The sequence below is a fragment of the Marisediminicola senii genome, assembly GCF_011057645.1.
GTDB lineage: Bacteria > Actinomycetota > Actinomycetes > Actinomycetales > Microbacteriaceae > Marisediminicola > Marisediminicola senii.
In genome coordinates, this window is sequence record NZ_JAALGE010000006.1 from 1 (window position 1) to 56325 (window position 56325).

Here is a 56325-nt window from a genome sequence, read left to right on the forward strand (position 1 = left end):
TTCTTTTTTTTTTCTTGGCCACGCCGCCCGCTAGATCTCCCATCTCCCCCCTTGCGGGGGCGGTGGATGTGTTTAAAGGACCGGGACTACCCCGTGTGGGGGGGGGGTCGGGGGCCCGGCCCCCCCCCCCCCCCCCCCGGCGGCTAGAGTTCGCTGATGGCTACCCCTGATTTCGTGCTCTCGCTCCGCACCAAGATCGGCACAGCGCCGCTCTGGCTCAGTGCCGTCACCGCGGTCGTCGTGCGCGGCGACGAGGTGCTGATGGTCAGGCGCGCAGACACCGGGGCGTGGACTCCGGTCACCGGCATCATCGATCCGGGGGAGGAACCGGCCGTCGCCGCGGTGCGCGAAGTGCTGGAGGAGGCCGACATCGTCTCGGCCCCCGAGCGCCTCGCCCGCGTGGGCGTGACCGAGGAGGTCGTGTACCCGAACGGCGACCGCAGCCAGTACCTCGACCTGGTGTTCCGCATGCGCTGGGTGGCGGGAACTCCCGCGCCAGCCGACGGGGAGAACACCGCCGCGCGCTGGTTCGCGCTCGACGACCTGCCCGCCATGTCGCAGGACATGCGGCGACGCATCCAGGCCGCCCTCGACGACGAACCCGGCGCGCAGTTCCGCTACCCGGAGTAGTGGGGCCCCGGCCGCGCTACGCCGTCGCCGCGACCGGCTCCAGGATCACCAGCGGAATCTGCCGTGTGGTGCGCTTCTGGTATCCGGCGTAGTTCGGGTACTTGCCGGTGATGAGCGGCCACATGCGCGACCGCTCGTCGTCGGTGGCCTGGCGGGCGGTCATCGGCTCGGCCGGGCCGCCCTTCACGGACACCTGCACGACGGGCTCGTCGAGCATGTTGAGGTACCAGGCCGGGTGACGGTCGTCGCCGCCGCGCGATGCCACGATCACGTACCGCCCACCCTTGTGCAACGGGGCGGTCAGCATCGTGGGTCGCGCCTCGCCGCTGCGCCTGCCGATCGTGGTGACCTCGAGCACCGGCATCCCCATCGCGTTCCAGCCGAGCCTGCCCCTGGTCGCCGAGATGAGCAGGCGGTGAACGTCGTTCATGAACTTGAGGGCTTGGTTGGAGGGCATGGAGCAATGCTAGGCGCGCCCCGCCGCACGGTTCGGCGCGCATAGACTCGACGTTCGGGTCGGAACGGCTCGCGCTACGCCGATCCGCGAACTACGTCTCGGTCACGACTCTGCCGGGGGACGCCATCGAGATGACCGCACCCGGCCGTGCCCGCAGTGCATCGCCGTGGCTCCTCATCCTGTGCATCGCGCTCATCGGCACGGTGCTGCGCGGCCCCATCGTCGCCGTCGCCCCGGTCATCGAGGCGATCCGCGCCGACTTCGCGCTGACCGCGGGGCAGGCCGGCCTGCTCACCAGCATTCCGGTGCTGTGCTTCGCGCTGGTCACGCCGATCGCGGTCGCCGTGATGAAGAGGATGGGGGCGGATGCCGCCATCACCCTGTGCCTCGCCGGCGTCGTGCTCGGCACGCTCGTGCGCTCCGCCGACGGCATCGCGGCCGCCATCGTCGGCACCGTCATCATCGGCGCGTTCATCACGATCGGCAACGTCGTGGTTCCGGTGGTCATCCGCCGTGACTTCTCGGCGGCCAGGGTCGGCATCGCGACCGGCGTCTACACCGCGGCCCTCAACATCGGATCGACGGTCACCTCGATCGGCACCGCGCCGATCGCCGAGGCGGTCGGCTGGCAGCTCGCGCTCGTGGCGTGGGTGGGATTCGCGGTCGTCGCCCTCGCGGCGTGGTTCTTCGTCGCGGGCTCGCGCGGTGTTCCACGGCTCCGTCGGATTCCGCGCGACATCGGTGGCGCTCCGATGGTGGGTGGGATGGATGCCACGGCCGACGCCGACCCGCTACCCAGGGTGTGGCGCAGCCTCACCGTCGTCATGCTCACGATCGCGTTCTGTGGCCAGGCGTTCTCGTACTACGGCGTCACCGCGTGGCTGCCGACGATCCTGGTCGACCAGAACGGTTTCTCGGTCGCCGAGGCCGGCGCGAGCTCGTCGCTGTTCCAGGTCGGCGCGGTCGCGGGTGCGCTCGGGGTTCCGCTGCTGCTCTCCCGGCTGCGCCCGACCGGAACGTTCCTGGTGCTCGGCGCCCTGTGGGCGAGCGTGCCGATCGGGCTCATCGTCGCCCCCGACCTGTGGGCGCTCTGGTGCACGCTCGGCGGTGTCGCGCAGGGCGGCGGCATCACCGTCATCTTCGTGCTCATCGTGCGCATCGCCGGAAGCGACTCGCACGCCTCCCGCCTGTCGGCCACCGTGCAGGGCGTCGGGTACGCGGTCGCGGCGACCTCGCCCACGGTGCTCGGCTTCGTGCACGACATCAGTGGCAGCTGGACGGCGCCGCTGCTCGTCGTGCTCGTCGCGGTGCTCGCGTTCGTCGGCCTCGGGTTCGGGGCGGCATTCCGGCGGTCGCGCGCGGCGTGAGGCTGCGGTGGACTGCCGCGCCTTCGTGGTCGCGGGCGGTGCGGGTTCGCTGGCTGACTGAACTCGCAGTCGGCGGCGTGTCGATTGCCGTGGCATCCACCCTGCCGCAGAGTGGTCTGCATGTCGTGCATCCGTTTCTCCACGCCCGCCCAACGCACCCAGATCGCCGCCATGTCGCCGGCCATGCTCACCCAGGAGCAGGCCGACACGCTGCACCCCGCACCCGACTTCGGGCCGTCGAAGCAGGCGAGGCTGCGCGCGCTCGCGGGTGACCGGAGCGCGAAGATCCGCGAGGCGGCCGCGCTCAACCTGCACCTGCCGGCCGACCTGCAGCTGACGCTGGCGCGGGACGCCGATGCGGGCGTTCGCGGGTGCGTAGCGCGCAACGCCGAGACCGGGGCCGACATCCTCGGGATGCTGGCTGCCGACGAGTCCGACGTCGTTCGCGGGTTCGTCGCGCTGAACCCCCGCACCCCGGGTGACGCGATGCGGCTGCTCGCCGACGACGCCTCCGAGGTCATCCGCGGCCTCGTCTCGTGGAAGGCCGAGTCCGCGACGGTCTGAGCTGCTGACGGGGGCTGCCGCTTCCCGCTGCCGCACCGGTGACTTTCACTATTCAGGAAGATGCGTGGCCGGTGTGGATGAGGCCGATGGATGCGACGCGCGGAACGTCGCATCCACCCGGTTTCTCACCTCAACCGACCGATTTCAGCCTTCGGTTCCTGAATGCTGAAGCATTCGGCACGCCAGCTCCTGAATTCTGAAGCTTTACCGCCGCGGCTTCCTGAATAGTGAAAGCTATGTTCGGCCCGCGGGGGTCGGCTCTTCCGAGCCGCGGGCCCCGGGACCGGCATCGACCGAGGTCGAGGCGAGCGGCGACACGAGCGGCGCGCTGACGCCGGTGCTGGCGCCCGACGCGGCCGCGGTCGGCGGCGTGACCCCGCCCCTGCGGCGCTTGCGCGGGCTGGCCGAGCGGCCGTACACGAGGTACATCGCGAGGCCCATGATGATCATGAGCAGCACGGTGTAGACGAAGGTGATCGACATCGAGTCGAGGTTGTTCTCGCCCTCTGTGCTGGCCTTGATTGCGATACCGAGCGGTTCGTACAGCGGCTGGTAGAGGAACACCGCGGCGTCGTAGTCGTCGAGCAGGCTGTTGAAGTTCAGCGCGGTGATGGCCGCCGCCGTCGGGAGGACGAGCGGAAACAGCACCTTACGGAAGGTGAACAGCGACTTCGCGCCGAGGATGCGCGCGGCATCCTCCAGCGAATCGGGAATCGACGCGAAGCCCGCCTTGAGCAGTCGCAGCGTGAACGGGATCTTCACGATGATGTACGCGACGAGCAGCAGCAGGGTGGTGCCGGTGAGCACCTGCCCGCCGATCAGCGGGTTCGGCTGGTCGAAGGTCATCACGAGCGCCAGGGCGATCAGGATGGTGGGCAGGATCCACGGAATGTGCAGCAGGTATTCCAGCAGCGACGTCAGCGGGTTCGGGTACTTCTGAAAGATCCGGGCCACGAACAGCAGCCCGCCCACCACGATCACCGACGCCAGTGCGCTGTAGACCAGGCTCACGATGAATGGGCGCATCACCGACGCGGATCCGAACACGGTCGCGTAGTTCGAGAGCGTGAAATCCGCCCAGGTGATCGTTCCGGTGAGGATTGCGGTGGAGTCCAGGAACGAGAACAGCACGATCAGCAGCACCGGCAGCACATAGACCACGAACAGCACCCAGGCGGCGATGGTGACGATGACCTTAGCGATCGGGTTGCGGATCTTCTGCTTGGTCAGGGGGGTCGCGACCTTGGCCACGGAGAAGTACACGCCCGACTTCTCGACCCGGTTCATGATCGCGAGGAGGATGATCGTCGCGAGGCCCAGGATGATCGCGAGCAGCGCCGCGATGTCCCGCGAACTGGTGGTCCGGGAGAACGTGAGGATCATTGGCGCGATGGTCTGGAAGTCGGTGCCTCCGAGCACCAGCGGCGCCGTCAGGGCGCCGAGGCCGATCAGGAAGGTCAGCACCGTGACCGCGAAGATCATGGGCCGGAGCGCCGGGAGCACGATGCGCCACAGGATCGTCCAGGTCGATGCGCCCATGTTCTTGGCCGCCTCGATGGTCTGGTAATCGATCTTGGCGATCGCCGAACCGAGGAACAGCATGTGGTTCGTGGTGGTGGCGAGCGTCATCACGACGACGACCGCGAAGTAGCCCGAGAACCAGTTGGGGTCGACCTCGGGAAACACGTTGCGCACCGCGTTGGTGACGAAGCCGTAGCGTCCGTAGATGAAGTTGTAGCCCGCGGCGAGCACGATGCCGCCGTAGATGAGCGTCGTGGCATACCCGAGCCAGAGCACCCGGGAGCCGCGCAGGTCGAAGTACTTCGTCACGAGCACGATGAAGATGCCCACGACGTTGACGGTGACCGCGAGGGTGCCGGCGAGCAAGAAGCTGTGCCACAGGCTGTTCATCGCCCGATCGGAGCTGAACAGACGCTGCACGGCGCTGCCCGAGAACTGGCCGTCGGGAAAGAAGGTGCTGACCAGCAGGTTCGCGTTCGGGAACACCAGAAAAGTTACGGTGAACCAGATCAGCACGATGCTGGTGACGATGATCAGCGGGGACCGCAGCATCGGTCGGAGGGATGCTCTGCGCATGGTGGGCCTCAGTACTGGAGGATCGACGCGGGGTCGATGTAGAGCTCGGCGGCGGAACCCTCGACCAGCGGGGATCCGCCATTCTCGGTGACCATGGCGCGCAGCTTGCTGCCGTGGCTGTCGATCACGTAGGTGCTGTATGCCCCGTGGTACGAACGCTTCTCCACGATGCCATCGAGGTGGATGTAGCCTTCCGACGCCGCGGGACGCCGCAGCAACACCTTCTCGAGACGCACGTACGCGGGTCCGTCGGGGTCGAGCGTGCTTCCCCCGCCGGACGAGAGACGGCGCAGCGTGTCATCCGACAACGTGTTGATCGCCCCGATGAAGGTGCACACGAACGGGGTGGCCGAGCGGTCGTAGATGTCGGCCGGGGTGCCGACCTGCTCGACGACGCCCTTGTTGAAGACCGCGATGCGGTCGCTCATGGTGAGCGCCTCCTCCTGGTCGTGCGTCACGTAGACCGTCGTGATACCGAGGTCGCTCTGCAGGTTCTTGAGCTGTTCCCTCAACTGCACGCGAAGTTTCGCGTCGAGGTTCGAGAGCGGCTCGTCGAGCAGCAGGATGCGGGGCTTCAGCACGAGGGCGCGCGCGATGGCGACCCGCTGCTGCTGCCCGCCCGAGAGCTCGGAGACGTTCTTCTCCAGCTGGTCGGCGGTGAGCTCGACCTGGTCGGCGATCTCGGCGACGAGGCGCTTCGTCTCGTCTTTCTTGGTCTTCTTGACCGCGAGGCCGAACGCGATGTTCTCGCCGACGCTCATGCTCGGAAAGAGGGCGTAGTTCTGGAACACCATTCCCACCCGGCGCTTCTCGCTGGGGAGGTTCGTCGCGGGCTTGCCATCGATGTAGATCTCCCCGCGCGACGGTTCGATGAACCCGGCGAGGGTGCGCAGTGCGGTGGTCTTGCCGCATCCGGACGGACCGAGGAGGGTGAAGAACTCCCCCTCCTCGATCGTCAGGTTGAGGTCGGGAATGGCGACGTGGTCGCCGAACGTGACCTCGATGTTGTCGTAGCTGATCATGCGTTCGAGTTACGGCAGGTACTCGAGCTCGGTCTTCTCGACCCAGCCGGCGATGTTCTCGCGCACGAACCCGTAGTCGATGTCCTGCTTCGGGAGGGAGTCGATCAGCTCGACGACCTCGGCAGGCGCCTCGGCGCGGGCGGTCTCGTTGACCGGGTATGCGGAGAACTCCTGCGCGAATGCGCCCTGCACCTCGGCACTGCCGAACCAGTCGATGAATTCCTGCGCGCCGGTCTCGTTGCCGGTGCCGGCAATCATGGCGATCTGCTCGGTGACGTAGGGCACTCCCTCGTCGGGCGAGATGACGCCGGTGACGGTTCCGTATTCCTCGTCGCGGCTGGCGATGCCGCTGCTGGGGATCACGCCGTAGTCGACCTCGTCGCGCGAGAAGCGGGCGTAGAGGTCGGTTCCCTCGATGGCGGGGGAGCCGTTGGCGTAGTACTCCTCGACGGCTTCCCAGCCGTCGTCGTCGACGCCGAGGTCGCCGTCTTCGTCGAGGTTCTCCGAGAGGAGGCCGGCGAGCACGAGCTGCGGGGTTGCCTGGCCGAGGGCGGTGTTGACCTCGTAGCGCCCCTGGTACTGGTCGTCTTCCCAGAGGTCGCTGAGCTCGTCCGGCGCGTCGGACTCCGACACCTTGTTCGTGTCGTACACGGTGACGATAGCCTGCTCGACGATCGGCCAGAACGCACCGTCATCGGGGTCACCCGATGCGGTGTCGACTTCGGCGGCCCACTCGGGCTCGTACGCGGTGATGGCCTCTTCGGCCTTGAGGGTCTCGAAGAACATGTTGTTGAGGCCGAACACGACGTCGCCGACCGGGTTGTTCTTCTCGGCGACGATGCGGTTCGCGAGGTCAGCGCCGCCTAGGCCGACGATCTCGATCGTCATGCCGGCTTCGGCCGCCTGCGCGGTGACCCACTCGCCGCGGCCGTCGGAGTTCGAGTTCGTGTAGACGATCAGGGTGTCGGACGACCCGCCGCCCGCTTCGCCCTCAGTGCTCTCCTTGGCGCCGCTGCACGACGTCAGGGCGAGAGATCCGATCACGACGGCGGCGATGGACGCCGACCTCACAGTGTTCCTGTTCAACTTCAGTTCCCTCCATTGGCAACCCGGCACCCCGCGGGGGCGTGTGTTGCCGAGTTTACGTAACTTTTCGAGTGCAAAGAACACACGGTAGGGCGGGCGGGTGCCGGGCGACGAACCGACGCGGCCGTGTTCACCGAATGTTCGCGGTGTGGCCGTCGGGCTGGCGCGCTGGGCGGGGGAGAAGGGAGACGGTGCTGGCGCGGGGTCAGGCCGTGGTCACCAGGGGAGCGGCGGGATCGGCCGCCCACTCGTTGAGCGAACCGTCATAGAGCACCACGTCGTCGTGCCCGATCAGCGCCAGTGCGAGGGCGGTCCCGGCGGCCGTGATGCCGCCTGCGCAATAGGCGACGACGGTCGACGCGGGGGCGAGTGCGGGCGCCAGCACCCGGCGGATGGCGGGCGGCTCGAGAAACGTGGTCGTCGCCGGGTCGACGAGGCTGCTGATCGGCACGTTGATGCTGCCGGGAATGTGCCCGCGCCGGCGGCGCCGCACGGTGACCTCGCCGCTGAACTCGCGCCGCGGCAGGCTGCACACGAGCACGGCGGGGCGCTCTCCCCGCACGACCGTCTCGACGAAGCCCTTATCGGCCCACACGTGCTCGCGGGGCTGCGCGACGAACGTGGCCTCCCGCGGCTGCCGGTACCCCGTCTCGATGGGGCGCTCCTCCGAGTGCCAGCGAGTGAACCCGCCGTCGAGCACGGCGACGTTGTCGAATCCGTTCGCGCGGAACAACCACCACAGGCGGGCCGCCCACTGGCCGAGCGACGAGTCGTAGACGATGACGGTCGAATCGTTGTCGATGCCCAGGGTGGATGCCGCTGCCTCGAACTGACCGGCAGTCGGCCGGGCGAACCCGAACGGTGCTGCGGGGTCGGAGAATGCCTCCAGCAGGTCGGCGAAGTGCGCGCCGGGTACGTGGCCATCGACGAGGAACGCGTCGTCCCCGGTTATCCAGGCGGGCTCGCCATCGAATCCGGTGATCTCGAGCACCGTGGCATCCAGCACGACGATATCGTCGGCGCCGAGATGGTCGGCAAGCCACTGGGTCGAGACCAACGGGCGTACGAAACGCGCGGGGGATGAACCGGACATGCTCGCACGCTATGTCATGGCGTGCCCGGAGTCACGGGTCGGGCAACAGTCCGTCACAAACTCGCAGCGGCGGGTGCGGGCGGGCGGGCAGATCGACCTGTCACGATGCGGTCACGCTATCGACACCCCCCATACGCTCCAATACTGTGATTGCACGGATCACGACCCCCGTTCGGGGGCAGGCGAGGGGGAGTCCATGTCATCGCTCATTGTCGGAGTGGACCGGAGTTCGTCGAGCAGGCGGGCCGTGGCATTCGCCGCCCGGTTGGCGGCGGAATCGGGAGCGACCCTCGTGGTCGTGCACGTCATCCCGTGGTCGCCGTACTCCTTCACCACTCCGGCCGAGAACGAGCACCGATCGGCCAGCAAGGCCAGCGAGGTCGCGGCGGCCCAGCAGCAGATCATCGATCCGGCAGTCGCCGTGACCGATGAGTACTCCGTCACTCCGACGACGAGCGTCATCCACGGATCGCCCGCCGAGAAGCTCTGTTCCCTCGCTGCGGGGCTCGAGAACGCCCACATCGTCGTCGGTCGAACGGGTGACAGCAAGCTGAAGCAAGTGCTGTTCGGCAGCACACCATCCAAGCTCATCCAGATCGCAACGACGCCCGTGACGGTTATCCCATGACTCTTCTCTCCCTGCCCGCCGTCGTCGCCGCCTCGGGCGGGATCGACGAGACCATCAACGACGCGATCGCCCCCGTCGCGACGTTCATCAGCGGCATCATCTTCTACTCGGTCACGTTCGGGGAGCCGGACACCGCCTCGTACGTCGAGATTCCGGTGATCGTGGTGTGGCTCATCGTCGCCGCGACGTTCTTCACCGTGTACCTCGGGTTCCAGAACGTGCGCGGGTTCAAGCACGCCATCGACCTGGTGCGCGGAAAGTACTCCGACCCCCAGGACGCCGGCGAGGTGTCGCACTTCCAGGCACTCACCACCGCGGTCTCCGGAACGGTGGGGCTGGGCAACATCGCCGGTGTCGCCGTCGCCGTCTCGCTCGGCGGGCCCGGGGCGACGTTCTGGATGATCCTCGCCGGGTTGCTCGGCATGAGCACGAAAATGGCGGAGTGCACCCTCGGGGTGAAGTACCGCAGGGAGCGGCCCGACGGCTCGGTCTCCGGCGGTCCGATGTACTACCTGCGTGATGGCATGGCCGAGATCGGGCACAAGAAGCTCGGCAAGGTTCTCGCCATCTTCTTCGCCATCTGCTGCATCGGGGGATCGCTCGGCGGCGGCAATATGTTCCAGGCCAACCAGGCGACGGCCCAGATCGTGAACATCACGGGCGGTGAAGACGGTCCGCTCGCACCGTGGCGCTTCGTCATCGGCCTGGTCTTCGCGATCGCCGTCGGGGCCGTGATCATCGGTGGCGTCAAGTCCATCGCCAAGACCACCGAGAAGATCGTGCCGTTCATGGCCGTCCTCTACGTCGCGGGATGCCTCGCCGTCATCTTCACCAACTTCACCGCGGTACCCGACGCCATCGGCCAGATCTTCGTGGGCGCGTTCAACCCGGAGGGTGTCGCCGGGGGAATCGTCGGCGTCATCATCCAGGGCTTCCGCCGGGCCGCCTTCTCCAACGAGGCGGGCGTCGGCTCGTCGGCCATCGCGCACTCCGCGGTCAAGACCAAGGAGCCGGCGACGGAAGGCTTCGTGTCCCTGCTCGAGCCGTTCATCGACACGGTGGTGATCTGCACCATGACGTCGCTCGCCATCGTCATCACGGGCACCTGGGCCGACACCGACAGCGCCCCGGGTGTCGAGACCACGTCGGCAGCGTTCGAGACCGTGGCGCCGTGGTTCCCGGTGCTACTCGGGGTCGCGGTTGTTCTGTTCGCATTCTCGACCATGATCTCGTGGTCGTACTACGGCATGAAGGCCACCGGGTACCTGTTCAACGACAGCGCCAAGGCGGAGTTCGTGTTCAAGATCGTGTTCTGCGTCTTCACCGTGTTCGGTGCCTCCCTCACCCTCGGGCCGGTCATCGACTTCTCCGACTCGATGATCTTCGCCATGTCTCTCGCCAACATCACCGGCCTGTACTTCCTGGCCAGGGTGATCAAGAAGGAGATCTTCCAGTACCGCGCGAAGGTCAAGTCGGGCGAGTTCGCCGTCGTCGAGAAGTAGGGCTGGCGCACAGCGCCGATGACACATGAATGACGCCCCGTCGGCTTCGACGGGGCGTCATTCGTGCAGCGGTGGCGGATCAGTCGCGGCGCTTGCCTGCGGCCTTGTCCTTCTTCTCGGTGCGCTTTTCCTTCAGCGTCTTGGTCGCGGCCGTCTTGCTCGTGGACTTCTTGGGCGATTTGTCGGCCATGGTGGCTCCTTCGTCGATCGGGTACAGCAGTGCAGCCGAGCGTACGCGTGTGGGGTGCGACGCGCCCACTGTTCGACAGTTCGGACCAGGATCAGCGCATCAGGTCGTAGCGGGCCAGGGCGTCGGCGTCGCGCGCGTACGTCGCGGCGCTGCGCGCGGTGTCGAGGGCGAGCAGCGGGTCGGCCTCCGCTTCGGCGATCGCCAGCAGGCGTTCCGCCTCGGCCAGCCGGGTGCGGGCATCGGCCCCGGTGCTGCCGCGACTGCCGCCGATGTACGCCGTCGTCGTCGCGATCTGGCTGCGCGCAGAGAGCAGCGCGCCCTGCAGCGCCTCGGTGGCGTGCTCGAGTCGCTGCCGCTGGTTGCGGGCGCCGGCCAGTGCGGCATCGAGCGCCGTCGTCGCCGCGTCGATGCGGCCCATCGCGGCGTCCGGGTCCGACGCTGATTCGGCGGCGACCGCTCTTTCGACGGCAGTGATCGCCGTGCCCACCGCGGCCCCGGTGGCAGGGTCGGGTGGGGAGTCGCGCACGATCCTCGCGTCGCGGGCCATCGTGCGCGCAGCCTCGATCACCGTCGAGAGGCGAGTGGATGATGCGGCATCCATCGCCACTGCATGGCCGGCGACGTCGTCGAGCAGCTGGTGCGCGCGCCGGGTAGCGCGTTCGGCCGCGCGCACCGGTGTCGCTACCGCACCGGTGCCCCCGGAGGCGAGCAGCGCGTCCGCCTCGGCGATGCGGCGTGCGGCGTCGTCGAGCAGCCGGCGCACCTCGTTCGGCGTTCCGGCCACCGGTGCGATCGCCGCGCGGGCGAAACGACCAGCCAGCGCCGCCACGGTGTCCACTGCGCCGGGCAGTCGGGCCTCGGCCGCCGCGAGGCGCTCCCGCACCGCCGCGAGGTCGTCGCGCGCCGATCGCTCCTGGCCGCGCATCTCGTCGAGCCGCGCCAGCTCCTCCGCCAGGCGACGGCTCGCCGCCGAGCACCGCGACAGGATGGTCGCGGTCCACTCCCTGGTCTGCGCCCCGGTGTTGGGGATGCTGTCGTCGAGTCGCTGCTTGAGGGCGAAGGCGCCTGTGAGCGACTGGCGGGCGTCGGCCAGCGCAGAGGCGAGCCCCGCGGCCGCGGCCTCGCCGAACTGGGCGGTGGCGTAGCCGAGCTCCTCGGTGGCCCTGGCGACCTCGTCGTCGAGGTGCACCAGTGCGATGTTGGCGCGCATGCCCGCGTCGTCGGCGAGCCCGGCGGGGGAGCCCGACGGCCCAGCGACGGTTCGTGGTGACACCCGGCCCGCACGGGCACCTCCGGCCCGGGCGATACCGCGCCCGCGACCACGTCGCGCAATGAGGGTGAAGCCAGCCGCGATGGCACCGGCGACGACCACGCCGAGCGTGATGGCGCCGATCGCGATGCCCTCGAGTGCGTCTCCAGCCATACCGGTCGCGAGCCCCGCGCCGCCGAAATAGGCCATGGCGATGAGCGTCTCTGGCGAATGCATGCGGCCATCGTACGAGGCGGCAGTCGACGAAACTCCCTGTGGCGTACGGCCAGATGGTGCGCTGCGGCTTAAGGTGTCCCTGTGTGGCGTGCTGACAACAAAGACGACGCGGACGGTTACCTGTCCGACCTCGACATCGACCCTACCCATCGTGACCCGACCCATGCGGAGCGTCAAGTGACCGCCCCTCACTCCCTGGGCATCGGCGATTCCGGCCACCGCGATGGCAACGTCGCCGAACCGGTGTGGGGCATGTGGCGCCACGAACTGTCCCAGGTCGGCGGCCGCTCGCCGCTGCTGCACTTCGTCGACAGCCCGCGTACCCGCATCGAACTGAGCAGCACCCACCCCGGCGGCCTCGCCCGCTTCATCACCGGCAAGTCGACGCTGCTGTCGAGCCTGATCCGCGACGACCTCGCCCTGCGCGCCGCCTCCGTCGCGGCCGCCGAGATTACGACGAAGGGCATCGAGCTCGCCACCACCCGCGGCATCGACTCGGTGAGCCTCGGCATCGGGCTCGCCAGCTGGCAGCAGGAATCGGTGCAGTACGCGGCACCGATCCTGCTGCGTCCCCTCGCCATCCGCCGTTACGGGCGCGACTTCGAGCTGCGCCTGCTGGGCACGGCACGCCTCAACCCCGAACTCGCGACCGCCCTGCGCGAGCAGTTCTCGATCGAATTGGATGCCGCGGCCTTCGCGGCCCTCGCCGAATCCGACGGTTCGTTCAAGCCCAACCCCGTCATCGACCGCCTGCGCGGACTCACCTCGCACCTCGAGTGGTTCAACGTGCAGCCGCGCCTCGTCGCCTCCACCTTCGCCGACGTATCGGCCCGCCTGCTCGCCGACGCCGAGAACCTCGACCACCCCATCCTCGACGCCCTCGCCGGCAACGCGAACGCCCGCTACGCGGTCGAGGAGGCGTGGGCGCCCGTCAAGCCCCAGCACCAGGACCTCCGTTCGCCGGAGACCGACATCCTGCTGCTCGATGCCGACTCTGAGCAGGAGAACGTCGTCGCGCAGATCGCCGCTGGCAACTCGGTCGTGGTCACCACCCTCCCCGGCACCGGGGGAACCCAGACCATCATCAACGCCGTCGGCAGTCTGGTCGCGCAGAACAAGCGCGTGCTCGTGGTCGGGCCGCGCCGCTCGAGCCTCGCCAGCATCTCCTCCCGCCTCGAGGCCATCGGACTCACCGGGTTCGCGGTCTCGCCCTCCACCCTGCGCCGCGACCTGATCCGCTCCATCTCCCGCAACGAGAAGGCGCGCCAGCCCCAGGTGGGCGAGGTCGACGACGCGCTGGTGCGCCTGCGCAAGGTGCTGCTCGACTACCGGGTCGCGATGGCGAAGAAAGACCCCGCCCTCACCGCCTCGGTGCTCGACTGCCTCGGCGAGCTCTCCCGCCTCGCGCTGATGCCCGACGCCCCGTCGACCACGGTGCGCCTGAGCCGACGCTCGGTCGAGGCGCTCGCGAACGAACGCGACCGGGCGGCAGACGCCATGGTGCAGGCCGCGCGACTCGGTGAATTCAAGTACGGCCCAGGCGACTCGCCCTGGTACGGCGCCACCTTCATCACCAGCGAAGAGGCGGGCAACGCCCACCGGCTCGCCCAGCGGCTCAGCGAGACCGAACTGCCCCAGCTGCTCGAGCGCGCGAACGAGGTCGTCGGTGCGACCCAGATGCGCCCCTTCGACAACGTCTCGCAGCTCGGCGTCTACCTCAAGCTGCTCGTCGACATTCGCGACACCCTCGACAAGTTCCTCCCCGTCGTGTTCGACCGGTCGCTGAGCGAACTGGTCTCCGCCACCGCATCGCGCCGGGATTCCCCCGAGATGTCCGGCGCGAACCGCCGGCGCCTCAAGAAGCTCGCCCGCGAATACGTGCGCCCCGGCGTGCACATCAGCGACATGCACGACAACCTCAAGCGCATCCAGACGCAGCGCCTGATGTGGCAGCGCTACGTCGCCGTCGGCACCCCGCCCGAGATCCCGGTCGGTATCGCCGACCTGCAGGTCACTTACCAGCACGTGGCGCAGGACCTGGCATCGCTCGACCGGCCGCTCAACACGTCGCGGCCGGAGGACGAGCTCGTCAACCTGCCCATCGACGTGCTGCGCGAGCGCCTCGCCGAGCTGTCGGAAGAGTCCGACGTGCTGCACAACCTCAAGGAGCGCACCGAGATCCGGCAGATGCTCCACGCCCTCGAACTCGACCCGCTGATCGCCGACCTGGCGTCGCGCCACGTGCCGGTCGACCTCGTCGCCCCCGAGCTCGAGCTCGCGTGGTGGCAATCCGCCCTCGAGTCGCTGCTCGCCGCCGACCGTGCCCTGCTCAACGCCAACACCTCCGTGCTCGACCGCCTCGAAGCGGACTTCCGCCTCGTCGACGAAGCGCACGCCGCCGCGAGCGCCGCGATCCTCGGGTGGCAGCTCGCCGAGAACTGGAGCATCGGGCTCATCGACTGGCCGGGGGAGGCCGCGGCCCTCAAGGATGCGCTGCGCCGCCGCTCCATCACCGCCGACATCCTCCAGGTGCAGGCCCCCCACCTCTCCCGCGCGGTCGCGCCGGTCTGGCTCGCCTCGCCGTACGAGGTCGACGCGATCACCGACGCGATGCCGTTCGACACGGTGATCATCGTCGACGCCGGCGCCATCACCCTCGCCGAGGGCATCGGCGCCATCCGCCGCGCGAAGCAGACGGTCGCGTTCGGCGACCCGGTCACCCAGACCCCGGCCGCGTTCTCGGTGGCGGTCGCCGACGACTTCGACCGCCCGCCGCAGCCCGGCGAGGACGACCTCCAGCAGCTGCACTCCGACTCGGCCCTCGCCACCCTCGGCACGCTGCTGCCCACCCTCTCGCTCACCCGCAGTTACCGGGCGGGGGGAGAAGACCTCGCCGAGCTCGTCAACCGCCGGTTCTACTCCGGCCGCATCCAGTCGCTCCCGTGGGCGGGGAGCTTTCTCGGGCACCCGAGCCTCCGCCTCGACTTCGTGCCGGACGGCCACGGCATGCCGGACACGGATTCAGGTGCGGTCGAGAGTGTCGATGCCGAGGTGGCCCGCGTCGTCGAGCTGGTCATCGAGCACGCAGCATCCAGGCCCAGCGAATCGCTCATGGTCATCACCGCCAGCGCCAAGCATGCGGTGCGCGTCTACCAGGCCGTGCTCACGGCGGTCGCGCAGCGCACCGAGCTGAACGACTTCATCCTCGGCGACCGCCCGGAGGCGTTCACCGTGATGACGATCGACCAGGCCGTCGCCGAGAGCCGCGACCGGGTGATCTTCTCGATCGGCTACGGCCGCACCCCGCACGGGCGCGTGCTGTCGGACTTCGGTCCGCTCGGCCAGCCAGGAGGCGAGCGCCTGCTCGCGGTCGCGATGACCAGGGCGCGCCGCTCGATGGCCATCGTCACGTGCTTCACGTCGGACGACATCGACGACTCGCGCATGAACCACGGCGCCATCGCGCTCGCCGACATCCTCGCGGATGCCGCGTCCAACGCGATTACGGAACCCACCTCCGCCGACCACGACCCGATGCTCGTCGACCTCGCGCGCCGGCTGCGGTCGCGGGGCCTCCGGGTCGCCCTCGGGCACCGCGGCAAGCTCGGCCTCGTCGCCGCGAACGGCGGGATGTGCCTCACCATCGAGACCGATTCCAGCATCACCCGGTCGCCGATGCCGAGCCTGCGCGAATCGCTGCGGTTGCGACCGGAGATGCTGCGCCGGCTCGGGTGGCACTACCTGCGCGTCCACGCGTTCGAACTCTTCAAGGATCCGGATGCCGTCGCCGACCGCATCGCGACCATGCTCGGCGTCACCTCCAGCCCCGATACGCAGCCCATTGCCATCGTCGGCGCCCGCTGACGAGCCGGCCGCGGCTAGCGGCAGCGCACCGTCGTCCGACGGCGCTTCCGGCACTCCGCCCGGCGTTCGTCGGCGACGCCGGGTGACCACCGAGGCTGTGCCCGGCTCAGATCCGACCCCCGAGCCCGAACCGACGCGGCACACCGACGACGAGAACGACGACCGCCTGCGGGCCGACAAGCCGCCGCACTGGGGGTAGGGTCGGCCGCAGCCGTGGCGCCGGGTCAGCTGCGCGCCAGCGCCGTCCGCTGCGCCGTCGCGACCACGGCCATCGCGGGCTTGGCGTCCCGGGCGAAGCGCGGAAAGTTGAGAAACCCGTGCGGCATCGCCGGGTAGTCGACCAGCTCTGCGCTACCGCCGGCCGCGCGCAGCGCCGCGGCGTACTCCACGCCGTCGTCGTGCAGCGGATCGTGCCCGGCGACCACGACGTGGGCGGGCGGCAGCCCCGCGAGCGACTCGGCGAGCAGCGGTGACACCCGCCAGTCGTGCGGGTCGCCGGCATACAGCTCGGCGAACCGCTCCATGTCGGCGCCGCTGAGGATGAATGCGTTCGCATTCTCGCGCCGCGACGCGGAGTCGAACGCCCCCGTCACCGGATACAGCAGCGCCTGGTGCCGGATCACCGGTCCGCCCCGGTCGCGCGCGGTGATGGCGGCAACGGCCGCGAGATTGGCGCCGGCGCTCTCGCCCATGATCCCGAGCCTCGTCGCATCCGCCCCCAGCTCCGCCGCGTGCTCGGCCGCCCAGCACAGGCCCGCGTAGCTGTCGTCGACGCCGGCGGGGAATGGATGCTGCGGCGCGAGTCGATAGCCCACCGACACGACGACGGCGCCGACGGCCTCCGCCACGATGCCGCACATCCAGTCGCCGCCGCGCAGGTCGCCATAGACGAATCCGCCGCCGTGCAGGTAGACGACGAGCGGGCGATCGGTCGCGTCTCCCCGTGGCGTGTAGACGCGCACCGGGATGTCGCCGGCCCGCCGGTCCGTCACGGTGACCGATCGCGGGCGCCTGCCCATCAGGATGGATGCCGCGAGCTCCGGCACGGCCGCCCCGCTTCCCGACCCATTGCTGCGGGCGATCTGCTCGGGGGTGGCGGCGGCGGTGGACGAGCCGGGCAGGCGGCGCAGAACGGTGCCGAGGCGCCGCATTCCGGGAGCGAGTGGGTGCATGGGCCGACTCTACGTCGCGGCAATCGCCGTGTGCTGCGTGCGGGCCACCCAGTGGGCTGCAATTTCTGAATGCAGGTACGCCCCGCGGCGCCGCGCTACTTGGTCTGCAGCGTGTGGTCGCCCTCGGGCGACGGCCGGCCCGCGAGCAGGTCGCGGATCTGGATGAGCAGCTCGGTCTCGGTCGGCGGAACGTTCGCGGGCGTCGCCGTCTCCTCGTCCTTCTGTCGCAGGAACGACGCGGTGCTGAGCCGGTTGATCGGCACCACGAGCACGAAGTAGACCACCGCGGCCACGACGACGAATTGGATGATCGCCGCGAGCACGGCCCCGAACGCGAGCTCCGCGGTATCGCCGCTGACCGTCGGGATCGACACGATCAGTGCGTCATCGAGAGACGACGCGTTGAACAGCGCGCCGATCAGCGGGTTGAAGATGTTCGTCACGAGCGAGTTGACGATCGCCGTGAATGCGGCGCCGATGACCACGGCGACGGCCAGGTCGATCACGTTGCCGCGCAGGATGAAGCTCTTGAAGCCAGAGAGCATGGGGTTCCTCAGCTACTCGAGGCGGAACTGTTGCTGTTGCTGCTGCTTGATGCGGTGCTGGTGGATGCCGGAGCCGGCGTCGACCCCGATGACTCCGACTTCGCCGCACCAGACGAGCCGGAGCCCGACGAATCGGACGATGACGACGAATCCGACGACGACGAGCCCGACGCACCCGATGACGATGACCCCGACGACTTCTTCGCCTTCGCGTCGGCCGCGCGCGAGTCGTTGCGGTAGAAGCCGGAGCCGGTGAAGCTCACGCCGACGGCGCTGAATACCTTGCGCAGTCGCCCGTCGCAGGTCGGGCACACGGTGAGCGAGTCATCGGTGAATGCCTGCTGGATGTCGAAGGCGGTCGAACACTGCGTGCAGCGATAAGAGTAAGTGGGCACTGCATCCTCGATAGGGCTCAGAAGGTGACGATCGCGCTGGGTGTCACAACACCGTCGACGCGCTTGTCGTGCACTTCACTGGGCACGGAATCGAGCAACTCGTTGTCAAAGATCACAGCATAGACCGGCGGGCACCGTTCCATCGATCCGAGGGTGCGGTCGAAGTACCCCATGCCCCAGCCCATGCGCATGCCCGTGCGGTCGACGGCCGACGCGGGAACAAGGATGAGGTCGACGTCGTTGATGGCGATCGGCCCGAGCAGCTCGCCGACCGGCTCCGGCATGCCGTGCGCGCCCTCCTGCTCGTGCAGGCCGTCGGTGACCGCCCAGTCGAGCAGCCCGTCGTCACGCGACACCGGCATCAGTACGGTGACCCCGGCGGCGATCGCCCAGTCGATGAACGGGCGGATGTTCGGCTCGTCGGTGGACGGGAGGTACGCGGCGACCGATTTCGCGCCGACCCCGGTGGCGAGGGAACGCAGGTGGTCGGTGATGGCCAGGGTCGCGGCATCCTGGTCCCTGGCCGTTCGTTGGCGGCGGAGTTCCCTCAGCTCGACGCGGAGGGCTCGCTTGCGGTGACGCGGGTCGGCCGGCATGCGGCAATTATAGGTCGGGGGTACGGCGCGGCCGCGTATGCGACGAGGCAACCGGTCGCATAGTACGGTGGCCGAATGGCTTTCACACTCACCAAGGCAGTGATCCCCGCGGCGGGCCTTGGCACTCGTTTTCTTCCCGCAACCAAGGCGATGCCGAAGGAAATGCTTCCTGTCGTCGACAAGCCGGCGATCCAGTACGTCGTCGAGGAGGCGGTCGCCGCCGGCCTGACCGACGTGCTGATGATCACGGGGCGCAACAAGAACGCGCTCGAGAACCACTTCGACCGGGTGGGCGAGCTGGAGGCGACCCTCCTCAAGAAGGGCGACACCGACCGCCTGCAGAAGGTGAATTACTCCACCGAACTCGCCGACATGCACTACGTGCGCCAGGGGGACCCCAAGGGCCTCGGGCACGCGGTGCTGCGCGCGAAGATGCACGTCGGCCGTGAGCCGTTCGCGGTTCTGCTCGGTGACGACCTGATCGACGCCCGCGATGTGCTGCTGACGCGCATGATCGAGGAGTGCGAGAAGCGCGGCGCCAGCATCGTGGCCCTGCTCGAGGTCGACCCGGCGGTCGCGCACATGTACGGTGTGGCGACGATCGAGGAGACCGACGACGACGACGTGGTGCGTATCACCGGACTGGTCGAGAAGCCCGCCCCGGGAACCGCGCCGTCGAACTACGCCATCATCGGCCGCTACGTGCTGAAGCCCGAGGTGTTCGAGGTGCTCGAGAACACCGAGCCGGGCAAGGGCGGCGAGATCCAGCTGACCGACGCCCTCGAGACCCTGGCCGGCAACCCCGAGAACGGCGGCGGTGTCTACGGACTCGTCTTCCGCGGCCGCCGGTACGACACCGGTGACCGCCTCGACTACATCAAGGCGATCGTGCAGCTTGCGGTTGACCGCGAGGATCTCGGACCCGACCTTCGACCATGGCTCAAGGAATACGTCGGCAACCTAGACTGAGCGAATGGTGACGTCGATACCCACGCTGCGCGAGGGTGCGATAACCATCCGCCCCATCCGATTGCGCGACGCCAGGGCACTCGAGCGCGAGCTGCTCGACAACCGCGGCTGGCTGCGCAAGTGGGAGGCGACGAGCCCCCACGGGCCGATGAACTTCGACACCCGCGCGAGCATCCGCAGCCTGCAGGCGAACGCCCGTGCCGGTCTCGGCCTGCCGTTCGTCATCGAGGTCGACGGCGAACTGGCCGGGCAACTGAACGTCTCGTCGATCACCTATGGCTCGCTCGGCTCCGCCAGCATCGGCTACTGGGTGTCCGAGCGATTCGCCGGCCGGGGAGCGACGCCCACCGCGGTCGCCCTCGCGACCGACTACTGCTTCTTTCGCACCGGGCTGCACCGCATGGAGATCTGCATCCGCCCGGAGAACGAGGCGTCGCTGCGGGTCGTCGAGAAGCTCGGCTTTCGCTACGAGGGGCTGCGCCGGCGGTACATCCACATCAACGGCGACTGGCGCGACCACTTCTGCTTCGCCCTCGTGGTGGAAGAGCTGCCGACCGGCGTGCTGCGTCGCTGGCTCGACGGACGCGTGCCGGTGTCGAATGCCGTGATTCCGTCGGCCGACCGCGCGGCGGCGCTCAGCGGCATCCGTCTGGGCTCATCGAGCTGAGCTGCCTGCACCCGATTCACCGCGCGGCGCGACCTTAAGAATCCGCTGACAACTCCCAAGTGAGGGCAGACACACCCCGCGGAATGAGGGATCGACAACCCGCGCTCTCATAGCCTTAACCCCATGGGTGTTCAGGGTCTTGGGTCGAGCGTGGTCATTGCGCTTGCCGCACTTCTCTGGCTCGTCTACCTGATGCCGACCTGGTTCCGCCGCCGCGAATACCTCGCCACCGAGCGCAACGCCGTGCGCCTGCAGCAGACCCTCCGCATCCTCGCGCAGACCGCAGAGGTGCCGGAGACCGTTCGCGTGGAGAGCACCGCCCGCGACGTCGCCGAGCAGCGCAGGCTCCTGCGCATCGAGCACGAGAAGGCCCAGGCTGAGGCCCTCGCGAAGGAACAGGCGATGGCCGCCGCTGCCGCCCACACCCGCTCGCTGCTCGTGCCCGGCACCATGGCCACGGCCGCGCGCACGCAGACCGCCCGCCGCCTGCGCATCTCGCGCCTCGCCACCACGTCGGTGCTCGCACTGTCGCTGGTCGCCATCGTCATCGGGGCGGTGCCCGCAGTCGCCTCCGCCGGCATCGTCATCACCGGGGCCATCGTCGCCGCACTCGCCGTCGCCATGCTCACCCGCATGGCGACCGTCTCGCGTCGTCGCCCCGCCGCCGTGCAGGCCCCGACGCAGGTCGCGGCCGCCCCGCGCCGCACCGCCTCGTCGTTCGAGGCCCTCATCGAGGAGCCCGTCGCCGAGGAGGCCGTCGCCTCGAGCTGGATGCCGGTACCGCTGCCCAAGCCGCTCTACCTGTCGACGCCGACCCCGCAGGCGCGGGTCAGCCAGGCCGCCCTCGCCCTCGCGCGCGAGCAGCTCACCGCCGAGGCCGAGGCGGCCGAGCTCGCCCAGCGCGAAGCCGAGGTGCTGTTCGGCGTGCCATCCATCGCCCGTCGCGCCGAGCCCGCCGCCCGAACCGTCGCGACTGCCGCGCCGGCCTCGAACGGTGGCCCGCAGAGCCGGTTCGCCAGCATGGGCATCATCGACGACGCCCCGGCCGAGACGCCCGACCTCGACGCCGTGCTGCGCATCCGCCGCGCCGGGTAGCGCGAGCACGAGACGCTCGACCGTAGCCGGGCCGGGGGCGACCGCCCCCAGGCCTCCGATCTCGATGCCGCGCCGCGCATCCACCGCGCTGGTAGGTGCGCGGATAGCAGTCCGAGAACCCTGATAACGTTGTTCACGCGAGGGCCCTTGGCGCAGTTGGTAGCGCGCCTCGTTCGCATCGAGGAGGTCAGGAGTTCGAATCTCCTAGGGTCCACTGAAACCCCCGGGAAACCGGGGGTTTTCGCATTTCCCGACGCCGCACATCTTCCGCCGGCGGTCGGACGACTCGACACCCAGGCGGGAATATCCTTCCGGTGCCTATAGTTGACCCGAATACATACAAACGCATTGAGTGGAGTTGGCGACTATGACGCAGCAGGTGGAGTTCGGTCTCGACACGTTCGGCGACGTGACCGTCGACGACAGCGGAGAGACGCTGCCGTACCCCCAGGTGATCCGCAACGTCGTGGCGGAGGCGGTGCTCGCCGATTCCCTCGGCATCGACTTCATCGGCATCGGGGAGCACCACCGCGACGACTATGCGATCTCGTCGCCCGAGGTGGTTCTCGCGGCCATCGCCGCCCAGACCAGCCACATCAAGCTCGGTTCCGCGGTGACCGTGCTGAGCTCGGATGACCCGATCCGGGTGTTCCAGCGCTTCGCCACGCTCGACGCGGTCTCGAACGGTCGTGCCGAAGTGATCCTCGGCCGCGGCTCGTTCACCGAGTCGTTCCCGCTGTTCGGGTACGAGCTCGACCAGTACAGCCGCCTGTTCGAGGAGAAGCTCGACCTCTTCGCCGCGCTGCTGAAGGAGGACGCGGTTACCTGGAGCGGAAGCATCCGTCCCCCGCTCGTCGACCAGCACGTGTACCCGAAGACCGCGGCCGGCTCGATGCGCACCTGGATCGGCGTCGGCGGCAGCCCGGAATCGGTGGTGCGCGCCGCGAAGTACGGCCTGCCGCTGATGCTCGCCGTGATCGGCGGGGCGTCCGACCGGTTCCGCCCCTACGTCGACCTCTACCACCGCGCGCTCGCCCAGTTCGGGCACGAGACGCAGCCCATCGGCATCCACTCGCCCGGCTATGTCGCCGAGACCGACGAGCAGGCCCGCGAAGAGCTGTGGCCGCACAACCGCGTCATGTTCAACCGCATCGGCCGCGACCGCGGCTGGGGCGAGATGACCCGCCAGCACTTCGACCAGGAAGCCGGCCCGCAGGGATCGACCTACGTCGGATCGCCGGAGACCGTCGCGCAGAAGATCGCGCACACCGTGCACGTGCTGGGGCTGTCGCGCTTCGACCTCAAGTACACCTCGGGTCCGCTGCCGCACGAGAACATGATGAACAGCATCCGCCTGTACGGCGAGCAGGTCATCCCGCGCGTGCGCGAGCTGCTCGCCGAGAAGGCCGCGGCCGACGCTCCCCGCGAGGCCCAGTTCGCGCGGTAGCCGCCGCTGACCGGGCGGGAGCGGGTGCTGCCCGCCCGGTCGCCGCCGTTCGACCCCCGACTATTGCCCGCCGGGGGCGCGGTGCGACAGGATCGTGCGCACAACCACTCCACCGGTCGCCCGCGCGGGTAACCGCACCAGCTTCGAGGGGGACATCGTGGCCGACGCACTTCCGACACCCATCGCGATACTGATCGACGCCGCCAACGCGGGCGACACCGATGACTTTCTCGACAGCATCACCGTCGACGGCTTCGTCGAAGACGGCGACCGCGTGTTCACCGGGCACGACGAGATTCGCCGCTGGTCGGATGCCGAGTTCATCGGCGCCGACGCCACCCTCGAGGTGCTCTCGGTCGAGACCACCGACGACGTCACGATCGTGCAGGTGGAGGTCGGCGGCTCCGGCTTCACCGGCGCGAGCACGTTCGAGTTCGTCGTCGACGGCGACCTCGTGGCGTCGATGACGATCAGCAGCTGAGCGCCCGCGACGTCAGCTCAGCCGAAGATCCACCGGTCGACGAACTCGTTGCGAAAACGCCCGTCGGGGTCGAGCTCGGAGACGAGGGCGCGAAACTCGTCGAGGCGCGGGTAGAGCGCGGCGATGGTGGCAGCATCCGTCTCGAAGAGCTTGCCCCAGTGCGGACGCGCCTCGAACGGACGCAGCGCAACGTCAAGGTCGCGCAGCACGGCCTCGACCTCGGGGATGTCCTGCTTCCAGGTGAAGTGGATGCCGATGCAGTCCTCGCTGTGGCTCGGGCTCAGCCAGAGCGAATCGCCGGTCATGGTGCGCAGCTCGCTGACGAGCAGGTGCGGGCGAATGCTCGGTGCGAGTGCGCGCACGGCCTCGATCGCCGCGACCGCGTTGCGCCGCGGCACGATGAACTCGCTCTGCAGCTCCTCGCCGTTGCTGGGGGTGAACTCGAGCTTGAAGTGCGGTAGGCGATCCCACCACGGGCCGGCGACACCGAGCTGGGTCGTGGTGACCGACGCGTCGATGTCGGGCAGTGGATGCCGCTGCCGCTGCTGCCGCGTCGCGCCATAGAAATCGTCGCCGATGGCTGCGGAGCGCGGGTCATCGGTCCGTGACTTGAGCCACGCCTGCGTGATGCCGTCGTCACCCCAGTGGGTGAACAGGCTCACGCTGTATGCGGCGCTGGTGATGGCGTCGTAGTTGGCGAACAGCTGCTCCCACGGCAGGTTCTCCCACACGTCCTGCAGCACCTCGAACGACGGCTCGATGTCGAGGGTGACGCGGGTGACGATGCCGGCGAGGCCGAGCGAGACGACCATGCCGTCGAAGTTCGGCTCCCCGCGGCGCACGGAGATGACATCCCCGGTGCCCGTGACCAGCTCGAGGCCGGCCACCGCCGTGGCGAGGTTTCCGTTGCTGTCGCCGGAGCCGTGCGTGCCGGTCGCGATCGCGCCGGCGACGGAGATGTGGGGGAGCGATGCGAGGTTGTGGATGGCCCAGCCTGCGGTGGCGAGTTCCTGCGCGAAGTCGCCGTAGCGGGCGCCCGCGCTGACGGTGACGGTTCTGGCCTCGGCGTCGATCTCGATCTCGGTCGGCATCTTCGCCAGCGAGACCTGGGTGTCGAGGGTGTCGGCGATCGCGTTGAACGAGTGCCTGCTGCCGAGTGCGCGAACCCGGGGGCTCAGCAGCACCAGCTCCTGCAGTTCGATGGTGGAGGTCGGTTCCTCCAGCATCACGGCGTTGTAGCGGAGGTTGCCTGCCCAGTTAGTCGACGTCATTCCTCTATTCTGTGCCCAGAATCCTGAGTCGGACTCTCTCCGTCCGACGCGAGTCGGGACGCGCGACGGCGGGAGACCCGCCGGACAACCGCGGCGGCCACCAGCGCGAGCACTGCGACGACGACGATCCAGGGCAGCGCGACGCCCGTCGCGACGAGCGCGCCGCCGAGGAAGGCGACGAGCGCGGTCCATCCGGTGACCAGCCCGGTGAGGAACGTATCGGGGGCGTCCGGCGGCACCGACGCCTCCGACGTGAGCGTGATGGTCACCGTGGCGAGGTCGACGCGCTCGGCGATGGACCGCCGCTGCGACTGCAGGCTCTCGAGGTCTGCCTGCCGCTGCGAAAGCGTGGTCTCGACCGTGAGCAGGTCTTCCGTGGTCTCTGCGGTGGCGAGCAGCCCGACGAGCCGGTCGACCGAGGTCGATAGCGCGGTGATGCGCGCGTCGAGGTCGCGCGCCTCGAAGGTCACGTCGGTGGCCGACAGCGACCCCTCCTGGTACTCGCCGAGTTCCTTGATGCCGCCCAGGGTCTCCGTCAGGGCGCTCGCGGGGATGCGCGCCACGAGCCGGGCACTCGCCTCCGTGCCGGGCACGGGGCCGGGATACGTGCCGCCGGAGGAGCCCGAGCTGGTGCCGACCGCCGTGTCGCCGAGCGCGCCGTCGCCGAGCGCACCGTCGCGGGAGGCGCCGTCTGCTGCACCGTCGTCGTCGACCGCCGGCTGCTCGGTGCGGGCGTCGATGCGCCCGCCCACCGCCTCGACCAGGCTCGCCGCGTCATCCGCCGCCTCGATCGGATCGTCGACGCTGACGATGACGTAGCCCTCGCTGATCACCTCACGTGCGGGGTCGGCCTCGGCGGTCGGGTCGGAACCAGCCGAGGTGCCCGTGTCGCCGCTGCCGCCACTGCCCTGTTCGCCGTCCCCGGTCGTCGCGTCCGGCTGCGGCGCGCCCGGCTCGACATACGGCTCGGCGAACCCGGGTTCCGTCTGCCCGATCGCGGGCGCGTAATCCTCGCTCGACGCCCCGGACCCCGTGCATCCCGCGAGCAGCACGCCCACCGCCACCATCGTCGCCACACCCCACCGTCGCCTCATGGGCTCACTGTATGGTTCGCGTCGCGCGGGCCACCACCCAACGTTTGCGGGCACTTGTACGTCGGCCGCGTCAAGGCCCCCGCCGAAATGGAGCGTCGCTCGGCTCCCCGGGTAGCCTGACACGATGCACACACGTACCCTCGGCCGCACCGGCCGCACAGTCTCTGTAATCGGCCTCGGCACCTGGCAGCTCGGATCCGACTGGGGCGACGTCGACGCCACCACCGCCCGCTCCATCCTCGACGCCGCCGTCGAATCCGGGGTCACCTTCTTCGACACCGCCGACGTCTATGGCGACGGACAGAGCGAGAAGACCATCGGCGCGTACCTCGCAGACAACCCGGGCCACGGCATCACCGTCGGCACCAAGATGGGCCGTCGCGAGGCGCAGAACGCCGAGAACTTCACCCTGGCGAAGTTTCGCGAGTGGACAGACCGCTCCCGTGCCAACCTCGGCGTCGACACTCTCGACCTCGTTCAGCTGCACTGCCCGCCGACCGCCGTCTTCTCCACCCCGGCCGTGTACGACGCCCTCGACACCCTGGTTCAGGATGGCGCCATCGCCGCGTACGGCGTGAGCGTCGAGACCGCGGCAGAGGCCCTCGCCGCCATCGAACACCCCGGTGTCGCGACGGTGCAGATCATCCTCAACGCCTTCCGCCTCAAGCCACTCGACGAGGTGCTCCCGGCCGCCGCTGCCGCCGGCGTCGGAATCGTCGCGCGCGTTCCCCTCGCCTCCGGCCTGCTCAGCGGCAAGTACTCCGCCGACACGACGTTCGCCGAGAACGACCATCGCAACTACAACCGTGACGGTTCGGCATTCGACGTAGGGGAGACTTTCTCCGGCGTCGACTACGAGAGCGGCGTCGCCGCCGCCCAGGAGTTCGCCGCGCTGGCCGCGGACACCGGGCTCACCACCCCGCAGGCCGCCCTCGCCTGGATCGCCCAGCTCGACGGCGTCAGCAGCGTCATCCCCGGGGCACGCATCGTCGAGCAGGCGAAGTCGAACGCCGTCGCGGGATCGGCCGCGCAGCTGCCGACCCAGTTCGACGCCGCGGTCTCCGAGCTGTACGACCGCTACTTCCGCGCCGCGATCCACCCGCGCTGGTAGTACCGAACAGAACACTCGACCTGCCCGCTCGCGCTCCTCGGAACGCGGGCGGGCAGTGTCGGTTACAGCCGGGCGTACTTGGCGCGCGCGAAGCTGTAGATGCCGAACGCGATGAGCCCGGCGCCGACGAGCACCAGGATGATGCTGCCGAACGGCAGTTCGAGGAGCGACTTGAGCGCGCCGTCGAGGCCGGTGGCCTGGCTGGGGTCGACGGTGAACGCGGCGACGACCAGCAGGATGCCCACGACGGCGATCGCGATGCCCTTGGCGACGTACCCGGCCACGCCGAGTGCCGTGACGGCGGTGCCCGCCGGCTTCGCGGGGATCGAGATGTCCTCCCTGAACTTCTGGGTCACGCCCTTGAACACGAAGTACCCGCCGATCGCGACGACGGCGAGGCCGAGCAGCGTCAGCAGCAGCACGCCGCCGGGGGCGCCCAGCACGGTCGCACTGAGGCTCTGCGTGTCTCCCGACGAGCTCGACGAGCCGCCGCTCGCGAACGTGAAGGCCGTGACTCCGACGGCGACGTAGGCCACGGCCTTGCCGAACTCCACCGCGCGGTGCGCCCACTTGCGCTTCTCCTCCTGGGCGGGCACGAGGATCGCCTCGAACACCTGCCAGAGCGCGAGCGCGAACAGGCCGACCGTGACGACCCAGAGCACGGCGACACCGCCGGGGGTGCTGGCGAGCTGCCCCAGGGCACCGGACTGGTCGGCGGATCCCGACCCCGAGCCGGTGACGACACCGATGGCGATACCGCCGATGAGCAGGTGGAGGATGCCATTGACGGCATAGCCGAGCCGCGCGAGCAGTTCGACGTACTTGTTGTTCTCGAGGGACCGCGCCGCCTGGTTCGCTGAGGTGTTCACGGCCTCAGCGTAATGCGGGCTCAGCTCGGCTGGACGGCGACCGGCTCCGTGTCGGGGCTGGGGCTCGCGTCACGCTCGCGGAGGTCGGGGTGCCACCGCACGAACACCGTGGGAACGATGAAGCCGACGCCGGCGAATGCGGCGGCGACCCAGAAGCCGCCGACGGGCCCGTTGGCGTCGATGAGGAACCCGGCGAACGCCGACCCGATGGCCGCACCGATGAGCTGCCCGGTGCCCGCCCAGCCGTACGCCTCCGCGGTCTCGCTGAACTTGACGCTCGCCGACACGATGGCGAACATCACGGCGAGTGCTGGCGCGAGGGTGATGCCGGCGACGAGCAGTGCGGCCGAGAGCGACCAGAAGCCCGAGGCGAAGATCGCCAGGGTCATGCCGATGAACACGACGAACATGCGGCGGGAGAGCGCCCACGGCCCGATCGGGATGTGGCCGAACGACAGCCCGCCGACCAGCGATGCGATCGCCCAGATGGCCAGCACGATGCCGGAGTCCGCCGACCCCTCGCCGAAGCTCGCGACCACGGAAGCCTCGACGGCGGCACATGCCCCGACCAGGAGGAACCCGGTGATGGTCGCCAGCAGCACCGGTCGGCGCGCGAGTACCTTGCCGATCGAGCGGCGGCTGCGGGGGATGCGTACCCTGCCCACCTCGGGCGAGGCGATGAACCACGAGCCGCCGCCCACGAGGAACGCCATCGCGACGAGGATTGCCGTGGTGGTCGAGACCTGGGTGGCGATGAAGGTGGTGACCACGGGAGCCGCGACCCAGATGATCTCCTGGGCCGACGCGTCCAGCGAGAACAGCGGGGTGAGCTGGCGCGAGTTGACCATCTTCGGATAGATGGTGCGCACCGCGGGCTGCACGGGCGGGGTGGCGAGGCCGCCGACCAGGCCGATGAGCATGTACGCCCAGACCGGCAGCACGAGCAGCGCGACCGCGCCCATCGAGATCGCACACACGATGAGGGTGAGCACGAGCACGCGGCGCATGCCCCAGATGCCCATCCAGCGGCTGGTGAGGGGCCCCGCGACGGCCTGGCCGACGCTGGTGGCCGCGAGAACGAGGCCCGCCGCACCATAGGAGCCCGTGATGCCCTCGACGTGCAGGAGGTAGGCGAGCGACAGCATCCCATTGGGAAAACGCGCCGTCAGTTGTGCGCCGATGATGCGGGCAACCCCCGGGGTTCTCAACAGGTCTGCGTAGCTGCTCACGAGGGTTCAGCCTAGCTGTGGCGGGGGCTCCGCGGAGTGTCGGCGGTGGACCCTAGCCTGTGCATAAGTCCGCGAACTTATACACACCTGTGGATGACACGCCCACTACATATTGCGATGCAAGATTGTCAGAGGGCCCGTATATAGTGATTGAACTGTCCAACCGCAGCTGTCGGTTTGGGGGGCAGAACCAGGTGCGGCCGCGTTTTACCGGCGTCGCCGGTGCCTGCAACTGATTTCACTGAACTGTTTAAAACCGGGGACGCAAGGGAGTTATTTTTCGTGGCAATTACCGTAGTGAAGCGCAATGGCGAACGAGAGCCATACGACGCCAACAAGATCAACCTCGCCATCGAGCACGCGAGCGCTGGCCTCGACGGCAACATCGCCTGGGTCACCCAGATCGCGTCCGAGCTCGAGATCACCCTCTTCGACGGTATCTCCACCCAGCAGCTCGACGAGGCCGTCATCCAGGTCGCCCTGCAGAACGTCAAGGACGACCCGGCCTTCGACACGGTCGCCGCGCGACTGCTCCTCAAGACCATCTACAAGCGCGTGCTCGGAGACTACGAGACCGCCGACGAACTCAAGTCGCTGCACGCGGCACACTTCGCCATCAACATCACCCGCGGGGTCGAGGAGAAGCTCCTCGACCCCCGCCTGATCGAGATGTTCGACCTCGACGTGCTCGCGGCCGCCCTCGACCCGGTGCACGACGACCTGCTCAAGTACATCGGCGTCGTCACGCTCAACAACCGGTACGGCATCAAGGGCCGCAACGGCGACGCCCTCGAGGTTCCCCAGTACTTCTGGATGCGCATCGCCATGGGCCTGTCGCTCAACGAGGCCAACCCGACCGCCCAGGCGATCGTCTTCTACGAGAAGATGGCCAAGCTCGAGTACCTCGCCGCCGGCTCCACGCTCGTCAACGCCGGAACGATCTACCCGCAGCTCGCGAACTGCTTCGTCATGGAGATGCAGGACGACATCGAGCACATCGCGAAGACCACCCGCGATGTCATGTGGCTGACCAAGGGAACCGGCGGCATCGGCCTCTCGGTCACCAAGCTGCGCGCCCAGGGCTCGCCCATCCGGTCGAACAACACGTCGTCCACCGGGCCGATCCCGTTCATGCACACCATCGACTCGATCCTGCGCGCGGTCAGCCGCGGCGGCAAGAAGTTCGGTGCCCTCTGCTTCTACATGGAGAACTGGCACCTCGACTTTCCCGAGTTCCTCGACCTCCGCCAGAACTCCGGCGACCCGTACCGCCGCACCCGCACCGCCAACACCGCGGTATGGATCAGCGACGAGTTCATGAAGCGCGTGCAGAACGACCAGGACTGGTACCTGTTCGACCCGCTCGAGGTCTCCGACCTCAACGAGCTCTACGGCAAGGAGTTCAGCGCCCGTTACGCCGAGTACGTCGCCCTCGCCGACGCCGGCAAGCTGCGCATGTTCAAGCGCATCAAGGCGCGCGAGCAGTTCAAGTCGATTCTCATCTCGCTCCAGACCACCTCGCACCCGTGGCTCACCTGGAAGGACACGATCAACAACCGTGCCCTGAACAACAACACGGGCACCATCCACCTGTCGAACCTCTGCACCGAGATCACCCTCCCGCAGGACGAAGACAACGTGTCGGTCTGCAACCTCGCGTCGATCAACCTGTCGCAGCACCTCTCTACGGTCGACGGTCGCCTCACGGTGGACTACGCGAAGATCGCGGAGAGCGCGCGCCTCGCCGTGCGCCAGCTCGACAACCTCATCGACATCACCCGCTCGTCGGTCAAGGAGGCGGACTTCTCGAACGAGCAGAACCGCGCCGTCGGCCTCGGCGTCATGGGCTTCACCGACGTGGTCGAGCGCCTCGGCGTCAGCTACGAGAGCGAAGAGTCGTACGACCTGATCGACGAGATCATGGAGCACGTCTCCTACGCGGCCATCGACGAGAGCGCCAACCTCGCCCGTGAGCGCGGCTCGTACGCGAACTTCGAGGGCTCCGGCTGGTCGAAGGGCATGGTGCCGCTCGACAGCATCGCGCTCACCGAGGCAGACCGTGGCATCCCCGTCGCCGTCAACCGCACCACCCGCCTCGACTGGGATGCCCTGCGCACCAAGGTCGCCGGCGGAATGCGCAACGCGACCCTGATGGCGATCGCCCCGACCGCGTCGATCGGCCTCGTCGCCGGCACCACCCCCGGCCTCGACCCGCAGTTCTCGCAGATCTTCAGCCGCGCCACCTCGAACGGCAAGTTCCTCGAGGTGAACCGCAACCTGGTCACCGATCTGCAGAAGCTCGGCATCTGGGACTCGACCCGCGAGACGATCCTGCGCAGCCAGGGCGACATCCAGAACATCGACTCGATCCCCGACCACGTCAAGGCCACGTACAAGACGAGCTTCCAGCTCTCGCCGTACGCGTTCCTCGAGGTCGCGGCCCGTGCGCAGAAGTGGATCGACCAGGCCATCAGCCGCAACATGTACCTCGAGACGCGCGACCTCGGCGACATGATGGACATCTACATGGGAGCGTGGGAGCGCGGCGTCAAGACGACGTACTACCTGCACATGAAGCCCCGGCACACGGCAGAGCAGTCCACCGTCAAGGTCAACAAGGCGGAGGGACTCGGTTCGGGTGCCAAGCGCGGCTTCGGCGCCCCGTCGGCGGCCACGGTCGTGCCCGTTCCCGCCGAGCAGGCCGCGGCACCGGCATCCGCACCCCGCAAGGGTTTCGGGTTCGGCGGAGTCTCGAAGGGTGACAGCTGATGGGAACCCTGACTTACACGGAGCAGGCCTTCGCCGGGCAGACGTCCACCTTCGACGGGCACACTGAGGTGGAGGGCGACACCGTTGAGGTGGCTCCGTTCGAGGCGGCTCCGTTCGAATACTTCGTACCGGTCGACCCGATGGACGACCTGCAGTGCGACAGCTGCCAGTAGGCGGCCACCCGTGACTCCGCTCCAGACTTTTCATCTTCGAACAGCGACAAGAGAGAACTAAGACAATGGGTATTCTCGGCACCGGCCTGCAAGAGGGCCTCCTGCTCAAGCCAATCCGCTACCAGTGGGCCATGGACCTGTACGACCAGGCCGTCGCCAACACCTGGTTCCCGAACGAGATCCAGCTCGGCGAGGACATCGCCGACTTCAAGAAGATGACCGACGAGGAACGTCACGCCGTCACCTTCTTGATGAGCTACTTCAACCCGAACGAACTGTTGGTCAACAAGGCCCTCGCGTTCGGCGTCTACCCCTACATCAACGCGGCGGAGTGCAGCCTGTACCTCGCGAAGCAGATGTGGGAAGAAGCCAACCACTGCATGTCGTTCGAGTACGTGCTCGAGACCTTCCCGATCGACCGTGAGGCCGCGTACAACTCGCACGTCGACATCCCGTCGATGGCCCGCAAGGAAGAGTTCGAGGTGCGCTACATCAAGCGCATGACCGAGCAGACCCTCGACATCACCACCACCGAGGGCAAGAAGGACTTCGTTCGCAACCTCGTTGCGTACAACGTCATCCTCGAGGGCATCTGGTTCTACTCGGGCTTCATGGTCGCCCTGTCGTTCCGCCAGCGCAACCTGCTGCGCAACTTCGGTTCGCTCATGGACTGGGTCGTTCGCGACGAGAGCCTGCACCTCAAGTTCGGAATCAACCTCATCCTGACCGTGCTCGAGGAGAACCCCGACCTGCAGACGGAGGAGTTCGCCGCCGAGATCAAGCAGATGATCCTCGACGCCGTCGAGATGGAGGAGCAGTACAACCACGACCTGCTCCCCGGCGGAATCCTCGGCCTCAACGCGACGTACATCAACCAGTACGTCAAGTACCTGGCCGACCGTCGCCTCGAGGAGCTCGGCTTCGAAGCACACTACAACGTGTCGAACCCGGCGAAGTGGATGGCTGCGGCGAACGACACCCTGCAGCTGGTCAACTTCTTCGAGTCGACCAACACGTCGTACGAGTCGAACGCCTCGGCCACCGTCGGCGCCAAGTAGTCACCAGCACTCCGTAGTATCCGGATGGCGGGCCCGCGCACAGCGCGGCCCGCCATCTTTCGCGTCCCGAGGGTTTGCCCCTCCCACCTGCAACAGAACGATTCGAGAACGTGACCATCAGAACCATCCGCGTGCCGTGGACAGATCCGCGCGCCGTCGCACTGCGCGAACTCATGGACCGCGAGATCGTCGAGCGCTACACCGGCCGCCACGACGACGACCCCGACTTCGCCTCGAAGGCCGCCGTCGCCTTCGCGCTCGACCCGGCCGACGTCGTCGCCGTCGTGCTCGGCATCGACGATGCCGGCGAGGCCGTCGCGCACGCCGCGCTGCGCCGCCTGGCCGGCCGCTACGAGGTCAAGCGCGTGATCGTGCTGCCGCAGGCTCGCGGCGCCGGCGTCGGCCGCCTCATGATGGCCGCGATCGAAGAGGCCGCGCGCGAGTGCGGTGCGGATTCCGTCATCCTGCAGACCGGCGACCGGCAGCCCGACGCGGTCGCGCTGTACTCCCGCATCGGCTACCGCCCCATCCCGGTCTACGAGCCGTACCGCGCCGTGACCAACTCGATGTGCTTCGAGAAGCAGCTGGCCTGACCCGTCACGAGTCGGCGATCACCGGCGTGCGCAGAATGCCGAGTCTCTCGACCTCGACCTCGACCACATCGCCGGGGCCGAGGAGTACCGGGGGAGTTTGGGTGTAGCCGACCCCCTCGGGGGTGCCTGTCACGAGGATGTCGCCGGGGTTGAGGGTCATCGTGCGACTTACGAGCGCTAGCACGGAACCCAGCTCGAAGATCATGTCGCGGCTGTTGCCATCCTGCATTACTTCGCCGTTAACTCGGCAGGTCACCCTGAGGCCATCGCGCAGGTCGCCCACCTCGTCCGCAGTCACCAGGTCGCCGATCGGGCCAGATGCGTCGGCGTTCTTGCCGAGGGTCCACTGCGCGGTCAACTTTTGCGCGCGCCGCGCGCTGAGGTCGTTGAACGTCGCATACCCAACTACGGCCGCCCGCGCCTCGTCGGCATCGGCGTTCTTCAGCGGCGCTCCGACGAAGGCTGCGATCTCTGCTTCCCAATCCAGCCCGTCCTCGTCGATGGGAACCGTCGTCGGGGCGCCATCCACGGTGAGCGACGCCGTCCACCGGCCGAAGATGAGCGGGTAGTCCGGCACGCCGAAGGAACCCTCTGCTGCGTGAGCGCGGTAGTTCAGGCCGAGGCAGAGCACCCGAGCCGAGGGGAGCACGGGCGGGACCAGGGTTACCGACTCCGCGGCCATTCGTTCGGCAATATCGGGTGCCCGGGCGACCCAGCCCGCTGGATCCGTCCAGAAGGTGTCGACGGCGCAGAGCGGTATGAGTCCGTCGGGCGCACGCGCCGCGATCTCGACGCCGTTCGGCGCCTGGTACCCGACGATCCTCACCATGCACTCCCTCGACTAAACATGCGAACCTTTCGGACTATTCTATGGCCGCAGCGAGCTCGCCGTGTTAGGTTTCGGGAATGGCCACCACAGCTCCGCCGACGCGCGCGCAGGCCTTGCTCGAACGCATCGAGTCGTCGATAGTCGAGCGCGGACTCACGAGAGGCGACGCTCTCGGAACGTTGGAGCACTGGCGTGCAGAATCGGGATTCGCTCGAGCCACGGTGAGCGAGGCCGTGCGGATTCTTGTCGACCGCGGTGCGGTCGAGATCCGACCCGGCCGCGGCGGCGGCATCTTCGTGGCCGAGGTGGGGCCCGTCGTTCGATTGCGCCACACCCTGCTCTCCGTACACGGAGAGGCGTCGACCGTCGCTGACGCGATAGCCATTCGAGAGGCCCTCGAGCCCCTCCTGGTCGAAGACGCGACCCGACACCGTAGCGCGCGGCAACTGCGCGGCCTGACCAGAGCGCTAGAAGCCCTTGCAGCGGCGCGCGGTGATCGCGACGAGTTTCTCCGCGCGAACTGGGAACTACACGTGGCGATCGCCGGCATCACCCCGAACGAGATGCTGTCTGCGGTGTATCTCACGATGCTCGGCATCATCAACGAGCGGTCCGAGAGCGCGACGGGCCAACCCGGCGAAGACGAGGCTGCTTACATCGGCCACCGCATCGCCGTGCACCGCGAGCTCGTCGCGGCGATCGCCGAGGGCGACGTGCAGCGGGCCAGGCTCGCCGTGCTCGCGCACGCGGCCGAGCCGACGGCCGGCGAATGACCGCACTCGACATTCACGCCCACTTCTACCCCCCGGAATACTGCGCGGTGGTAGCCGAGATAGCCGACGAGCTCGGCGCGCACGCCGAGACTGCTCGAGCCTTCCTCGCCCACCGGATCATCCAGTCGGTGCCCGCCTTCACCGGGTGCCTCGATGAGCGGATAGCGATGATGGATGCTGCCGGTATCGACCTCCAGGTGCTGAGTTTCGCGTCCCTGAACATTTGGCATCCCGACCCGGCGGTGCGGATGAGGCTCGCGGCTGCATACAACGATGGATGCGCTGCCGCTGTACTGGCACACCCGCATCGCCTGCGGTTCCTTGCGACTCTGCCGCTGCCGCATGCCGCCGAGGCGGCGGAGGAAGCCCGCCGGGTTCGCGAGCTGCCCGGTTTCGTCGGCTACACGGTGCCCACCCATATCGCTTCCATCCCGATCGACGATCCGCGGTGGGAGCCGGTCTACTCGGCCATGAACGAGGCCCCGAGCCTCGTACTCGCGCACCCCGACGGCTTCTGCGCACCCGGCGCGCTCGACGTCTACTCCATGGAGTGGGGACTGGGCGCGCCGTTCGAAGACACCATCGCGGTGGTTCGGCTGCTCTGCTCCGGAATCATCGACAGGTTCCCCGCTCTGCGGTGGGTCGTACCCCACCTCGGCGGCACCCTTCCCTTCCTGCTTCACCGGCTCGTGTGGCGGTGGCGGCTCGAGGCGGAGGCCCTCGGAACCGCAGACCGGGCGCAGATCCCCCTCGACCGGGTGCTCTTCGATACCGCCAACAGCACTCCGAGCACGCTCGCCCTCGCCCTCGACACTCTTCCCGCGCACTCCATCGTGTTCGGCACCGACTTTCCGTTCGTCGACCCGGGCGACCTGCGTCGGCCCGTCGAGATGGTCTCCGGCCTCGGACGGCCGGTCGACTCCATACTCTCGGGCACCCTCGGGCCACTCCTTGCGCCATTCGCGCCCACAAAAGGCGGCAATCGATGACCCACTCCATCACCTCGTGGCCGAACGGTGCCCGCGGGGCGCTCGTGCTCAATGTGATGTACGAGCAATGGGCTCCAGGAATCGCGCCGGGGCTCGGCCCGATGGGGAATCCGTTACCGCCGGGGGTCACTGACCACCAGGCGCTGTCGTGGGCGGACTACGGGTGGCGCACGGGCATTTGGCGGGTGCTCGAATCTCTCGACGCCGCTGCCGTTCCCGCGTCGTTCTACGTGAGCGGCATACTCACCGAGTCTGCGTCGAGCTCGGTGCGCGCCATCGTCGACGGTGGCCACGAGATCTGCGGCCACTCCTGGTCGCAAGACCGCCTGCCGGGGGCACTCACCCGTGATGAGGAGCTCGCGGAGATCGTCCGGTGCGTGGAGGAACTCACGCGCGTGGGAGGCCAGCGCCCCCGGGGCTGGATCAGTCCGCGTTGCACACCGAGTGCGCACACGGCGGAGCTGCTTGCCGCGCGCGAATTCGAGTGGTTCGGAGACGTGTTCGACGCGGACCTGCCGTACCGGCTCGACACTGCATCCGGTTCGATCGTGGCTCTGCCGTTCGGTCTGGAGATCAACGATCTGCCCATGACCGTGCGTTACGGGCAGCCGACGCGAGAACTCGCCGCGAGCTTCGCCTCCGCGGCGCACGCCCTCGTAAGGAGTGGGACCGTCGGATACCTCGACGTTACAGTGCATGCCCACGTGGGGTGCCGGCCCGCGGGGATCGCTGCGCTCGGCGAGGTCATCCAGACCGCGCGATCGCTCGGCCTATGGATCGCAACCCGCGGCGACGTGGCCGACAGGTTCGTCGACTCGGAGTGAGCGAGGTCAGGGCCGCTCGTCGCCGAGCAGCCCGAGACGGCGGGTCAATCCGTGCGCGGCGTCCCTGATAGAAACCCCGACCTCCTCGGTGGACAACGACTCGAGTCGATCGGCAGGGCAGCTGAGCGTGATGGCCCCGGCGCATCGGCCGGTCGCATCGAAGAACGGTGCGGCGATACCCGCCCCGTTACGCACCCAGCGGCCAGGGCTGAACGAGTAGCCGAGTTGTCTGTCGACCCTCAGTTGCGCGCGAAACTCGTCGGGGTCCGTGATGCTCTGGGGGGTGTGGGCCACGAGGCCGGTGGCGATGATCGAGTCGCTCTCCTCCTCCGGGAGGCCAGCGAGGATTGCCATTCCGGATGCTCCGCTGAGCAGCGGGAACTGCTTGCCCATTTCGATGACGTACCGGATCGTGTGCTCGCAGTCGACCTTGCTGCGGAACACCAGCCCGTCACCGACGCGCGCGGCGACGTAGCAGGTCTCGTTGTACTGGGCCACGATGTCTTTGAGAAACGGTTCGGCGGCTTTGACGAGGGTGTCCCGTTCGGCGAGCGCCGCCACGATCGCGAACAGCTGGGGGCCGGCCGAGTAGAGTCCACGGTCGCGCTCTTGTTCCACGTAACCGAGTTCTTCGAACTGGGTGAGGATGCGGCTTACCGCGCTCCGGTCGATGCCCGTCTGCCGGGCTGCCTCACGCACCCCGATCCCATCGACATGACTCGACACGAGTTCGAGGAGCGTGATCGCGCGCCCCAGAATGCCTGATTTCGGGCCGCTTTCTCGTTGGTCGACGTCGGTGTCGGAGGCCATGGCACCCACTCCTGTTCGGTGCGGAAGAGTCCGCGGCTATCGGTTGCCCAAGGGTATCCCGACCATCGGCACTGCGTCGTGCCCCGGATGCTTGACACTCGCGGAAACCCCGGACAGAATAACAAGACGATGTCTTGCTCAACAAGACATGGTGGCGGCGCCGAGGTGGCGCCAATCCGGCACGTGACGAGGAGGTCGCTGTGGCAGAACAGAGCGGTGCGGAGTATCTCTCCCGAGCGCTCGACGCATACGGGGTCACTGCGGTGTTCCTCGTACCGACGACTCTCAGCGCAACCCTCGTCACGATGGAGCGGGAGACCGGCATCGCGAGGATCGTCACCCACGGCGAGAAGGCCGCGGCCTACATGGCGGACGGGTATGCCCGCGCCACGGGGCGCCCCGGCATCTGCATGGCGCAGAACATCGGCGGCGCCAACCTCGCCGCGGGCCTCCGCGACGCCTACCTCGGCTCTTCCCCGGTGATAGCCCTCACCGGTGGCCCGTACGAATACAGTCGGGGCCGCAACTACTACCAGGAGATCGAAGACTTTCCCCTCTTCAAGCCGGTGACGAAGTCGAGCAGGCAGGTATTCGATGTCACCCGGCTACCGGACCAGCTCGACCAGGCGTTCCGTGATGCCACGACCGGCCAACCGGGCCCCGCCCACCTGGAGCTCGCCGGTCACACCGGAGACGTGGTCGAGAACCAGTCGTTCGAAGCTCCTGTCCCGAGGTCGGGCGTCCGCCGGGTTCCCGCCATCCGGATCGCACCGGAACCCGCCGCGATAGCGCGCGCCGCCGACGCCATTCGCCGCGCGCGCCGCCCAGTGATCGTCGCCGGAGGAGGGGTGCGCGCCTCGGGCGCCGGGGCGGAGGTGGTGGCGCTCGCCGAGCGACTCGGCGCGCCGATCGCGACGTCCCTCAACGGCAAGGACACCGTGCCCGCGGACCATCCGCTCGCGATCGGTATCCCCGGCCTCTACGCCAGGGCCAGCGCCAACCAGATCCTGCTCGAAGCCGACCTGGTGCTTTACGTCGGGAGCAAGACCGGCAGCCAGGTCACCCTCACCTGGCAGGTGCCACCGCCCGACACACTCGTGGTGCACCTCGACATCGAACCCACCGAACTCGGACGGCACTACCCGCAGACCATCCCGATCGTCGCCGACGCCAGGCTCGGCCTCGACGCCCTTCGTGCCGCACTCTCCTACGTCGACCCTGGCGGTACCGCTGACTGGGTGGCCAGGGCCCGCCGCCTCGGCGAACGCTGGAGCGCCGGGCTCGAAGAGACCGCGCCGCGCGATGCCGAACCGATGCGGCCGGAGACCCTCGTCTCCGAACTCGGTCGCCTGCTACCCGACAACGCACTGGTCGTGGCAGACACCGGCCACGCCGGAATGTGGACCGGCGGATACCTCGACCTCGCCGCCGCCGATCAGGGGTACATCCGCGCTGCGGGGTCGCTCGGGTGGGGACTTCCCGCCGGCATCGGAGCCCAGATCGCCAGACCGGATGCCCAGGTCGTCGTGTTCACCGGAGACGGCGGGCTCTTCTACCATCTGGCCGAACTCGAGACTGCAGCCCGCTGGAATGTGCCGCTCGTGGTCGTCGTCAACGACAACCGGTCACTCAACCAGGAGATCAACCCCTACACCGTGGCATACGGTGGGTCGCTCACCGGCCGGCATCACGAACTCTGGCACTTCCAGGATCTCGACCTTGCCGCCGTAGCGAATTCCCTGGGCGTCACCGGAATACGGGTGACCCGCGCACGAGACCTCGAACCCGCCATCGCCCGCGCCGTCGCGATCAATGGTCCCGTGCTCATTGACGTCGTCACCGACATCGACGCCATCGCCCCCAAGGGCACCGCCGCCCGCGCCACCGACTGACCCCGATCTCCAAGGACCTCGCATGAACCTCGACACCCTCAACGTCCGCAGCTTCCTCGAGCACGCCGTCGACCGCAACGCGTCGTCACCGTTCCTGTTCTGGCAGGACGAGCAGCAGAGCTACGAGCAGTTCAACGCCCGCGTCGATGCGGCTGCCCGCTACTGGCACCACATCGGCGTACGCAAGGGCGACCGGGTCGCCTTCATGGCGGACAACAGCCCCGGCTTCCTGCACTCCTGGCTCGGTCTCGCCAAGCTTGGGGCCGTACTGGTCGCCATCAACACCGGGTTCAAGTTCGCGGAGGCGAAGTTCCTCGTCGAGCATTCCGAGGCACGCTTCGCACTGATCGACCCCGCCCACGCCGAGCTGTTCCGCCGTATAGAGGAGAGGGTGCCGTCGTTGCACGGTGTCTTCGCCCTCGGCGCAGCCGACGGCTATGACGACTTTGCGGCGGCCGCTTCGGCCATGACCGGGCGGGTGCCCTCGGTCGACCTCCGCGGAGACGACCTGATCAGCCTCATCTACACCTCGGGCACCACCGGGCGGCCGAAGGGCGTCATGCAATCGCACCGCAACTATGTCCTCACCGGACAGGCCTACCCGCATTGGATGGCAATGGAGAAAGGTGACCGTATCTACGCCTGCCTCCCGCTGTTCCACATCAACTCGCAGGCGTACTCCACTATGGGGGCGATCGGGGCGGAGGGTGCCCTCGTACTCGCACCGCGATTCTCGGCCAGCCGCTTCTGGCCGGACGTACGCCGCCACAAGGTGACCGTCTTCAACTTCATCGGCGCCATGACAGTGATCCTCTCGAAGAGCGCGCCGGGCCCGGACGACCGCAACCACGATGTCCGGGTCGCCTATGGTGTGCCCGCGCTGCCCTCCGAGGTGCGCGACGACGTGGAGGAACGATTCGGACTCGCCTGCATCTCCGGCTTCGGCATGAGCGAGACAACCTTCGGACTGCTCGAACCCGTCGATGCGCCCCGGCGTGCGGGGTCCATGGGGCTGCCTCGCTCCCACCCCGACCCCACAGTCCCCGTGACCCAGGTACAGATCGTCGACGCCGACGGGGCGGAGGTTCCCCGCAAGACGATCGGCGAACTCGTCATCAAGAACGCCGCAATGATGCTCGGCTACTTCAAGGAACCGGACAAGACCGCGGAGGCCCTCGTTGACGGCTGGCTGCATACCGGAGACAGCGCCTGGCAGGACGACGACGGCTGGTTCCATTTCGTCGACCGCAAGAAGGACATCGTGCGGCGCCGCGGCGAGAACGTGTCGTCGCTCGAGGTCGAGCACGTCATCAACCGACACGGCGACGTGATGGAATCCGCGGTGATTGGGGTGCCTTCCGACCTGACCGACGAAGAACTGTGCGCCTTCGTCGTCGCGAGACCCGACCACACGATCGACCCCGCCGCGATCGTCTCCTGGTGCGACGAGGAACTCGCGGCGTTCAAGGTCCCCCGGTACGTGGAGATCGTCAGTGCGCTGCCGAAGACCCCGACGTCGAAGATCGAGAAGCACCGGCTGCGGTCCGGCGACTACACCGCCGGAGACCGATACGACGCCGGCACCCGATCCACCAAGCCCGTGTCCGCCTGAAACAGAAAACACCGAAGGAATACCATTATGACGATCGAGACCACCAGCACCGACCAGCAGGCACCGAGCGTGGAAACCGTTCGCGCGCTCAGCGCCAAGTACTCCAACTGGGGACGGTGGGGCGCGGATGACCAGCTCGGCACCCTCAACCATGTGACCCCGGAGATCGTGGCCCGAGCGGCAGCGAGCATCCGCTCCGGAAAGCGCATCTCCCTCGGGCTCAACTTCGACCAGAGCGGACCCCAATCCGGCGGTGGCTTCGGCGGGCGGTTCAACCCAATCCACCTGATGTTCCGCGACGGAGGGGACATCGCCAATGGCACCGTGATCGACGAGTTCTATGGTGGAAATGACCGCCACATTCGGGGCACCGACGACATGATCATCATGCCGCTGCAGTCGGGAACGCAATGGGATGCCCTCGCCCACATCTTCTTCGACGGGCACATGTTCAATGGCTTCACCTCCCGTGCCGTCACCAGCAAGGGTGCCACCCACGGCGACATCGCCCAGGCGAAGAACCAGATCGCCGGCCGCGGCGTTCTCCTCGACATCGCCAGGCTCAAGGGCGTCGATCACCTCGAGCCTGGATACGCCATCACCGCCGATGATCTCGTCGAATGCGAGAAGGCACAGGGTGTGACCGTCGGAACCGGCGACTTCGTGATGGTGCGCACCGGCCAGATGGGCGATCGCAAGGGAAACTGGGGTGACTACTCGGCGGGCTCCGCCCCCGGTATGGGATTCGCCAGCGTGCCCTGGGTAGCCGAGCGGGAGATCGCCGCGCTCGCCACCGACACCTGGGGGATGGAGGTGCTCCCCAATGAGAGCCCAGACGTTTTCCAACCCCTGCACTGCATCTTCCTCGTGGCCATGGGCCTCTTCGTCGGCGAGATCTTCGACCTGGAGGCGCTCGCCGCAGACTGCGCAGAGGACGGCCAGTACGATTTCTTCTTCTGCGCACCGCCGCTGCCGTTCACCCGTGCGGTGGGCTCCCCGGTCAACCCGATGGCCATCAAGTAATGATGGGGAGAACCGCCGGCCACTACCCGATCGCGGTGCTCGCCGGCGATGGGATCGGCAGGGAGGTGATGCCGCCGGCGCTCGAGGTGGTCGAGCAGGTCGCCCGGCGGTTCGACTTCACGGTGGACTGGGTCGAGTACCCCTGGAGCTGCGAGTACTACACACGCACCGGGGCGATGATGCCCGCTGACGGTCTCCCGATGCTGGCCGAGCAGAAGGCAATCCTGCTCGGCGCGGTCGGCGACCCGAGCCTGCCCGACCACCTCTCGCTGTGGGGCCTGCTGATCCCTATCCGGCGTGCCTTCGACCAGTACATCAACCTGCGTCCCGCCCGTCTGCTGCCCGGGGTGCAGAGCCCCCTGCTGCGGGCCGACCGCGGCATCGACATCATGGTGGTGCGGGAGAACAGCGAGGGGGAGTACTCCGAGGTCGGCGGCAGGATGTTCCCGGGCACCCCACACGAATTCGCTGTGCAGGAGGCCATCTTCACACGGCGCGGCATCGAGCGCGTGGTCGACTACGCGGCGCGGCTCGCGACGACCCGCGGTGGACGCCTGGTCTCCGCGACGAAGTCCAACGGCATCATCCACTCCATGACCTTCTGGGACGAGGTGTTCCGCGAGGTGATGGCCGGTCATCCCGGTGTCGACGGCCGACTGATGCACGTCGACGCGCTCGCCGCCCGATTCGTCAGCCACCCTCATGACCTTGACGTCGTCGTGGGATCGAATCTCTTCGGCGATATCCTCACCGACATCGGGGCAGTCATCGTCGGCAGCATGGGCATGGCGCCGAGCGCCAACCTCAACCCGGAGGGCGAACACCCCTCGATGTTCGAACCCGTGCACGGGTCGGCGCCGGACATTGCGGGCACCGGGGTCGCAAACCCGATCGGCCAGATCTGGTCGGCGGCGATGATGCTCGACCACCTCGGCGAGACCGCGGCCGCGGCCGCGATCATGGACGCCATTCACGCCGTGCTCGGCGAGTCCGACATTCGCACCCCCGACCTCGGCGGAACAGCAACGACGACCGAGGTCACCGCGGCTGTGCTGCAGTCGCTGGCGGCCGGCGACAGGGCACCGGCATGACCGCGCAACGCCCGACGCCGACGCCGCGGGGCGAAGAAGCCGTGTACTTCAACCACGCTGCCAACCGCGAGCTGGTATTCCAACGCTGCTCGGATTGCGACCGGGCGGTGTTCTACTTGCGCACCCTCTGCCCGGGCTGCGGGTCCGAGTCCCTCGAGGTCACTGTGTCGTCGGGACTTGGTACCGTCTACTCCTTCACCACCCAATACCGCGCCGCCCACCCGTTCTTCGCCGCCGACGTGCCGTACACGCTTGTGCTCGCCGACATGGAGGAGGGTTTCCGACTGTTCGCGAACATCGTGGACCGCGCTCCCGGTGACGTTCACATCGGCATGCCCGTCGAGACGATATTCGATCCGGTGACCGACGAACTCACCCTGCCCAGATTCCGGGCGGCAACGGCGGGGGTGCCGTCGTGAGTATCAGCGGGTCCGCCGCCATCGTCGGTGCGGCCCAGGTCGACGTCTTCCGTACCGAGGGCCGGTCGCCGGTCGGACTCATGGCCGTGGCGGTTCGCCGTGCGCTTCAGGATGCCGGACTCACGCTCGCCGACGTGGACGGGCTCTTCACCTCCTCGTCGTACTACGCGATGCCGACCCTGACGCTGGGCGAATACCTCGGTATCTCCCCGACCCACGTCGACTCCACGTCGATCGGCGGTTGCGGGTTCATCGCGCAACTCGCGCACGCCGCCGCCGCGCTGCAGGCTGGTCTCTGCACCGTCGCGGTGATCGCCTACGGCAGCACCCAACGCAGCGACGCCGGGAAGCTCGTGAGCATGGCAGAGCAGTCCGTGTACGAACTGCCGTACGGCCTCATTCACCCCATCGGTGCGTTCGGCATGGTCGCGCAGCGTCACATGCACCAGTACGGCACGACCAGTGCGCAACTCGCCGAACTCGCGGTGTCGGCCCGACAGTGGGCGATGCTCGTCGACGACGCGCCCTACCCCACCCCCCTCACCGTGGACGAGGTGCTCGCATCGTCCATCATCGCCAGCCCGCTACACAGGCTCGACTGCTGCCTGGTCACCGACGGGGGAGGCGCGATCGTGCTGACCTCCGCCGAGCGGGCCGCCGACCTGCGGTCCGACCCGGTGTTCCTGCTCGGTGCCGGCGAGGCGCAGAATCATCGCAACATCTCGCAGATGGCCGATCTCACCACCACCGTCGCCCGTGACAGCTCCCACCGTGCCTTATCGATGGCGGGGGTCGCGCTCGACGATATCGACACCGTTCACGTATACGACGCCTTCACCATCAGCCTCCTCGTACTCCTCGAGGATCTCGGTTTCTGCGCCAAGGGCGAGGGTGGCGCATTCGTCGGGGAGGGTCGGCTCGCGCCGGGCGGTCAGCTCGCGCTGAACACCAACGGTGGCGGGTTGTCGTACACCCATCCCGGGATGCTCGGGCTATTCCTCGTCATCGAGGCGGTGCAGCAACTGCGGGGCAACGCTGGGCGACGCCAGATCCCCGGAGCCCGTCTGTCCCTCGTGCACGGCATGGGAATGACCCTCGCGGCGCACGCCACCGCCGTGCTCTCCGCAACCCCGCAGGCGTAGCGTGCGCGGCGTGTGCCTTCCGGTACCACCGACGCCAACCATGGAAGGACCTGTAATGCAGACCTGTGAGCGACTCTCCATCACCGTGCTCGTCGACAACTACATCGACATGCTCATGCAGAACACCCCGGGCATCCGGCGGCAGGGCATGGCGGAGCACTTTCTGCCCCGGAGGGGCACGCCCCTAGCCGAGAACGGCATCTCGTTCCTGATTCGCGCGACGACGGCGGGGCGCACCACGACGATCCTCTTCGATGCGGGGATGAGCGGTATCCCGATCATCCACAACGCCGCCGTATTGGGAATCGATCTGGCCGAGGTCGATCAGGTGGTGCTCAGCCATGGGCATCCCGACCACTTCGGCGGTATCTACGCCGCCCTCGGGGTCATTGGCCGCAAGGTGCCGCTCATCGTGCATCCATCGGCCTTCCATCCCCGCTCGATCCGACGACCCGACCTGATGATCCAGTACTTCAATCGCGACCTGACGGAGGCCGAGCTCATCGCGGCCGGGGCGGGCATAGTGGCAGTCCGGGAGCCTCTTGAGATCGCGCCGGGTATCACCACCAGCGGTGAGATCCCCATCACCGTCGATTTCGAGCGGGAGGTGCCGACGGGACGGATGTCGATTCGTGACGGGCATGTACACCCCGACCCGATCGACGACTATCTCACCGTGATCGTCGATGTCGACGGAGTCGGGCTCGTGGTGCTCGATCCGTGTGGACACTCCGGGGTGCTCAGCTCGCTCGACCACGCCATGAGGCTCACCGGTGCCGACCGGGTGCATGGCGTGCTCGGCGGGTTCCACCTCGGGCACGCCGGAATAACCCAGGAGAAGATCGAGCGCACCGTCGAGGGGCTCGTCGCCCGCGACCTGTCCCTGGTGTCGCCCATGCACTGCAGCGGCTTCCGTGCACAGCGCGCGGTGGCTGAGGCGATGCCGGAGGCATTCGCCCTGATGACTGCGGGAGCCGAACTCACCATCGAAAAGCCCCGCGATCACGAACCGGCCAAAAAGTAAGACAGTGTCTTGACAAGCGGGTCGTGTGGTGCGAGATTATGACCACACGGCACGGATGACAGCCACCACCCCTCGACGACGAGTGGGCGGATAACGGCCCCGCCCGACGCACGACCCCGATGCAGCGAACCAAAGGAGATTCGAGCATGAAGAAACAGCAGCAGATCGCGGCGATCGTGGCCGTGGGAACCCTCGCACTCGCGGGCTGTTCCGCGGGCGGCCAGGAGGGATCTGGCGGCGAAGACGAGCGCTACACGGTGACCATGGCCATGGCGGCCGAGGACACCTACACCGCCGAATGGTGGGGATGGCTAGCCGCCGACAACCTCGGCTACTACGACGAGATGAACCTCGACGTGGAGTTCGTCGGTGCCGGCGGCAGTGGTGCAGCCATGGAGCAGGTAGTCGCGGGCAACGCCGACGCCGGTAACCCCTCGGCCCCGGCTTTCGGCGAGGCCGCTCTGGTCGGCCTCGATGTGGTGAACATGTTCACCTACTCCAGTGGCGCCATTTTCGGGATCTTCGTGCCGGAGAGCGAGGGCATCACTGACATCGCCGGACTCGACGGAGCCAATATCGGCATCTCCGAGGCCGGCGGCGGCGAGGTGGCGTTCCTCGAGGCCGCGCTGCGCGCCGAGGGCATCGACCCCATCACCGACGTCCAGCTCATTCCGATCGGCGACGGCGGCCCGGAGACCCTCGCCGCGCTCGACAGCGGCTCAGTCGATGCCTACTCCACCGCCTACAACGACGTCTTTGCGCTCCAGACCGCGGGCATCGACCTTCTCGACCTCACCCCATCGATCTACAACACCTTCCCGGCCCGGGGCATCATCACCACGTCGCAAGTCATCGAAGAGAAGCCAGAGGCGATGCAGCGCTTCGCGCGCGGCACGGCCATGGGAATCCACTTCTGCCTGGCCAACAACGACGCTTGCATCGACATGATGAAGTCGGCCATCCCCGCGGCGTTCGAAGAGAACGCCGATGGCGTCTCGCAGGGCCAGCTGCGCTTCGATCTCTCGCTGGAGCAGGTGCCGCCGGCCGACACGAGCCGCTACGGAGCTCACGACGTGGAAGGCACGCAGGAGTTCCTCGACCTGATCCGATCGACCTCCGACGACTACATGGAGGTCGACGCCGAGACCGTCCTGAACGACGACTTCATCGACTTCGCGAACGACTTCGACCGCGAGGCCGTCGAAGAAGATGCCGCCGACTACGAGATGCAGAACGACTGATACCGTCACCTCCATTGTCAACGACGACAGAAAACTGAGACGAACATGACGACCACGACCCAGACCGCCCCCCTCGTGAGAGCGACGGGCGTCACCAAGAAATTCGGCTCCGGTGATAAGGAGATGGTCGCCCTCAGCGGGTTGAACCTCGAGGTCCGGGAGGGTGAGTTCCTCTCCCTCCTGGGCCCGAGCGGCTGCGGCAAGTCGACCGCCCTGAACATCATGGGCGGCCTGCTCTCCGCCACGGAAGGGTCGATCACCTTCGGCGGCAAGACCCTCACCGAGCCGAGCCGCCAGATCGGCATGATGTTCCAGCAGGCGGTGATGTTTCCCTGGCGAACCACCCTCGACAACGTGCTACTGCCCGTCGAGATCTTCGGCGAGTCGAAGAAGAAGTACCGGGCTAAGGCCGAAGAACTCCTCAGCATGGTCGGCATCAGCGAGTTCGCCGGGTCGTACCCCTGGCAGCTGTCCGGGGGGATGCAGCAGCGCGCGGCGCTATGCCGGGTGCTGCTGCACGATCCGAAGCTGCTGCTGCTAGACGAGCCGTTCGGTGCGCTCGACGAGTTCACCAGGGAGACGATGAACCAGGAGCTCCTCCGCCTCCAGGCACACACGAAGAGCACCGCGGTGCTCGTGACCCACAACATCACCGAAGCGGTGTTCATGTCGGACCGGGTGGCCGTGATGAGTGCGAGGCCAGGGCGGCTCATCGGCATCCTCGAGATCCCCTTCGACCGTCCCCGCACCCCGGACCTGCAGACCACGAGCGACTTCGTGGCTCTGGTGGCCGAAGCGCGCAAGATGCTGGAGCTGCAATGACGACCCTCGCCCCGGCGTCGACCACCACCGCCAAGGTGAAGCAGCAGCGACCGGATCGAGACACTAAGGGTGCTGGCTGGATCGCTCTCATCACCATCGCGGTCTTTCTCCTGCTCTGGCAGTTCATCCCTCAGACTGGCCTTATCAACCGGGTTCTGTTCCCCACCTTCACCGACACCCTCGCCGGATTCGTGCAACTGGTCTCAGGCGGGTACTGGTGGGAGGACCTCGGCAAGACCATGATGGCGGTGGCCATCGCCTGGCCGATCGGTGTCGCCTTCGGCTTCTCCATGGGTGTCATACTCGGCACCTCGCCCTTTATCAGGCAGGCCATCACTCCGTACGCGATCGCCGTGCAGGCGCTCCCCAAAGTAGTGCTAGCGCCCCTGCTGATCGGCTGGCTCGGCTTCGGGTCGGAAAGCAAGATCGCGCTCGCCGTCATCATCTGCTTCTTCCCGGTGTGGATCGACACGATGGTGGGTCTCGCCCTCCCCGCCGCGAACGAGTTCAAGCTGATGCAGTCCCTGAAGGCGACCCGTCGCCAGATCTTCCTCAAGCTGCAGCTACCCTCCGCCATCCCGATGATCATGGTCGGGGTCAAGCACTCACTGCTGCTGGCCTTCACCGGCGTTCTCGTCGCGGAGATTCTGTCGGCCTCCGACGGGGGCCTCGGCAAGCTCGCGAAGGAATTCGCCTCCCAACTCAACATGCCCCTGACCTACTCCGTCGTCGGCATAGTCGTGATCCTCGCGGTGGCGCTCGTCTCCATCGCCGACGTCATCGAACGCCGCGTCGTGTTCTGGTCCGAAGAATCCCGAGCGAGGAAACGATGACACGCACGGAACAGATAGCCCAGCTCGCGATCGACGCGTCCCCACGGGCGAAGAGAAAAAAGTTCTCGCCCTACATCCTCACCGCACTGATCGCGCCGCTCATCCTCGCAGTGTGGTGGTTCGTCACGGAGACGAGAATCGTTCCCCCGATCCTGCTCCCTACCCCGGCGTCGGTGGTGCAGTCATTCCCCCGGGTGGTGTTCGCCGATGGTTTCGGTGACCAGATCATCCGCACCGTCACTGAAATCGTGGGCGGGTTTGCCTTGGGCGCCACCATCGGGTTCCTCCTGGGAATGCTCCTCAGCTCCTCCAGTCGGCTGCGCGCCGCCTACCTGCCTGCGCTGTCCGCACTCGAGGCAATTCCGACCGTGATCCTCGCACCGATCATCATCGCCTGGGTCGGATTCGGCATGGAGGGCAAGGTCATGCAGGCTGCCCTCGCCTGCTTCTACGCGGTCTTCATCACGACGCTCTCCGGGCTCGGTCTCGCCGAACCGAATGCGGTCAATCTCATGCGGTCTCTCGGTGCGTCTCGTTGGCAGACGATGGCCAAGCTCCGGGTGCCTACGGCCCTCCCGGTGATCTTCGGTGGGCTGCAGCTCGGCGCCACCACGGCGATCATCGGCGCGATCGTGTCCGAGTTCATCGGCTCGGTTGGCGGCCTCGGATACCTGATGATCCGGTACCGGGGCAGTTTCGACACCGCCGCCTACTGGGTGATCATATTCTTCTTCCTCGTGATTGGGCTCGTCACCTATCTGCTCATCTGGTACGCCGAGAAGAAAATCGTCTTCTGGCGTCACACCGCGATTACTCGCCCCGACCTGGAGAAGCCATGACCATCGACATCCACGCCCACACGGTGCCCGAGGGGTTCATCCGCGAACTCGCGACGGTGGTGCCCGCGGCGACTCCGACCGTTACGAAGCGAGACGGCGAATGGTGGTTCGACTACCCGGGCGGGCGTCGCAGCGGCCCCGTGCCGGCCGGAATGTTCGACCTCGGCGAGCGCATCATCGACATGGATGCGTGCGGCGTCGACGTGCAGGCCCTCAGTGTGCCGCCGACCCATTTCGGCTACCGACTGCCGGCCGAGGCCGCGGCGGACGCCGCGAGAATGCACAACGACGCGATGATCGAGATGGCGAGGCAATTCCCCGAGCGGTTCCGTGTGCTCGCCCACCTGCCCATGCAGAGCGAGCACCATGCGCTCGCGGAGTTGTCCAGGCTCGTCGAACTGCCGGAGATCGTCGGGGTAGAGCTCAGCACCAACGTTGCCGGGGTGAACCTCGGCAACGAGAAGCACGAGGCGATCTGGCAGGCGCTGGATGCCGCGGGCCTCGCCGTGGTACTGCACCCGGGTGACGTCGCGGGAGCGGATCGGATGCACGACCACTACCTGCATAACTTCGTGGGCAACCCGACCGACACCACGCTCGCCGCCGGTTCGCTGCTGTTCGGCGGTGTTCTCTCGCGCAATGAGGCGCTGAGGGTGGCGCTGCTGCACGGGGGTGGGTTTCTGCCGTACCAGATCGGCAGGTTCGACCACGGGTGGCGGGTGCGGCCCGAGGCGCGCACACACCTCGACCGTCTCCCCTCCGAGTTGTTGAGCAGGTTCTGGTTCGACTCGCTAACGCACGACCCGCTGTCACTGCGGTTCCTGCACGACCGGGTCGGGGACGATCGGCTATGCCTCGGTAGCGACTACCCGTTCGACATGGCGGATCCCGACCCGATCGGGTCGCTGCGCGCCGCGCTCGCCGACGGGCCGGAGGCCGTCGAGAAGGCGCTCCTCGACAATCCTCGCGAGCTGTTGACGCGCCGGCCCGGCCTCTGAGCGGGGTAGCGCTCCTCGTCGGGCTGGCGGTGATGGCGGGCGCCATTGCCCAGAGGGTCTCGGGGATGGGGTTCGCGCTCGTCGTCGCTCCGGTGCTCGTGCTGCTCATCGGCCCGTTCGACGGCGTGCTCATGGTGAACATCTGCGGCGCGGCATCCGCACTCATGGTAACGACACGGGTCTGGCGCAACATCAACTGGCGTCTGTACCTGCTGCTTGCCGTGCCGGCGGTCATCGCGGTAGTACCGGGGTCGATCGTGGCTGCGAACCTCGGCGGGCCGACATTGCAGATCGCCGTCGGTGCGATCCTCGTCCTCGCCCTCACGGTGTCGCTGCTTGTGACCCGCGGCTCGCTCACTACACCGATCGGGCCGACCGGGATTATCGCCGGATCGGCGTCGGGCTTTATGAGTGCCACAGCGGGCATCAGCGGTCCGGCGGTCGGCGTTTTCGCGGTACTCACCAAGTGGCAACACGACAGTTTTGCCGCAACGTTGCAGCCGTACTTCGTCACCCTGGGGGTCACCGCGTTCGTCGGCAAACTGGTCGCGTCGGGATTCGCCCCGCTGGACTACGACTGGTGGCTTTGGCTGCTCGTCATCGCCTGCACGGTGGCCGGCCTTATCGTCGGCGAGTTCGTGGCCCGCGTCGTGAGCCACGGGGTCGCGCGATTGTGCGTCATCGGCATCTCCTATGTCGGCGGCATCGTCGCGATCCTCGACGGCCTGTCCTCCTCCTGACGGCTCAGCGCGGCGCCATCCTGATCGCCCCGTCGAGGCGGATGGTTTCGCCATTGAGCATCGGGTTCCGCACGATGTGCTCGACCAGGGCCGCGAACTCCGCCGGCTTGCCGAGCCGGGATGGATGCGGCGCCTGCCCGGCCAGCGACGCCCGGGCCGCGTCCGGCAGGGCCGCCAGCATCGGTGTCTCGAAGGTGCCGGGGGCGATGGTCATCACGCGGATCCGGTGTGCGGCCAGCTCGCGGGCGACCGGCAAGGTCATGCCGGCGACCCCCGCCTTCGATGCCGCGTAGGCCGGTTGCCCGACCTGCCCATCGAAGGCCGCGACCGACGCGGTCATCACGATCACCCCGCGCTCCTCGCCGACCGGCTCGAGCGGCTGCATCGCCGCCGCCGCGAGTCGCACCGTGTTGAACGTGCCGCTGAGGTTGACACGGATGACGCGGTCGAAGTCTTCGAGGGGGAGGGGGCCGTTCCTGCCGACCACCTTGCCGACGGGGGCGATTCCCGCGCAGCAGACCACGGTGCGGAGGGGGCCCAGCGCGGTGGCGGTGTCGATCGCGGTGGCGAGCTGCGCGGCATCCACCACGTCTGCAGCCGTGAAGACCAGGTCGTGTTCGCGCGCGATCGCCTCGCCGCCGGACCCCGGCAGGTCGACGATGACGACGGTCGCGCCCGCGGCGCGCAGGGTGATGGCGGTGGCGAGCCCGAGGCCGGATGCGCCTCCGGTCACGAGGGCGACGGTGCCCGCGAGCTGCACGTCAGAGCCTCTCGATGATGGTGGCGTTGGCCATGCCGCCGCCCTCGCACATGGTCTGCAGGCCGTAGCGTCCACCGGTCTGCTCGAGGGTGCCGAGCAGCGTCGTGAGCAGGCGCGTTCCGGATGACCCGAGCGGGTGCCCGAGGGCGATCGCACCGCCGCGCGGGTTCAGCCGCTCCGGGTCGGAGCCGAACTCGTGCTGCCAGGCGAGCGGCACGCACGCGAATGCTTCGTTGACCTCGTAGCTGTCGATGTCGTCGATGCCGAGGCCCGTGCGGTCGAGGATGCGGCGGGTGACGGGAATCACGCCGGTAAGCATCTCGATCGGGTCGGATCCGGTGACCGCGAACGAGTGGAATCGGGCGCGCGGGGTGAGGCCCAGCTCGGTCGCGCGGCGCTCGCTCATGATGAGCACGGCGGAGGCGCCGTCGGTGAGCGGCGAGGAATTGCCCGCGGTGATGCGCCAGTCGATCTCGGGGAACCGTGCCGCCATGGCGTCGTCGCGAAAGGCCGGCGCGAGCCCGGCCAGCCCCTCGACGGTCGTGCCGGGGCGGATGGTCTCATCGGTGGTCGCGTCGCCGACCGCGACGATGTCGGCGGAGTGGGTGGATGCCGCGGCGAGCCGGTGCGAGCGTGCGGCGTACTCGTCGAGAGTGCTGCGGTCGAGGCCCCACCGCGCGGCGATCAGCTCGGCCGAGATGCCCTGGCCGACGAGTCCGCCGGGATAGCGTTCGCCGATCGACGGGCCGAACGGATCGAGCCCGAGCGTCGCCGAATTGATCGGGTTCTGGCTCATCGACTCGACGCCGCACGCGATCACCACGTCGTAGGCGCCGGCCATCACTCCCTGCGCGGCGAACGCGGTTGCCTGCTGGCTCGACCCGCACTGCCGGTCGACGGTCGTACCCGGCACCGTGTCGGGAAAGCCGGCCGCGAGCACGGCGTTGCGGGTGATGTTCACCGACTGGCGGCCTACCTGGGAGAGGCATCCACCGATCACGTCGTCGATGGCGCCGGGGTCGATACCGGTGCGGTCGACCAGGGCACGCAGGGTGTGCGCGAGCAGTTCGACGGGGTGCAGGTGCGAGAGTTGGCCGCCGGGCTTGCCCCGCCCAGACGGGGTGCGCATGGCGTCGACGATGACGGCGGTGTCCATGCTCCGAGTGTCGCACCAATCCCGCGCGGCGTCGTGCCGGGGATGCGCGGTAGCTGCGTGCCGGGGGTGCGGGGTAGCTGCGTGCCGCGGGGTGCGGGGTGGCTGCAGGCCGGGCGTGCGGGGTGGCTGCGTGCCGGGGGTGCGGCTTTCATTATTCAGGAGTGGTGGGGGTCGGCACGGGTACCGCACCCGCGCCGGCCGGTTTCATCATTCAGGAGGTCTGGGGCCCGGAATTGCAGCGGTGGCCGAAATAATGGGCGGATGCAGCATCCACCGCTCATTTTCGCCCTGTACTCCTGAATATCGACGACATCCCGGCAGTCACTCCTGAATGATGAAAGCCGCGCAGGGCCCGGAAACCCGCCCGGATGCCGGTCACTCCTGAATGCTGAAACATCACCGACACCAACTCCCGAATGATGAAAGCAACGTCAGGCCGGGGTGACCTCGAGCTCGACGACCGCCCAGGAGAGCGCGGGGAGGGTCAGCGTCGCGCGCGACCCGTCGACCGCGACGCCGTCGAGGGGCACGAGTCCGACCAGGTCCTGGTGCTGCTCGACGTTCGAGCTGAATCGGTCGCCGCCCTCCGGCACCTGCAGCACCTCGGCGCGCGTGACGCGCCCGCCGGTGAAGCCGTGCAGCAGCACCTCGACCTCGGATGCCTCCTCGAGGCCGCGGTTGGCAAGGAACAGGGCGACCCGCCCGCGCTCCTCATCCCAGGTCGCGCTCACGTCGACGAGGTCGGCGTCGCCGAACTTGGCCGTCTCGTAGCGGTCACTGGTGACCGCCGTGCGCAGGATCTGCCCGCGGGCGAGCTCCGCCATGCGCGCGAACGGCCAGAAGATCGACTGCCGCCAGGCCGGCCCGTTCTCCTCGCTGCGAATCGGTGCGATCACGTTCACGAGCTGCGCCTGGTTCGCGATCTTCACCCGGTCGCCGTGCCGCAGGAGCGAGTTCAGCAGCGTTCCGACCACGATCGCGTCGGTGACGTTGTACTCGTCTTCAATGAGGCGTGGATGCTGCTTCCACTCCTTGCTCACATTGTGCGGCTGGTCGTCGCTGTCGAGCCCGGTCTGGTACCAGACATTCCACTCGTCGAACGAGAGGTCGACGAACTTCTTGTGCTTGCCCTTGGCGCGCACGGCGTCGACGGTGGAGATGACCGACTCGATGAAGTAGTCGGTGTCGACCGCCGTAGCGAGGAAGCTCTTCGCGTCACCGTCGTGCTCCTGGTAGTAGGCGTGCATCGACACGTAGTCGACCTCGTCGTAGGCGTGCGACAGCACGGTGTGCTCCCACGCGCCGAAGGTCGGCATGCCCGAGTTCGAGCTGCCCACCGCGACCACTTCGATGCTCGGGTCGACGAACTTCATGGCCTTGGCGGCCTCCTGTGCCAGGCGTCCGTACTCGTCGGCGGTCTTGTGCCCGATCTGCCACGGACCGTCGAGCTCGTTGCCCAGGCACCACAGTTTGATGTCGAACGGCTCCTCGGCGCCGTTGGCCCGGCGCAGGTCCGAGAGGTAGGTGCCGCCGGGGTGGTTCGCGTACTCGACCAGCTCGCGGGCGGCGTTCACGCCGCGCGTGCCGAGGTTGACCGCCTCCATCACCTCGGTTCCCGCGAGCTTCGACCAATTCACGAATTCGTGCAGCCCGAACTCGTTGCTCTCGACGGTGTGCCACGCGCCGTCGAGGCGGCGGCGACGGTTCTCGGCTGGTCCCAGCCCGTCCTCCCAGTTGTAGCCGGAGACGAAGTTGCCGCCGGGGTACCGGATGACGGTCGCCCCGAGCTCCTTCGTGAGCGCGAGCACGTCGCGCCTGAACCCGTTCTCGTCGGCCTCGGGGTGGCCCGGCTCGTAGATGCCGGTGTAGACGCAGCGCCCCATGTGCTCGACGAACGAGCCGAACAGGCGCCGCGTCACCTCTCCGATGGTGAAGTCGCGGGCGATGGTGATCCTGGCGGTGGACATAGCTCTCCTGTCGAAGGGGTGCAGGGGCGAGAAAGAAGGCGGCGAGAAAGAAGGCGGCGAGAAAAAAGGGCGATGGATGCGGCGGCAGCCGCCACTACTCAGGTGCCGCCGAGCCCGGTCGTCGAGATGCCCTTGATGATCTGGCGCTGGAAGAACAGGAACACGATGATCAGCGGCGATGCGGCGAGCATGGCTGCCGCCATGTCCTGCGCGTACTGCACGCCGAACGCGCTCTGCACGGTCTGCAGTCCGACCGGCAGGGTCATCAGCTCGGTGTTGTTGATCACGAGGAACGGCCACAGGAAGTTGTTCCACGCGCCGATGAACACGAAGATCGACACCGCGGCGAGGATCGGGCGCGACAGCGGAAGCACGATCGACCAGAACACGCGCAGGCGGCTGGCGCCGTCGACCCGCGCCGCCTCCTCGAGCTCGATGGGTACCTGGTCGAAGAACTTCGCGAGGATGAAGACCATGGCGGGGGCGACCACCTGCGGCAGGATCAGCCCGGCGAAGGTGTCGACGAGGCCGAAGGCGAGGGCCTGGTAGAACAGCGGGATGATGAGTACCTGCGGCGGGATGATGATCGCCGCGACGATCGCGGCGTACCAGAACTTGCGGCCCGCGAAGCTGAGCCGCGACAGCGCGTAGGCCGCGAGGGCGCTCGTCGCGACCGTCAGGAATGTGATGATCGCCGAGGTGATGAAGCTGTTGATGGTCCACTGCGGGATGTTGCCCTCGGCGAGCACCTGCGCGTAGGCGCCGAGGGTGAATCCGTTCTCGGGGATCCACGACGAGGAGCTCGCGGCATCCGTCTCGGTCTTCAGGCTCGTCGCAATGGCCCAGGCGAATGGCAGCAGCCAGCCGATGGCCAGCACCACCAGGATGGCGAACGCGATGATGCGCCCCCCGCTGAACGGCTTCTCGCCCGGAAGGTGGCCCGGCCCCTTGGTGGGGCGGGGGTCGGCGAGCTGCGGCTTCTCGATGACGTCGGTCATGTCACTTGCCCTTTCGTGAAGTT

Annotated in this window: 53 protein-coding genes, 1 tRNA gene and 1 pseudogene (1 of these 55 only partly in view); 34 read left to right on the forward strand and 21 right to left on the reverse strand. The window is 67.9% G+C overall.

From position 1 onward, the window contains the following. The first annotated feature begins 156 nt into the window (after positions 1–156). The gene (locus tag G5S38_RS04215; protein ID WP_165064771.1) at positions 157–630 is read left to right on the forward strand and encodes an NUDIX hydrolase; all 474 of its coding nucleotides are present in this window, start codon (positions 157–159) and stop codon (positions 628–630) included. 16 nt (positions 631–646) lie between these two features. On the opposite strand, the gene G5S38_RS04220 is transcribed toward G5S38_RS04215, so the two are convergent. Further along, positions 647–1087, reverse strand: coding sequence for a nitroreductase/quinone reductase family protein (locus G5S38_RS04220; RefSeq protein WP_165064774.1), 441 nt, complete (start codon positions 1085–1087; stop codon positions 647–649). A gap of 131 nt (positions 1088–1218) precedes the next feature. On the opposite strand from G5S38_RS04220, the gene G5S38_RS04225 reads away from it, so the two are divergent. Beyond that, positions 1219–2454, forward strand: a complete 1236-nt coding sequence (locus G5S38_RS04225) for an MFS transporter (RefSeq protein ID WP_165064777.1) — start codon at positions 1219–1221, stop codon at positions 2452–2454. A 120-nt stretch (positions 2455–2574) separates the two neighbouring features. Beyond that, complete coding sequence (locus G5S38_RS04230; protein WP_165064780.1) at positions 2575–3018, forward strand: hypothetical protein; 444 nt, start codon at positions 2575–2577, stop codon at positions 3016–3018. A 234-nt stretch (positions 3019–3252) separates the two neighbouring features. Here G5S38_RS04230 and G5S38_RS04235 read toward each other — a convergent pair whose 3' ends face one another. From G5S38_RS04235 to G5S38_RS04250, 4 genes are all read right to left on the reverse strand, one after another. Then, complete coding sequence (locus G5S38_RS04235) at positions 3253–5115, reverse strand: ABC transporter permease (RefSeq protein WP_165064783.1); 1863 nt, start codon at positions 5113–5115, stop codon at positions 3253–3255. Between the two features lie 8 nt (positions 5116–5123). Beyond that, on the reverse strand, positions 5124–6137 hold the full coding sequence (locus G5S38_RS04240; RefSeq protein ID WP_165064786.1) for an ABC transporter ATP-binding protein: 1014 nt from the start codon (positions 6135–6137) through the stop codon (positions 5124–5126). A 9-nt stretch (positions 6138–6146) separates the two neighbouring features. After that, positions 6147–7223, reverse strand: a complete 1077-nt coding sequence (locus tag G5S38_RS04245) for an extracellular solute-binding protein (protein WP_165064789.1) — start codon at positions 7221–7223, stop codon at positions 6147–6149. A 205-nt stretch (positions 7224–7428) separates the two neighbouring features. After that, positions 7429–8316, reverse strand: coding sequence for a sulfurtransferase (locus tag G5S38_RS04250; RefSeq protein ID WP_165064792.1), 888 nt, complete (start codon positions 8314–8316; stop codon positions 7429–7431). Between the two features lie 196 nt (positions 8317–8512). Here G5S38_RS04250 and G5S38_RS04255 point away from each other — a divergent pair, with 196 nt between their 5' ends. Beyond that, complete coding sequence (locus G5S38_RS04255; protein ID WP_165064795.1) at positions 8513–8944, forward strand: universal stress protein; 432 nt, start codon at positions 8513–8515, stop codon at positions 8942–8944. Beyond that, complete coding sequence (locus G5S38_RS04260) at positions 8941–10446, forward strand: alanine/glycine:cation symporter family protein (RefSeq protein ID WP_165064798.1); 1506 nt, start codon at positions 8941–8943, stop codon at positions 10444–10446. The genes G5S38_RS04255 and G5S38_RS04260 overlap by 4 nt, the downstream gene beginning before the upstream one ends. A gap of 281 nt (positions 10447–10727) precedes the next feature. On the opposite strand, the gene G5S38_RS04265 is transcribed toward G5S38_RS04260, so the two are convergent. After that, entirely contained in the window at positions 10728–12122 is a 1395-nt protein-coding gene (locus G5S38_RS04265; RefSeq protein ID WP_165064801.1) for a hypothetical protein, read from the reverse strand. Between the two features lie 81 nt (positions 12123–12203). Between G5S38_RS04265 and G5S38_RS04270 the strand changes: the two genes are divergently transcribed. Further along, on the forward strand, positions 12204–15986 hold the full coding sequence (locus G5S38_RS04270) for an AAA family ATPase (RefSeq protein ID WP_165064804.1): 3783 nt from the start codon (positions 12204–12206) through the stop codon (positions 15984–15986). A 224-nt stretch (positions 15987–16210) separates the two neighbouring features. On the opposite strand, the gene G5S38_RS04275 is transcribed toward G5S38_RS04270, so the two are convergent. Both G5S38_RS04275 and mscL read right to left on the reverse strand, forming a co-directional pair. Then, on the reverse strand, positions 16211–17158 hold the full coding sequence (locus tag G5S38_RS04275; RefSeq protein ID WP_165064807.1) for an alpha/beta hydrolase: 948 nt from the start codon (positions 17156–17158) through the stop codon (positions 16211–16213). A 95-nt stretch (positions 17159–17253) separates the two neighbouring features. Then, positions 17254–17703 carry a large conductance mechanosensitive channel protein MscL gene (gene mscL / locus G5S38_RS04280; RefSeq protein WP_165064810.1) on the reverse strand — a complete coding sequence of 150 codons (450 nt, stop codon included), beginning with the start codon at positions 17701–17703 and terminating at the stop codon, positions 17254–17256. Between the two features lie 30 nt (positions 17704–17733). On the opposite strand from mscL, the gene G5S38_RS15900 reads away from it, so the two are divergent. Next, the gene (locus tag G5S38_RS15900) at positions 17734–17943 is read left to right on the forward strand and encodes a hypothetical protein (RefSeq protein WP_328796204.1); all 210 of its coding nucleotides are present in this window, start codon (positions 17734–17736) and stop codon (positions 17941–17943) included. Between the two features lie 14 nt (positions 17944–17957). On the opposite strand, the pseudogene G5S38_RS15905 reads toward G5S38_RS15900, so the two are convergent. Beyond that, positions 17958–18098: pseudogene (locus G5S38_RS15905) on the reverse strand (FmdB family zinc ribbon protein); the annotation flags it as partial. 17 nt (positions 18099–18115) lie between these two features. Beyond that, on the reverse strand, positions 18116–18694 hold the full coding sequence (locus G5S38_RS04290; RefSeq protein WP_165064816.1) for a 5-formyltetrahydrofolate cyclo-ligase: 579 nt from the start codon (positions 18692–18694) through the stop codon (positions 18116–18118). A gap of 75 nt (positions 18695–18769) precedes the next feature. Between G5S38_RS04290 and galU the strand changes: the two genes are divergently transcribed. From galU to G5S38_RS04320, 6 genes are all read left to right on the forward strand, one after another. After that, positions 18770–19663 carry a UTP--glucose-1-phosphate uridylyltransferase GalU gene (gene galU / locus G5S38_RS04295; protein ID WP_165064819.1) on the forward strand — a complete coding sequence of 298 codons (894 nt, stop codon included), beginning with the start codon at positions 18770–18772 and terminating at the stop codon, positions 19661–19663. 4 nt (positions 19664–19667) lie between these two features. After that, positions 19668–20330 carry a GNAT family N-acetyltransferase gene (locus G5S38_RS04300; RefSeq protein WP_165064822.1) on the forward strand — a complete coding sequence of 221 codons (663 nt, stop codon included), beginning with the start codon at positions 19668–19670 and terminating at the stop codon, positions 20328–20330. Positions 20331–20453: 123 nt separating this feature from the next. Further along, a complete protein-coding gene (locus G5S38_RS04305; RefSeq protein WP_165064825.1) occupies positions 20454–21425 on the forward strand; it encodes a hypothetical protein in 972 nt (323 codons plus the stop codon). A gap of 141 nt (positions 21426–21566) precedes the next feature. Continuing rightward, positions 21567–21639, forward strand: a tRNA-Ala gene (locus G5S38_RS04310). A 153-nt stretch (positions 21640–21792) separates the two neighbouring features. Further along, positions 21793–22872, forward strand: a complete 1080-nt coding sequence (locus G5S38_RS04315; RefSeq protein WP_165064828.1) for an LLM class flavin-dependent oxidoreductase — start codon at positions 21793–21795, stop codon at positions 22870–22872. Between the two features lie 94 nt (positions 22873–22966). After that, entirely contained in the window at positions 22967–23353 is a 387-nt protein-coding gene (locus tag G5S38_RS04320; protein WP_201276572.1) for a nuclear transport factor 2 family protein, read from the forward strand. A gap of 17 nt (positions 23354–23370) precedes the next feature. Here the strand turns inward: G5S38_RS04320 and G5S38_RS04325 are convergent, their stop codons facing one another. Continuing rightward, positions 23371–24624, reverse strand: a complete 1254-nt coding sequence (locus G5S38_RS04325) for an FAD-binding protein (protein WP_165064831.1) — start codon at positions 24622–24624, stop codon at positions 23371–23373. After that, positions 24621–25718: a DUF4349 domain-containing protein gene (locus G5S38_RS04330; protein ID WP_165064834.1), complete on the reverse strand. Its 1098-nt coding sequence runs from the start codon at positions 25716–25718 to the stop codon at positions 24621–24623. The genes G5S38_RS04325 and G5S38_RS04330 overlap by 4 nt, the downstream gene beginning before the upstream one ends. Positions 25719–25842: 124 nt before the next feature. Here G5S38_RS04330 and G5S38_RS04335 point away from each other — a divergent pair, with 124 nt between their 5' ends. Continuing rightward, entirely contained in the window at positions 25843–26829 is a 987-nt protein-coding gene (locus G5S38_RS04335) for an aldo/keto reductase (RefSeq protein WP_165064837.1), read from the forward strand. 62 nt (positions 26830–26891) lie between these two features. Here G5S38_RS04335 and G5S38_RS04340 read toward each other — a convergent pair whose 3' ends face one another. Both G5S38_RS04340 and G5S38_RS04345 read right to left on the reverse strand, forming a co-directional pair. Continuing rightward, positions 26892–27698, reverse strand: a complete 807-nt coding sequence (locus G5S38_RS04340; RefSeq protein WP_165064840.1) for a DUF1206 domain-containing protein — start codon at positions 27696–27698, stop codon at positions 26892–26894. A gap of 20 nt (positions 27699–27718) precedes the next feature. After that, the gene (locus G5S38_RS04345; RefSeq protein ID WP_165064842.1) at positions 27719–28927 is read right to left on the reverse strand and encodes an MFS transporter; all 1209 of its coding nucleotides are present in this window, start codon (positions 28925–28927) and stop codon (positions 27719–27721) included. A gap of 282 nt (positions 28928–29209) precedes the next feature. Between G5S38_RS04345 and G5S38_RS04350 the strand changes: the two genes are divergently transcribed. The 4 genes from G5S38_RS04350 to G5S38_RS04365 all read left to right on the forward strand — a co-directional run bounded on the left by G5S38_RS04350 (position 29210) and on the right by G5S38_RS04365 (position 33520). Beyond that, positions 29210–31696 carry a ribonucleoside-diphosphate reductase subunit alpha gene (locus G5S38_RS04350; protein ID WP_201276573.1) on the forward strand — a complete coding sequence of 829 codons (2487 nt, stop codon included), beginning with the start codon at positions 29210–29212 and terminating at the stop codon, positions 31694–31696. After that, on the forward strand, positions 31696–31869 hold the full coding sequence (locus G5S38_RS04355) for a hypothetical protein (protein ID WP_165064768.1): 174 nt from the start codon (positions 31696–31698) through the stop codon (positions 31867–31869). Before G5S38_RS04350 ends, G5S38_RS04355 begins: the two co-directional genes overlap by 1 nt. A gap of 65 nt (positions 31870–31934) precedes the next feature. Next, positions 31935–32927 carry a ribonucleotide-diphosphate reductase subunit beta gene (locus tag G5S38_RS04360; protein WP_165064845.1) on the forward strand — a complete coding sequence of 331 codons (993 nt, stop codon included), beginning with the start codon at positions 31935–31937 and terminating at the stop codon, positions 32925–32927. 110 nt (positions 32928–33037) lie between these two features. Continuing rightward, the gene (locus G5S38_RS04365; protein ID WP_235928892.1) at positions 33038–33520 is read left to right on the forward strand and encodes a GNAT family N-acetyltransferase; all 483 of its coding nucleotides are present in this window, start codon (positions 33038–33040) and stop codon (positions 33518–33520) included. Positions 33521–33524: 4 nt separating this feature from the next. Here G5S38_RS04365 and G5S38_RS04370 read toward each other — a convergent pair whose 3' ends face one another. Then, positions 33525–34349: a fumarylacetoacetate hydrolase family protein gene (locus tag G5S38_RS04370; protein ID WP_165064848.1), complete on the reverse strand. Its 825-nt coding sequence runs from the start codon at positions 34347–34349 to the stop codon at positions 33525–33527. Positions 34350–34426: 77 nt separating this feature from the next. Here G5S38_RS04370 and G5S38_RS04375 point away from each other — a divergent pair, with 77 nt between their 5' ends. Genes G5S38_RS04375 through G5S38_RS04385 form a run of 3 tightly spaced genes read left to right on the forward strand, consistent with a single transcriptional unit; the run spans position 34427 to position 36935 of the window. Beyond that, positions 34427–35122, forward strand: a complete 696-nt coding sequence (locus G5S38_RS04375; protein ID WP_201276574.1) for a FadR/GntR family transcriptional regulator — start codon at positions 34427–34429, stop codon at positions 35120–35122. Next, on the forward strand, positions 35119–36111 hold the full coding sequence (locus G5S38_RS04380; RefSeq protein WP_165064851.1) for an amidohydrolase family protein: 993 nt from the start codon (positions 35119–35121) through the stop codon (positions 36109–36111). Before G5S38_RS04375 ends, G5S38_RS04380 begins: the two co-directional genes overlap by 4 nt. Beyond that, positions 36108–36935, forward strand: a complete 828-nt coding sequence (locus tag G5S38_RS04385) for a polysaccharide deacetylase family protein (protein WP_165064854.1) — start codon at positions 36108–36110, stop codon at positions 36933–36935. The genes G5S38_RS04380 and G5S38_RS04385 overlap by 4 nt, the downstream gene beginning before the upstream one ends. Positions 36936–36941: 6 nt before the next feature. On the opposite strand, the gene G5S38_RS04390 is transcribed toward G5S38_RS04385, so the two are convergent. Further along, positions 36942–37745 (reverse strand): IclR family transcriptional regulator, encoded by an 804-nt coding sequence (locus G5S38_RS04390; RefSeq protein WP_165064857.1) that lies wholly within the window; start codon positions 37743–37745, stop codon positions 36942–36944. A gap of 200 nt (positions 37746–37945) precedes the next feature. Between G5S38_RS04390 and G5S38_RS04395 the strand changes: the two genes are divergently transcribed. The 13 genes from G5S38_RS04395 to G5S38_RS04455 all read left to right on the forward strand — a co-directional run bounded on the left by G5S38_RS04395 (position 37946) and on the right by G5S38_RS04455 (position 51421). Next, positions 37946–39637 (forward strand): thiamine pyrophosphate-binding protein, encoded by a 1692-nt coding sequence (locus G5S38_RS04395; RefSeq protein ID WP_165064860.1) that lies wholly within the window; start codon positions 37946–37948, stop codon positions 39635–39637. Positions 39638–39659: 22 nt separating this feature from the next. Continuing rightward, on the forward strand, positions 39660–41249 hold the full coding sequence (locus G5S38_RS04400; protein WP_165064863.1) for an AMP-binding protein: 1590 nt from the start codon (positions 39660–39662) through the stop codon (positions 41247–41249). Positions 41250–41276: 27 nt separating this feature from the next. Then, positions 41277–42272 (forward strand): cyclase family protein, encoded by a 996-nt coding sequence (locus tag G5S38_RS04405; protein WP_201276575.1) that lies wholly within the window; start codon positions 41277–41279, stop codon positions 42270–42272. After that, positions 42272–43363: a tartrate dehydrogenase gene (locus G5S38_RS04410; protein ID WP_328796186.1), complete on the forward strand. Its 1092-nt coding sequence runs from the start codon at positions 42272–42274 to the stop codon at positions 43361–43363. The genes G5S38_RS04405 and G5S38_RS04410 overlap by 1 nt, the downstream gene beginning before the upstream one ends. Then, positions 43360–43782 (forward strand): Zn-ribbon domain-containing OB-fold protein, encoded by a 423-nt coding sequence (locus G5S38_RS04415; protein ID WP_165064866.1) that lies wholly within the window; start codon positions 43360–43362, stop codon positions 43780–43782. The genes G5S38_RS04410 and G5S38_RS04415 overlap by 4 nt, the downstream gene beginning before the upstream one ends. Further along, positions 43779–44924 (forward strand): acetyl-CoA acetyltransferase, encoded by a 1146-nt coding sequence (locus G5S38_RS04420; protein ID WP_165064869.1) that lies wholly within the window; start codon positions 43779–43781, stop codon positions 44922–44924. The genes G5S38_RS04415 and G5S38_RS04420 overlap by 4 nt, the downstream gene beginning before the upstream one ends. A gap of 55 nt (positions 44925–44979) precedes the next feature. Then, on the forward strand, positions 44980–45948 hold the full coding sequence (locus G5S38_RS04425) for an MBL fold metallo-hydrolase (RefSeq protein ID WP_165064872.1): 969 nt from the start codon (positions 44980–44982) through the stop codon (positions 45946–45948). Positions 45949–46094: 146 nt separating this feature from the next. After that, positions 46095–47189, forward strand: a complete 1095-nt coding sequence (locus G5S38_RS04430) for an ABC transporter substrate-binding protein (protein ID WP_165064875.1) — start codon at positions 46095–46097, stop codon at positions 47187–47189. A 45-nt stretch (positions 47190–47234) separates the two neighbouring features. Continuing rightward, entirely contained in the window at positions 47235–48011 is a 777-nt protein-coding gene (locus G5S38_RS04435; protein WP_165064879.1) for an ABC transporter ATP-binding protein, read from the forward strand. Then, the gene (locus tag G5S38_RS04440; protein WP_165064883.1) at positions 48008–48844 is read left to right on the forward strand and encodes an ABC transporter permease; all 837 of its coding nucleotides are present in this window, start codon (positions 48008–48010) and stop codon (positions 48842–48844) included. Before G5S38_RS04435 ends, G5S38_RS04440 begins: the two co-directional genes overlap by 4 nt. Continuing rightward, positions 48841–49683 (forward strand): ABC transporter permease, encoded by an 843-nt coding sequence (locus tag G5S38_RS04445; protein ID WP_165064887.1) that lies wholly within the window; start codon positions 48841–48843, stop codon positions 49681–49683. Before G5S38_RS04440 ends, G5S38_RS04445 begins: the two co-directional genes overlap by 4 nt. Continuing rightward, the gene (locus G5S38_RS04450; protein ID WP_165064890.1) at positions 49680–50681 is read left to right on the forward strand and encodes an amidohydrolase family protein; all 1002 of its coding nucleotides are present in this window, start codon (positions 49680–49682) and stop codon (positions 50679–50681) included. Before G5S38_RS04445 ends, G5S38_RS04450 begins: the two co-directional genes overlap by 4 nt. 32 nt (positions 50682–50713) lie before the next feature. Continuing rightward, the gene (locus tag G5S38_RS04455; RefSeq protein ID WP_165064893.1) at positions 50714–51421 is read left to right on the forward strand and encodes a TSUP family transporter; all 708 of its coding nucleotides are present in this window, start codon (positions 50714–50716) and stop codon (positions 51419–51421) included. A gap of 4 nt (positions 51422–51425) precedes the next feature. Here G5S38_RS04455 and G5S38_RS04460 read toward each other — a convergent pair whose 3' ends face one another. From G5S38_RS04460 to G5S38_RS04480, 5 genes are all read right to left on the reverse strand, one after another. Next, positions 51426–52181 carry an SDR family NAD(P)-dependent oxidoreductase gene (locus G5S38_RS04460; RefSeq protein WP_165064896.1) on the reverse strand — a complete coding sequence of 252 codons (756 nt, stop codon included), beginning with the start codon at positions 52179–52181 and terminating at the stop codon, positions 51426–51428. A 1-nt stretch (position 52182) separates the two neighbouring features. Further along, positions 52183–53337 (reverse strand): thiolase family protein, encoded by a 1155-nt coding sequence (locus G5S38_RS04465; RefSeq protein WP_165064899.1) that lies wholly within the window; start codon positions 53335–53337, stop codon positions 52183–52185. A 431-nt stretch (positions 53338–53768) separates the two neighbouring features. Further along, on the reverse strand, positions 53769–55304 hold the full coding sequence (gene arfA, locus G5S38_RS04470; protein ID WP_165064902.1) for an arabinosylfuranosidase ArfA: 1536 nt from the start codon (positions 55302–55304) through the stop codon (positions 53769–53771). A 98-nt stretch (positions 55305–55402) separates the two neighbouring features. Continuing rightward, positions 55403–56302, reverse strand: coding sequence for a carbohydrate ABC transporter permease (locus G5S38_RS04475; RefSeq protein ID WP_165064905.1), 900 nt, complete (start codon positions 56300–56302; stop codon positions 55403–55405). A 1-nt stretch (position 56303) separates the two neighbouring features. Then, positions 56304–56325, reverse strand: the 3' end of a protein-coding gene (locus tag G5S38_RS04480; RefSeq protein WP_165064908.1) for a carbohydrate ABC transporter permease. The gene runs 926 nt beyond the window's last position; the window shows 22 of its 948 coding nt (coding positions 927–948); the start codon falls outside the window, past its right edge; its stop codon occupies positions 56304–56306.

What these genes read in the sequence shown, in the direction of transcription:
- G5S38_RS04215 (WP_165064771.1), top strand. Translation starts at nt 157, where the DNA reads ATGGCTACCCCTGATTTCGTGCTCTCGCTCCGCACCAAGATCGGCACA.
- G5S38_RS04220 (WP_165064774.1), bottom strand. Translation starts at nt 1,087, where the DNA reads ATGCCCTCCAACCAAGCCCTCAAGTTCATGAACGACGTTCACCGCCTG.
- G5S38_RS04225 (WP_165064777.1), top strand. Translation starts at nt 1,219, where the DNA reads ATGACCGCACCCGGCCGTGCCCGCAGTGCATCGCCGTGGCTCCTCATC.
- G5S38_RS04230 (WP_165064780.1), top strand. Translation starts at nt 2,575, where the DNA reads ATGTCGTGCATCCGTTTCTCCACGCCCGCCCAACGCACCCAGATCGCC.
- G5S38_RS04235 (WP_165064783.1), bottom strand. Translation starts at nt 5,115, where the DNA reads ATGCGCAGAGCATCCCTCCGACCGATGCTGCGGTCCCCGCTGATCATC.
- G5S38_RS04240 (WP_165064786.1), bottom strand. Translation starts at nt 6,137, where the DNA reads ATGATCAGCTACGACAACATCGAGGTCACGTTCGGCGACCACGTCGCC.
- G5S38_RS04250 (WP_165064792.1), bottom strand. Translation starts at nt 8,316, where the DNA reads ATGTCCGGTTCATCCCCCGCGCGTTTCGTACGCCCGTTGGTCTCGACC.
- G5S38_RS04255 (WP_165064795.1), top strand. Translation starts at nt 8,513, where the DNA reads ATGTCATCGCTCATTGTCGGAGTGGACCGGAGTTCGTCGAGCAGGCGG.
- G5S38_RS04260 (WP_165064798.1), top strand. Translation starts at nt 8,941, where the DNA reads ATGACTCTTCTCTCCCTGCCCGCCGTCGTCGCCGCCTCGGGCGGGATC.
- G5S38_RS04265 (WP_165064801.1), bottom strand. Translation starts at nt 12,122, where the DNA reads ATGCATTCGCCAGAGACGCTCATCGCCATGGCCTATTTCGGCGGCGCG.
- G5S38_RS04275 (WP_165064807.1), bottom strand. Translation starts at nt 17,158, where the DNA reads ATGCACCCACTCGCTCCCGGAATGCGGCGCCTCGGCACCGTTCTGCGC.
- mscL (WP_165064810.1), bottom strand. Translation starts at nt 17,703, where the DNA reads ATGCTCTCTGGCTTCAAGAGCTTCATCCTGCGCGGCAACGTGATCGAC.
- G5S38_RS04290 (WP_165064816.1), bottom strand. Translation starts at nt 18,694, where the DNA reads ATGCCGGCCGACCCGCGTCACCGCAAGCGAGCCCTCCGCGTCGAGCTG.
- galU (WP_165064819.1), top strand. Translation starts at nt 18,770, where the DNA reads ATGGCTTTCACACTCACCAAGGCAGTGATCCCCGCGGCGGGCCTTGGC.
- G5S38_RS04300 (WP_165064822.1), top strand. Translation starts at nt 19,668, where the DNA reads ATGGTGACGTCGATACCCACGCTGCGCGAGGGTGCGATAACCATCCGC.
- G5S38_RS04305 (WP_165064825.1), top strand. Translation starts at nt 20,454, where the DNA reads ATGGGTGTTCAGGGTCTTGGGTCGAGCGTGGTCATTGCGCTTGCCGCA.
- G5S38_RS04315 (WP_165064828.1), top strand. Translation starts at nt 21,793, where the DNA reads ATGACGCAGCAGGTGGAGTTCGGTCTCGACACGTTCGGCGACGTGACC.
- G5S38_RS04325 (WP_165064831.1), bottom strand. Translation starts at nt 24,624, where the DNA reads ATGACGTCGACTAACTGGGCAGGCAACCTCCGCTACAACGCCGTGATG.
- G5S38_RS04330 (WP_165064834.1), bottom strand. Translation starts at nt 25,718, where the DNA reads ATGAGGCGACGGTGGGGTGTGGCGACGATGGTGGCGGTGGGCGTGCTG.
- G5S38_RS04335 (WP_165064837.1), top strand. Translation starts at nt 25,843, where the DNA reads ATGCACACACGTACCCTCGGCCGCACCGGCCGCACAGTCTCTGTAATC.
- G5S38_RS04355 (WP_165064768.1), top strand. Translation starts at nt 31,696, where the DNA reads ATGGGAACCCTGACTTACACGGAGCAGGCCTTCGCCGGGCAGACGTCC.
- G5S38_RS04360 (WP_165064845.1), top strand. Translation starts at nt 31,935, where the DNA reads ATGGGTATTCTCGGCACCGGCCTGCAAGAGGGCCTCCTGCTCAAGCCA.
- G5S38_RS04370 (WP_165064848.1), bottom strand. Translation starts at nt 34,349, where the DNA reads ATGGTGAGGATCGTCGGGTACCAGGCGCCGAACGGCGTCGAGATCGCG.
- G5S38_RS04375 (WP_201276574.1), top strand. Translation starts at nt 34,427, where the DNA reads ATGGCCACCACAGCTCCGCCGACGCGCGCGCAGGCCTTGCTCGAACGC.
- G5S38_RS04380 (WP_165064851.1), top strand. Translation starts at nt 35,119, where the DNA reads ATGACCGCACTCGACATTCACGCCCACTTCTACCCCCCGGAATACTGC.
- G5S38_RS04385 (WP_165064854.1), top strand. Translation starts at nt 36,108, where the DNA reads ATGACCCACTCCATCACCTCGTGGCCGAACGGTGCCCGCGGGGCGCTC.
- G5S38_RS04390 (WP_165064857.1), bottom strand. Translation starts at nt 37,745, where the DNA reads ATGGCCTCCGACACCGACGTCGACCAACGAGAAAGCGGCCCGAAATCA.
- G5S38_RS04400 (WP_165064863.1), top strand. Translation starts at nt 39,660, where the DNA reads ATGAACCTCGACACCCTCAACGTCCGCAGCTTCCTCGAGCACGCCGTC.
- G5S38_RS04405 (WP_201276575.1), top strand. Translation starts at nt 41,277, where the DNA reads ATGACGATCGAGACCACCAGCACCGACCAGCAGGCACCGAGCGTGGAA.
- G5S38_RS04410 (WP_328796186.1), top strand. Translation starts at nt 42,272, where the DNA reads ATGATGGGGAGAACCGCCGGCCACTACCCGATCGCGGTGCTCGCCGGC.
- G5S38_RS04415 (WP_165064866.1), top strand. Translation starts at nt 43,360, where the DNA reads ATGACCGCGCAACGCCCGACGCCGACGCCGCGGGGCGAAGAAGCCGTG.
- G5S38_RS04425 (WP_165064872.1), top strand. Translation starts at nt 44,980, where the DNA reads ATGCAGACCTGTGAGCGACTCTCCATCACCGTGCTCGTCGACAACTAC.
- G5S38_RS04430 (WP_165064875.1), top strand. Translation starts at nt 46,095, where the DNA reads ATGAAGAAACAGCAGCAGATCGCGGCGATCGTGGCCGTGGGAACCCTC.
- G5S38_RS04435 (WP_165064879.1), top strand. Translation starts at nt 47,235, where the DNA reads ATGACGACCACGACCCAGACCGCCCCCCTCGTGAGAGCGACGGGCGTC.
- G5S38_RS04440 (WP_165064883.1), top strand. Translation starts at nt 48,008, where the DNA reads ATGACGACCCTCGCCCCGGCGTCGACCACCACCGCCAAGGTGAAGCAG.
- G5S38_RS04445 (WP_165064887.1), top strand. Translation starts at nt 48,841, where the DNA reads ATGACACGCACGGAACAGATAGCCCAGCTCGCGATCGACGCGTCCCCA.
- G5S38_RS04450 (WP_165064890.1), top strand. Translation starts at nt 49,680, where the DNA reads ATGACCATCGACATCCACGCCCACACGGTGCCCGAGGGGTTCATCCGC.
- G5S38_RS04455 (WP_165064893.1), top strand. Translation starts at nt 50,714, where the DNA reads ATGGCGGGCGCCATTGCCCAGAGGGTCTCGGGGATGGGGTTCGCGCTC.
- G5S38_RS04465 (WP_165064899.1), bottom strand. Translation starts at nt 53,337, where the DNA reads ATGGACACCGCCGTCATCGTCGACGCCATGCGCACCCCGTCTGGGCGG.
- arfA (WP_165064902.1), bottom strand. Translation starts at nt 55,304, where the DNA reads ATGTCCACCGCCAGGATCACCATCGCCCGCGACTTCACCATCGGAGAG.
- G5S38_RS04475 (WP_165064905.1), bottom strand. Translation starts at nt 56,302, where the DNA reads ATGACCGACGTCATCGAGAAGCCGCAGCTCGCCGACCCCCGCCCCACC.